Here is a 45,139-nt window from a genome sequence, read left to right on the forward strand (position 1 = left end):
GCCGTCACGAGTATTTCGCTTCGAAGATATTCGGGAGGCGCATCGTGTAATGGAAGCCAACGAGGCGAACGGAAAGATGGTTGTGAAGCTTTGAAACCTATCAAGCGCTTCAGGAGGAGCTATGTCGAACAAGAAGACCACACCAGAACGGCTGGCAGCATGCTCCGATGGGGTATTTGCAGTCATCATCACGATTATGGTGCTGGATCTCAAGCCGCCAGCCGAGGCAACGCTGAAGGCACTCCTCCCGCTGTGGCCCACTGCCCTGAGCTACGCGGTCAGCTATCTATTCATCGCCATCATTTGGGTGAACCATCATCACCTGTTGCGATTTACTCACCAGGCAACGGCTCAGCTTATTTGGTGGAACTTCGTCCATCTTTTTTTGATTTCGCTTGTGCCGGCGATTACGGCCTGGATGGCGGCAACGAAACTGGCTGCCGCACCCGTCTTTGTTTATGCGTTGGTGTTTGTCCTGGTAGAGACAGCCTACATCGCTTTCGAACGAACTGCACTTTCACAGGCAAGCGACAGCGATATCACTCCTCGGCTGCGGCGAATCACGAGGCGATCATATCTGGCGCTCGGTATGTTCAGTGCTGTAACCGCCGTCTCCTTTTGGTCTCCACTGAGCGGGCTCGCTCTGGTCTGTTGTGTCCTGCTCATTTACCTAAGCCCGCGCCTACCTGATTTGCTCCACCGATCGGTGCGTTAGGCCGAGATGCACGACTCAGTAGTAAAAGAGAACATCATGAAGAATTCTGTCGCAATTGTGACTGAAGCCCAGCCAGGGCATGGGAGGCTCTCCCGCTATCCGGTTGGCTCGCGAGTTCTCATGAGTGACACCGGGGAAATAGGCCGTCATCTCGGCAATCTCCGGCTCGAGGCCCTGATTGAGCATTTCCTTCAGTTCGTCGTTCTGCCACCAGGGCTCGGCGACGTGATGGTTGGTGAGGATTTGTCCATCATCGGATGCAAGAAATCCGGCAGATGCCATAGAGACGATCTCTCGTGGATAGAAGTCGTTATTCGCGGCGGATGCCCATGTGCGGCTGCGGCCTTCCATAGGGCGCACAGCAATGCTTGTTTGAAGGTGTAGGCGGTCGGTATAGCGCAGCAGGTTGCTCACCGACGGCTGGTAATCGATTCATTCGTCTTGAGGGAACCTGCAATGCCGATCTCCCACTGCGAGAGCATGCGGGCACCAGTTTCAGCAAAGGCTTGATGACCCTTGATGTACTTCCGCATTGTCTTCGCTGTGGCTGCCATTGCATCAGCAATGCGTTCAAGAATCTGCTTGACGTGCGCAGGTGAACCGCCGATGCGTGTTTCGCCCAGACGCTGCAAGTCCTTGGAGTTTGGCCATTGGGTCGAACCATTGAGTGTGAGAGCCATACTGTCTTTGGGTAGGTAGACAGACGTTGTCACTAGGTCATAGACAGGAGCTAACCGCGCTTCGCCCTGTACATCGTCGTAGACGATCCCGAAGTTTTTGAGGTGAGCGTCCCCATTGCGCAACGCGCAGTTCAGCGCGATGAGGGTGAAAAGTCGCTCCATGTCTTCAACAATATGCGATGAATTCGCGAACTGGCTGAAGCGCTTCATGATCGAGGTTTCGTAACTGCCTCGGTACTTCTCATCTGTGCGACGAGCATTGAGGACACAGAAGTCCTCGAAACCTCGATAGGTGCCATCGGAGCGCAGATCAAAACGGTCGATGACGAGTGCAAGCGCGTCTTCTGCAAGACGGTATGGAGGTACTTCAAGGCCGCATTCCTCTGCGACTTTGAGACAGAAGTATTCGTTTGCGGCGAGTTGAGGGTACTCGTTCTGTTCCCAGAACTTGACGATGTGTGTTGCGCCCCGGTAGCTCTCTGAGAATCGACGAACGGGACCGCTGAGAACAGCAGAGGAGGCTTCATCGCGGACAAGAACTTTCGGTTGTACACCACTGATGCCGGAGAAAGATGCAAATTTGTCGATGAGATAACGGAAGAGGTCACCGCCGCGGCGTTGTTCGAGAATCTCATCGACTGATTGGAAAGGCACGTCCTCCTGAAGTTGCTCTCGCTGGCCGGTGTATCGAATGGGTCCGACCTGCGAACGCCCGACGATACCCAGAAGATCGAACTCATCAAAGCTGCCGGTAGCCTTCGCGAATGCAAGACGTAGACGTTCACGAAGCACACCTTCGGGCAGATTCATTTCGAAGATCGGAGGCAGTCCGAACCGCATATCCCATGAGGGAAGTCGGACTGGCATTGTCACAGAGACCGCTCGCGCAGGTGAGGCATCGGCGGGGTAGGCGAAACTACTCCCACGCTCGCCGAAGCGGTCGAGCATGCCTGCTTCAATAGAGTCGGTCCAGACCTTAATCATCGCGTTCCTCGTTCAAAAGTTCTTCGAGCGTAGGACGACGTGCGACTGCCTCTTGGATCTTCAGCTCAAGTCCAAGGGCAGCGAGAAGGTTGCTAATCTTCGTATATCCAAGCTCTCCGATGCGACCGTTCTCAAGAGCGTCCAATGTGGAACGACTGATGTGTGCCTTCTTCGCAAGCGACGTTTGGCTCAAACCTATGGCTTTGCGTTTCTTGACAATCTGCTCGGCGATGGAAGCAAGTGACAACACGATGCCTAATATATTAGGCAATTATTCTTATGTAAAGCGCAATGCATCGTATGTTGAGTCTTAGGCTGGGCGAGGCGGCGGAACAGCCACTAAAACAGCCCACCAACAGCCCGAAAGTCACATTCGGACAGAAATCCGCCGAGAAAAAGTCGAATTATCTCGATGAACGCCAGCCTGGCTTTGCCTGTGAGACGGTGGATGTAACTGTAGCTTTTTCAACCAACTACCTGCGAGAACAGCAAACGTTTCCCGAGGCATCAAGGAAGGGCGTATCTGCCCTAAGAGGCCAACGCGCGGGAATTGGTGGCTGTTGGTTTCTATAGAGATGCTGTTGCCGGCTGTTTTGGGCTTCGTTGGGTGTTCTGGAACCGACTGAACATCCCGGATGGGCGGAGCATAGCCGAGGCCGCGCCGGAGTCAAGGGCGGCAAAGCCGCCGCTACGCGGTCGAGACCCTTGACACCGACTCCTGCGCCTAGGCAGATCATCCGAATATCTGGGGAATGCCATTTCTCAGAAGCGTTATTTAGAAGCAGAGGCAATCCGCTCCACAACCGACAACCTGTGAGCTGGCGACAGATGGCTATACCGCGCAGACATTGGTCATTTGCTTGCTCACATTACAATCGATCTCGCGAGTTACTTGACTCATAAGCAATCAACTCATCACGTCCAACTGTTGTCCCTGGGATATCGTTTCGCGGGCCTTTGACACTGCATCCTCATGGCGTCCCTAAAACTTATAGCCGGCCCACAGGGCCCAATAGTTCAGGTTGCGGCCAGGTTGCGTCTCCTTCAAGAACCTGCCAGCGTAGAAAATTCCATAGTCAGCCTGAAACCAGAGATGTCGGTCAACCTGCCATCGCAACTCCGTGCCCGGCCTGTGTCCGACAAATCGCGCTTGGCTATTGCCTGCGGGCCGGATCAGAGATCCCGGGACCGAGTAGACTCCGTCCAGGACATTTTCCCGCCACTGAAAAATCCAGTCGACCGATGCGGTCACGTTGTGCGGAAATGTTGTTTCGACATGCGGATGAACATCGATGAAGTTAATCGGACCGGGTCCCGTTGTAGCCAGGACTCCAAAGTAGTTCCCCTTCGGAAAAAGGGGATTGAAGGTTCCCAAGGTTTTTGAAGTTGGATTATCTCCGCTCGAGATGTCCGCCTTTGCGCTGAACCGCGGTTTCAGCGGAACCGTCGGAAATCGATAGCCCGTTTCGGACGCAACCGTCCATGCCCGGATGTTCCCTGAACCGAACGTGCCGAACTGCCAGACGCCTTCGTAATCAAAATCCAGTCCGGACCGTTCCGTTGCAGCGGGGCGCGAAATCCTCGCACCCAACGTGTGGCGCAACTCCTGAGCCGTGCCTCGTTGAAAAGCCGCCTGACTGCGGTCCAGACCCAAGTAGTAGACCTCCAGGGACATTTTGCGGGGCAAGGTCCGGGTGGCGTACACGCCCCAGAAGCCAACAGCGTGGTTCGGTGCGTTGTCAAAGAATCCGGGATTGTCCAAGTCGGGACGGACAGCGAATCCATCGATTTGCCAGGAGTCGATCTTGCTTTTGACCATGAAGCCGTCGAAGCTCAGCCGAACATTCGGACCTTCCCGCACATCAATCAAGCGTCCGGAGCCGTACTCGAGTTCGTGCCTGCCAACACGGAGTGCGACGGAGTTCGTACCTTTGGAAGTGCCAAGTTCGAGAAATCCGGCCTGGAAGTCGAGCTTCTTTTCGTCGATGGGGCGCGGACCACCTATCCGGTATGAATTCAATCCACTCTTTAACTCAACGAACGAGCGCACATGTTTTCCATAGTGAGCGTCAAACGAAAGCATGTATCGTTCGTTCAGATACCCGTTCATGTAGGGCTGCTGTCCCCAATTATCGTTGCCGATCTGCTCCCAGACCTCTCGAGCCTCACCTCCGATGGTGAGATACCAATCGTCCGCGTGGCTTCGCAATGGGATGTACTTGATCGGATCCCAGAGGTCCTGCCGGAGGGTTGGATCGCGCAGGAAGGTCCAATCCTCGTCGTTGCGCAGCAGATTGTAACTGCGATCCGGGACAGGGGGGCCTGCGGCCTTATCCGACTGGGCATGGGCTGTCAGCACGGTCAGGAAGAACGCCGCCAGCAAAACTCGAAAGATTCGTATCGATTTCATTACTTCAATCACTAATTTCTTCGGCCATAGCTGAGGACTTTGCGATCTCTCACGAGCGCCGCACTGCCGGTCGTCGCCGGCAGTGCGGCCGGACACACACTAATTGCTCACGGGGGAGTGGATTTCGGCAATATAACCGCCAGGAAATTGAACGAAGGCCGCATTCCTTTGATCGGCAGTGTAGGGAGGGACCAGAATCTCTACGCCGGCTGCTTTGGCCTTGGCAAGCGTATCCGTGAGGTTTGTGACCTCATAACCGGTCGTCTCGCGCGCGTAGGGATACGGAAGGTGACCATCCGTTACGAGCACAGTCAACTTGCCGAAGGTCGATTCGATCCGGATTCTGCGATAGATGTCCTTCGGCCGTCCGATCTCGACGCCGGGCGCATGCGGGTCATCGGAGACCACTTTGCCGTGAGAGAAGGCCAGGAAGCCCCGAAGAAACGCCTCCACCCTGTTGGTGGACACATAGACCCGGTTTTCCGGAATCGTCTGGAGCGCCTTGTAGGACGGTGCGGTGGTATGCCAGTACAGTTGCATATTCACGCCGCCCGGCCATTGGATGACGACATCGCGTCCGATCGGATCGTTAAATGGGCTGACGAGTACATCTGCTCCATCTTCGACCGCAGTTCGGGTCGCTCCATCCATGTCTGTCACCAAATAACCCGTCCGCTCCGCGCCGAATGGATAGGGCACTGGCGTCTTGAAACCAAACACCGACACGGTTCCCACCGGTGTCAAGACCAGTTGCGACATCGTGCTGCTCGGAGTTGGCGTCACGGTAAAGACGCCTTGCTTCGTGGTCGTGCCCCCAAAGGTCGCAAGAAGACTGGCCACGAAGCGATCGAAATCCTCTGGTGAGACATAAACGTGAGTTGTATCGTATTGCGGTGCCACTCCCGGGTTCGGCGTTGACGTAGAAGCGTGGACGACCGGCGGCGTACTTCCTATCAACGGTGAAAGACGCGCGCTTCCAACGCTCAGGAGGGCGGCGACGGTGGTCACGGCAAGGTATCTGGTAATACGCATTGAAATCTCCTTTCCTGCGGACGGGAATTTTAGATCTGATTTCCTGCCGGATGCCCGACGGTGCCGCATAGCCTATGGGTCAATACCTTTCGGCGATACTGAAGTAGCGATCTCAGCCACGCCGCGACTGCTGCTCCCACCAATGGGGCTACCAAGTACACCCATAGGCACTGCGTTTGTCCCGAAACGACAGCGGGCCCAAACTGGCGGGCGGGGTTCAGACTGCCTCCGGTCGCTGTTCCTAGCACCGCGATCCCGATCCCCACGAGAGCCCCAACGATCCAAGGCACGAACGGCGTCAATCGTTGTACCGCGAGGCAGAGCCCGACAAGGAACACGATGACCGCCATGCCGAAGGCCTCGGTTGCGAATAGTTCCCAGGTCGACCACCCCGGTCCTGGCTTGAGCGCGCCATATACTACCGGCGGTTCCGCCACAACATGGCGCCACACCCCGCGAGCGGCGACGACCCCAAGTACGGAACCGAGTAATTGTGCGAGGGTGTAGGGGATGACCCCTGCTCCGGGGAAGACTCCGAAGAGCCACATGGCCAGCGAGATGGCCGGATTCGTGTGCCCCCCGGAGGCCCTTCCCAGCGGGCTGAGAATCAGCCCGGCAAGCAGAAGGGCGACAGCAGCACCCACTATCCAGAGCTCGGCATGGATCCCGGGGATCGTCCGTGAGATGGGCGACGGTCCAATCACCCACCTCACGATACTGACCACGCCGAAAAGCAGAACAGCGGTAAGGATCAGCTCAAACGCGCTGTCTCGCGCCAGTCGATCAAGGCTTACGCGCTCCGCCTTGTTGGGCCGTCCTGGAGATTGATCCACTTGTTTAGCCTTTCAATTTGGAGTTATTGGGCTCAACTTGGAGTTAGAAAGCGAAGCAATCGCAGCCGAGACTCCAAAGTCCCTTGTCGCCCAAGATCCATTGGTGCGTCTTATGAACGGCGGAATGCTTGCCATCGTGCAACGACATCGCGTGGCTCGCTGTAGCCCCGACGGTCGATTGTTCCTCGCTCCGCGCATATCCACCGTATTTCTTGATAGGGGACCAGTCCGGACTCACGGGCAGTTCCGGAGGCGCCATGCTTGAGAATTCGCCTGCCGCGTAAACTACCTTGCCCCCGACAATAGTCAGCACCGACTCCAGGTTCTTGATCTCCTCTTCAGGAATTGAGAAGTAGTCCGAGGAGAGGACCGCCAAGTCGGCGAGTTGCCCTTGGGCTAGCGATCCTTTCTTGCCGTCTTCCGTAGAAAACCAGCTGCTCCCGACGGTATAAAGCTCGAGCGCTTTTGCGCGGTCGAACCGGTTTTCCTCCGGATATAAGCTCAACCCACCGATGGTCTTCCCGGTCACCAGCCAGTAGAGAGAAAGGAAGGGGTTATAGCTCGATACCCGCGTGGCGTCTGTGCCCGCTCCTACCGGAACTCCCATCTCCAACATTCTTTGGATTGGAGGCGTGCGCTTCGCCTGCTGCGCGCCATAACGCTCGACAAAATATTCGCCCTGAAAAGCCATCCTGTTCTGAACGGCAATACCGCCACCAAGTGATTTGATTCGCTCAATATTCCGGTCGGAAATCGTCTCGCAGTGATCAAAAAACCAGTGCAGTCCGTCAAACGGAATCTCGCGGTTAACCTCCTCGTACACATTCAAGGCCCGAGAGATTGTTTCGTCGTATGTGGCATGCATGCGGAACGGCCATCGGTTTTCCGCGAGGTGACGAATCACCGCCTTCAACTCGCTCTCCATGACAGGCGCCATGTCCGGCCGAGGTTGAAGGAAGTCTTCGAAGTCGGCGGCAGAGAAGACCAGCATCTCGCCTGCACCGTTCACGCGATAGAAGTCATCGCCATCGCCAGGCTTGGTCATCTTTGTCCAATTCTGGAAGTCGGCAAGTTCCTGCTTTGGTTTCTGAGTGAAAAGGTTGTAGGCCAGGCGAATCGAGAGTTCACCCTTCTTGTGGAGTTCGTTCACGACCCCATAATCGTCAGGGTAGTTCTGGAAGCCACCGCCTGCATCGATTGCACTGGTGATGCCGAAACGATTCAATTCTCTGAAGAAGAGACGCGACGAGTTGAGCTGGTCTTCCCGCGACAGCTTGGGCCCCTTCGCCAAGGTCGAGTACAGAATGTTTGCGTTCGGTTTGGCCAACAGAAGACCCGTGGGATTACCCTGCTTGTCGCGTTGAATCTCGCCGCCGGGAGGATCCGGGGTGTCTTTTGTGTAGCCCACTGCGCGTAGCGCTGCCCGGTTGAGCAACACCCGGTCGTACAAGTGCATGACGAAAACCGGGGTGTCCGGGGACACCGAGTTGATTTCATCCAACGTCGGCATCCGGCGCTCGGCAAACTGAAACTCTGTCCACCCGCCGACAACCCGCACCCACTGAGGCGCGGGCGTCCGAGCCGCTTGCTCCTTGAGCATTTGCAGCGCATCGGCGAGCGATGGCACTCCATCCCAACGCAACTCCAGATTGAAATGGAGCCCACCGCGGATCGGATGCATATGGGAGTCGTTGAGACCGGGGATGACCGTTCTCCGGTTTCCATCAATGACCGTTGTCCTTGGGCCGCGCAGCCGAAGGATCTCCTCGTCCGTACCGATGGCGCTGATTGTTCCGGTGGTAATGGCAACCGCTTCGACAAACGCTGGCACTCGATTTGTCGCGATCTTGGCGTTGTGAAGTATTGTGTCAACTGCCATAGAGTTCTCCTTAGTAGCAAAGCGCTGTTGTTTAGAGGGCAGGGGTCGCCTGCCCTCCACAAGCCCTATTTGTGTGCGAGTTCCGCCGTGGGGACCACGTATTCTGGAAACTTCGTTGCGGGAGCGCGGTGAACCATCGTGTAGGCATATTCGACGCCGATGCCATAAGCGCCATAGTGCGTCTTCGCGAGGTCCATTACGGCGTCGTACGTATCCCGGTTTGCCCAGTCGCGTTGCCATTCCAGGGTCACAGAGAGGGCCGTCACCGGTTTTGCTCCCGCCTGGACAACACGACGCATCGCATTGTCGTGTGCGAGTTGGCTAACGTCGCCGCAGCAGTCTTCGACCACGTAAACCTCGTAGCCATCGTGGATGGCCTGCACTGTCGGAAGAGCCACACAGGTCTCCGTCCATAGCCCGGCCAGCACAATCTTCTTGCGCCCTGTCTTCTCGATTGCCGCAACGAAGTTCTTGTCGTCCCAGGAATTCATGGACGAACGCTCGATCGGTTCCTGGCCCGGGAACACGGATCGGATCTGCGGCCACAGGTTCCCGCTGAAACTCTTCGTCTCGACCGTCGTCAGCACGACCGGCACGCCGAATATCCGCGCTGCTTTTCCTAGCGCGACAGTACTGTTAATGATCGCCTGGCGATCAAAGTTACTCGTTCCGAACAGCATTTGCGGTTGGTGATCGATCAGCGCCACGACGCAGTTGTCTGGCGTGAGAAGTCCTTTTTCGCTACGCTTCGATGTTCCGTTATTTTGACCCATATTCATTTCTCCGTTGGTTTGGTACAGTTGCACTTTCAAAATCTTGTTTGCCTTTGGGTGCGTGTAGTCGTTTGTAATGTCATGGTCTTCGCAACGATTGTGCCTCCGAGCAAGACCGCAGTGACCCGAACATGCTAGCAACGCTGGGGAGCGAGATAAATTACATGTTCCTGTAAGGGTGTCCTGGGGATTTATCACCCGCAGACCCAAGTCCATTGCTGACAGCGCATTCGTGCAGGATGCGCTCATAGTGCGCTGAACCACACCTGCAACTTTTCCATTTAGGTCGGAGTGTGACGTTCGGAAAGGGTGTAGATCGATTTAAATGAAGTCGAATGCAACAGAAGAAGACCATCGTTAGCCCACGTGCGTGCAGCTCGCGACTACAAGGAAGATGTGATTGTTTGCCGCGGTGGTGATTGCTGGCACCGCCTATTGGATGGCTAAATGGATCGAGCACTCCGTCGGACTCTCAATTCGACCTCGAGCTTAAAATGAGCGGAAAGGGGGAGGGAACTAACCCGGAACAGCTATTCGCCGCAGGCTACGCGGCGTGTTTCATCGGAGCTCTTCAAGTTGTGGGTGGAAAGAAGCACATTCGGATTACCGACGACGTTTTCAGTGATTCCGAAGTTTCATTTGGTCCGCTTGCCGGAGGTGTAGAAGGTGTTGTCATCGCGGTCGAGATACAGTTCATTTCCTGGCATCGAGAGGAGCGTCACGGAAGGACTGGTGCACGAGGCTCATCAAGTTTGTCCATATTCCAACGCTACGCGTGGCAACATCGACGTTGTTCTGTCAGTAGCTTAGGTTGGGTTCTCATCGGAAGAATGGCCCGCATCCGGTTCGGCGCTTTTCAACAGCAGACTGAACTTCGCTCCAACGTCGGGGTTATTCGCCGCCCAGAGCTGACCATCATGGGCTTCCACGATGGAGCGTGAGATGGCAAGTCCAATGCCCATTCCATTCTCCTTCGTGGTTACGAAGGCATCGAAGATTCTCTCTGCATCACCATCCGGAAGCCCCGGTCCATTGTCAATAAACTCCGTTAACACCTGGCCGTTGCTCACTCGACGAATGCGAATGTGCAGCCTCGGAGTCCGATCCAGGTCTTGCATCGCTTCGATAGCGTTGCTTACCAGATTGATGATGATCTGCTGAGTCTGGAAACGGTCAACGAGAACCATAATGATTGGTTCTTCATAATCCCACTTAATCAATGTCGATTTTCGATTTGCATCCTCTTTGATGAGGCCGACTGCTTCTCGAATCAATTCGATGAAGTTGAACGGAGCCTTGACGGAAGGCTGCCGCTTAAACAACGAACGAACGTTGCGAATCACGGTATCCGCAGCGCGACAATCGCGGATGATGCGCTCAGTCGAAGAAACGGCCTCCCCGATATTTGGAGGAGACGCTTGTAACCAACGAAAGCAAGCCTGTGCGTTTGAGAGCAATGAGGTAAGCGGCTGGTTCAACTCATGTGCAATCGATGCAGAGAGTTCCGCTACCAGGGCGGTACGCGATGTCTGCGACAAGTTGGCTCGAAGTTCCCGTAGTCTCTCTACCGCACGCATTTGATCGTCGATATCGACGACGACACCAAACCACTGGATGATGCGTCCCTCAGCATCCCGGAGGGGCTCTGCCCGGCTCAGATGCCAGCGAAAAATGCCGTCAGCGCACCGTGTTCGGTGCTTCGCTCCATAGGATGTTCCATTGGCAAGAGCTTTCCCATGTTCCTCGACAATGAAGGCTCGATCGTCAGGGTGGATAATTTCAACCCAACCCGAATCCTGATACTCCTCGAGGCTCATGCCGATACATTCGCGAGCCTTCTTATTGATGAAAGTCGCCTTGCCGGTCGGGTCCAGCGACCAGATGATCGATGGAACGGTGTCCATCACCCTCCGCATCTGCTCCTCCGACTGCTGCAAAGCGATTTCAGCATTCCTCTGAACTGTCGTATCGAGCATGACTCCGTGAAAGGCGATTGTCTTGCCTGATTCGTCCTTGATCACAGCGATGCTGGTGTGAAACCAACGATATTGTCCGTCTGCCGCTATGAGACGGTGGACAATATCGTAACCGTCGCCACCGGCGAGCAACTGATTCCATCGGGTAAGGACCTCGTCGCGATCTTCCGGGTGGACAAGATCGAACCACCCCTTTTGCTGAAGCTCGTCAAGCGTTCGACCGGCGAAATCCATCGCCTTTTTGTTGATGTAGATAATCTTGCCGTCGGGCGCAGCTTTCCATAGGAGCGCCGGAAGCGTCTCCGTAAGAAGGTTCAACTGGAACTCTCGTTCCCTCAGTAGCTCTCGGGAGCGGTAAAAGTCGTCTATATCGTTGTTCACGGCGTACCAGCGATAGACGGTGCCGTCTTCGTTGAAATAAGGTTCAGCGCGTGTATGAAACCAACGGTAAATTCCGTCCTTGCCGCGGAGACGATAGACGATGTCGTTTGGGGCCTTATCAGGCGACTTAATGTGTTCCCGAACTATCGCTTCGCGATCGTCCGGATGGGTGTAATCGAGATAGGCACCGTCCCGGAGATCAGTGATGACGGCTCCGACATAATCGGATAGTTGCTTGTTGGTATATGCGACGCCCTCTTCCGTCCGGGTAGAAATCATGGCCGGCACGCGGTCCAAGATCTCTCTAGCTTCACGCTCGCTAGCTCTTAGAGCCTCCTGGATTTGGAACTGCTCATCGACGTCGACTCCAAGTAGGTACCAAGAGGTGCTATTACATTCCTCATGGAACGCCGGCTGAGCTTTGACGTGCAGCCACCGATAAGTGCCGTCGTTCCTACGAAACTTCCATGTGACATCCAGAGGTTGATTCGTCTGAATGCAATGGGCCCATACCTCCCGGGCCTGTTCCAGGAAAGCAGGTTCCAGGCTTTCCAACCATCCGTCGCCGAGCAATTCTTCCACCGTGCGGCCCAGCGCCCCAACAATCCCTTTATTTGCATAGACGATCTTGCCCTTGCCGTCCGCGACCAAAATGCAACCCGGGACACTATCCGCAATGCGACGAAAATCCAGCTCCTGCTTAACCCGACTAAGGTCGTTGCCAGGCGAAACTACGCCGGACGGGGCTCCCGGATCTTCCACATTTGTCTCCAATCAAGGGGAGGATGCGGCGCATTTCGTTGCGACGTGCACTGCACCATACGATTGAGATTCAGCCGACGCAACGGAAGACACATTGAATCGCATTACATATTTCTGCTAGCCCGCGCCTTCAGAGCGGCCGCGTTTCGATCCAGTCAACCAGTAGCTTGCGTTCGGAAAAATACCATGCGCCTTCTTGTTTAACGAATGTGTCAAGATAGCGAATCGAGGCGATCATGAGGCCGCGCTTTCCGTCTTGCTCCGTAACGTGATGCGCAAGGCAGTAGCTAACCCCGGTTGCGCTATCGCCATTCAGCTGTACGGTACTCTGACCGTTGAAATGCATTGTCGCCTTGTAGGTATTCAAATTGTCGAATACGGGAGCCAGAGATTCCCGGCCGTGAAGCTCCCGCGAAGGAGTGTCTGATTTTGAATCCATGTATACGACGAAGTGTGTATCGGACGTGAAGAGTGCCATCTGCCCCTTCGCATCTCGACGATCTGCACAATGAGCGTAAGCGTCGACCAACTCTCGAATCGAGAGTCGATCTGCCGCTTCTTCCGGAGAGATAGCGCGATTGACAGCCATGCAATGAGCATAGGATGAAACGTGTGTCGGTGAGCCAATCACAGAGATACATGTTTATGGAATTGACTTGACCGCTTTTATCGAGATCCAGCGAGACACGAAGATTCTGGGCGCTCTCCTTCCATCACGCCCACGGCTTGCCCTCAAGGTCAGGACGTAGACGCAGTGTGGCCTGCGCCGGGAACTCCCAAGCGTAAAGGCATGCATAGAGTTCCTTGGGGGCGCTCATCGGCAACCTGCCCAGTGTGTCCGGCAATGCCAGCTTGTCGTATTCGGATTTTGCGGTGGCTTCCGGATAGGGGCAATATGGCGATGTTTGTTTGAAACGGTGGTGGATAACCTCTACTTGTGGTTTCAGGCGCCTGTGAAGACGGTGTTCTCTTCAAGTGTGTCCGCCCAACTCCAGTCTCAACAGAAGTTCGGCGCTGCTCTTCGTACACGCATATCGCGTGAGTAACAGGATGCTCGATCGAGTTCGCTCGGCCGCCAGACGATAGCGATGCCAGGTATACAGAGGAATGCGCGAGACAAAGTCAGGTGCGATTCCAGAAGGTCGAGAACGATTGCACTAAATCCTCCACCTTGAAGCAAGAGATCTGTACAACGCAATGCCTCATCCATTCGCGCCCAGGGCGTTGTGGGTGTAAGCGGCTGGGAGGAGACAGATGTGGCTGCCTGACGGCTGCGATTATGAGACTCTTTTGAGTCTCCCGTTTTTTGCGCAAGCCGTTCCTACTCCTAGATTGGAACGCCACTGGTTGCAGAGTCTCGCTGACAGCCTCAGAGAAACCAACAGCTTCACTACGCGGATGTGACCCTCCACAGCCGCCTCCTAGTGGCCTGTCGCAGAGAGTTCGTTACTACGGATGCGGTGAGAAGGGTCGGAGTACTTCCAGTGGATAGGCTGAGCATTGGCTGAGTAAGCGTTGATGTAGCGTCGCAGCTTGCGGGCCAGATCGGGCACGGAGGGGAAGACGCCGCGGGCGATGACCTCTCGCTCGATTTTCGCGAACCAGAGTTCGACCTGGTTGAGCCATGAGGAGTAGGTGGGTGTGAAGTGGAACCGGACGCGGGGATGCTGCTCCAGGAACTCCCGTACCAGCGCGGTCTTGTGAGCCGAGAGATTGTCGAGGATGATGTGGATCTGCTGAGCGGGCGGGCACAGGGCCACGACTTCCTTCAGGAAGACGACGAAGTCGCGGCTGGTGTGGCGTGCAGCGGTCTTTCCGCGAACCCGGCCGGTCGCGGTATCCAGCGCCGCATACAGCGACGACAGGGTTCCGTGTCGGTAGTATTCCAATCCATGGCGCTCGGCGCGGCCCGGCGAAAGCGGCAGCACCGGATCGAGTCGATCCAGCGCCTGAATGGCGGTCTTCTCATCGACACAAAACGCGGCGGCATGCTGCGGAGGGCTCAGGTACAACCCGATAATGTCAGCGGCTTTGGCTTCGAAATCCGGGTCGTCGCTGGTCATGTAGCGCTCCAGGCGGTGCGGCTTCAGGCCAGCCTCTTTCCACACCCGATGCACAGCGTCCTTGCTGACGCCCAGTGCTGCGGCAAGCTTGCGACAACTCCAGGGAGTGGAACCGTCCTTCGACTTCTTGCGGGTAGTCGAGAGAATCCGGGCTCGCAGCTTCCGAGTCAGCACGGAAGCCGACTGTCCGGGATGATTCGTATCCAGGCCGTCCATTCCCGAAGCAAGGAAGCGCTGCTTCCACCGGCTGATCGTCGGCGCCGTGGTCCCCAACCTCTGCTTGATCGTGCGGAAGGACGCTCCCTCGGCCAGCATCAGAATCAGCCTGGCGCGGAAGACATATCCAGCGGGCAGAGAGCGGGACTGGGCAATACGGTTGAGTTCCAGTTGCCGGTCTTTGCTGAGCACCACGGAATCGATGGACATACCTGCTTAGATGTAAGCAACACCAGTCATGTTTACTCTGCGACAGCATGGCATGGCATGGCAGATATTCGCCTTATCTACGCCCAAGTAGGTACCGGCAGGGTCAACTGGGTTCTGCACTGAAAGTTGGGCAAGATCCTGTAACTTACTGAAACTTCAAGATATAGTTTTTCATGGTTAAAGCTCAGACGGCCCGAGCCGGTCGGTGATCTTTTCAGCCGCAAACAGAAAGCAAGAGTTTCCCCGTTGATCGGCCGCTTTCCAATTCGATATGAGCATTGCTCGCCTCTTCCAGAGTGTAGGGCGGCCTTACGAGCAGTTTTAGGTTCCCGCTCTGATACATCTCAAACACGGGTTCCATGACAGAGGTGAGTTGTTCGCGCGTTCTCACGTAATCGGTCGAGATTGGCCGGGTTATGAATAAAGAACCCATCGCAGATAACCGGCTGAGATCGAATGGCGGGACTGCACCACTCGAAGCCGCGTAAAGGGCTAATAGGCCGCGTGGCCGGAGGCACTTCAAGGATTGTTCGAATGTCGACTGCCCCACTCCGTCGTAGACGACATCGAGCTTTGCGCCCTTTGTGATTCTTATGATTTCGTCATCGAGCTTGGTCTCGGTGTACAGGATCACGTGATCTGCACCAGCTTCACGAGCCAACTCAGCTTTTTCGGAAGTCGACACAGTCGCAAACACCGTTGCGCCAGCGAACTTCGCCATCTGCGTCAATAAATAGCCCACTCCACCAGCCGCAGCATGCACGAGAGCAGCACTGCCAGACTTCAGCGGAAATGTAAGGTGGCTTAAGTAGTACGCCGTTGCACCCTGCATCATCAAAGCAGCGGCATCCTCAAGATTCACTCCAGAGGGCACGCGAATCACTCGGTCTGCGGGTACCGCTACCTTTTCCGCATAGCTTCCTAGAGGACCGAACCATGCAACAGCATCACCGACAGACAACCCGGTGACGCCCTCGCCTAATGCTTGGACATGTCCTGATCCTTCTCCTCCGGGAACGAGAGGTAGGGGAGCTTTGTAATAGCCTTGCCGGTAATACACATCGATGAAGTTCACACCGGATGTGTGAACTCTGATCAGCACTTCACCGACTTTAGGAACAGGATTAGGAAGCTCACGGAGCTGAAGAACTTCTGGACCTCCTGGCACCTGAACCTGTATCGCTTTCATCCGTGACCTTCCTCTTTTAAGCTGTTACTTCATTTCGCCGATGCGATGTGGCTAGCATCGCTGTCTTCTGGCGCGCTCTTCGAATTCCTCGGCCGCACGCGTGATTGCCTCACGGAGACGCTCCGCGGTAACGGCCTGACGATGATCGAAAGGTCTCCGGCATCGAGAATGCCTGACCAGAGTGAAGCGCTACCGCTCGGCGAATACATCACGATCGACGGTCGCAAGCTCATTGACCCCGGCGTGCCCCGTAAGATTGCTCGATGTCCTTCAGGCAAGACACCAATTGGGAGGACTGCTACTGCATGTCGAGAATCCGTGCACTTCTCAACGAATTCTTCGACCGTCGCACAGGTCTCAAGATCGCCCGCCACCGCGTCGGGCAGCTGTTGCATCAGCTCGTGGTCGTGCGGCCTTATCAACGCGATTACACCCGAGGCTCCTGGAGCAATCTCGTCCTCTCCGGGAGCCTCGGGTGTTCCTCCGTCTTTCGTCGTTCGCAGCGTCATACGTGTGCACCTGATCTGGTATGAACGAAGGTTATGTTAGTTGAGAAGATGCTCGTGTACCTTTTCGAATAGAAGATGATTGTCCCGATAGTCCACGTGCACTCCAATGATGACAGGGCCTGGAACTTCAAACGCTTTTTGGAGTTGAGGGCCGATCTCGTCGGGTGAATTGATCATGAAACCCGTTGCACCAAATGCCTCTGCATACTTGACCACATCGACAGGACCGAAATCCACATCCGATGTCTTCTTGTACTTAGCCTGCTCCTGAACAGCCACCATGTCGTAGGTTCCGTCGATCCAGATCATATGTACGAGATTCAACTTCAGTCTCACAGCTGTCTCAAGTTCCATTGCCGAGAATAGGAATCCACCGTCCCCCGAGATGGACAGCGTCTTCTCATTGGGCCTTACGAGACAGGAGGCGATGCCCCAGGGAAGAGCCACTCCGAGAGTCTGTTGACCATTGCTGATCAGGATCTGACGAGCCCGGAAGCTGAACAGGAAGTGAGCGATCCAAAGGTGGAACGAGCCCATATCAAGACATAAGGTCACGTCATTGGCGAGCCAATAAAAATTGTCGACATCGGCGCGAGTCGAATCGATGTGAACGATCTTCGCTTTCCGAGGATGGTTCCAGATTGATGGATCATACTCGACTGGATCGTAGCCGACGGTGATGATGACGTCGGCCGAAGCAAGCAGTTCATCACCAGGCGTGTTGTCTAACTGCCCTACGCGTCCCGCGAAGCCCTTGAACAGATCGGCTGATACCGTGCCAGCAGCCTGAAATGTTCCAACAACTGGAACATGACTCTTCCTTATAAAAGCCCGAATAGCATCGGCATTCTCCGGCCTGCTTGCGACCAGGCCTAAGAGAATGACCGGGCGTTGTGCGGCCGTTATGATCCCGGCGGCTGCTTCCAGGGACTCACGGCTTCCGGGTCCGAACACTGGGCTTGCGGGTACATCAAGCACCTCACACTCCGCCTCACCTTCCATAATGTCTTTCGGAAGATTTACGAATGCAGCGCCGGGGCGGTCTGATTCAGCGGCACGAAATGCATTCGCCATGACCTCAGCTATGGACTCCCGTGAACTCGTCTCGGCACAAAATTTCGTCACGGGCTTCAGGATGGATACGGCCTGAAGTGTTTGGTGAATCTGTTTCAGACTCTGAGAAGTTGCTACCGAACCGCCGAGGGCTACCATCGGATCGCCCTCACTGTTGGCTGTTGCCAGACCGGTGGTGAGATTGCTCACACCGGGTCCCGAAGTAGCGATCGCGACTCCAGCCTTACCAGTGAGCCTGCCAATTCCTCCAGCTATGAAGGCGGCATTTTGCTCATGACGGCAAACAACGGTTTGGATCGAAGAGGTCGCGAGTGTGTCGAAGACCTTGTGGATCTTTGCGCCAGGAATTCCAAACACATACTGAACGCCATGCTTCTCCAACGATTCAACAACGATCTGTGCGCCGGTCTTTGAAATCTTTGAACCCATGCTGTCTCTCAATGTCCACACTTTGGTTATGAATCGTGATTCCGTTCCGCACTCATAAGGTCGTCACTGGGATCACGAGTGAGGTCCGCCTTTAGAAATTCTTCTGTTTCCGGTAGGGAGACATGCATCTCATGCATGGCGCATCCGCCGATGAGGACGTCCCGAGCTTTGCACTCGAGGGCTTTGCCGAATTGGTATCAGGCTGTGACTTGACCGAGGCGCTTTGGATAACCCTGTGTCCAACCACGCGCGATTGCCGCGTCATTGTCGACGAAGATGTACGGGCAGTACGCCACGGGCTTGCCCTCATAAAGCGCATCGATCAGAAGGAAGAACTCGCGATATTGATAGCGAGCAGGGTCCAGATACTCTTCGTTCTCTCCGCTGAACTGCCAGTCGTAGAAGAGTGCGTTGCCGTGGCCATTGGCCTAGGGATCTGGATCAAGACCGGAAGGCAGGACTGCCGCTACAGCCGCGGGGTCAGACCAGAACTCTATGTTGAGGAAGTCTGCCGAGTAGTACCAGGGGGGAGGGGGATTCAGGGTCGACTTTCCTTTTGGCGTGAGCGGATAGTTGAAACCCTTGAGCATCGATTTTCTCCTTTTGTGTTGCCTGCCGTGGACATCTCTGAGTGCCCTGGAAGCGCCGGTCATCGGAGGGAGGTGACCTGCCCTCCGTACAGGCCGATGTTAAATCTACATTCCCGCTAAGAAAATTACATGTTTCTGCTACCACCGGCCTCGCTTCAATGCGTGCGCTGCACATGGGCCGAAGTTCGATATATGGCTCCCTACTAGGAAGATGTAATGGGAATCACATCGGAGATCTCGATACGATGCAGCGATGCCGAAACGCAGAAATGCTTCGACGAGAATTCATGGGCGCATTCGGTATACAGACTGGCAAGACGAAGCTTGCAACACCGACGGCAACCGATGTCCCCTCGACGGGAAGCGGACTGCAACCCCGCAAGAATGTTCTTGAGAAGACGCTCTCGATTATCAGTGACGTGCAGCCTGGAGAGGGACTAGGCGCACTCATACTCACGATCAATCTCTTCGCCCTCTTGGGCGCCTACTATCTGCTCAAGACGGTAAGAGAGTCGCTCATCCTCGCTGAGGGCGGCGCGGAAGTAAAAGCCTACTCGTCTGCTGCTCAGGCAATCATTCTTCTTGGGATCGTCCCGTTTTACGGCTGGATTGCAACCCATCTCAACCGCAATCGTTTGTTGCGGTTTACCACGTTATTTTTTGCGTCCAATCTGGTTATCTTTTACCTGATTGGACAAACGGGCGCTCGACTCGGCGTTGTCTACTACATCTGGGTAGGCATCTTCAACGTCTTCAGCGTTGCTCAGCTTTGGTCGTTCGCTACCGACCTGTTCTCTCAATCACAGGGGAAACGCCTGTTTCCGTTACTTGGCGTTGGTGCCTCCTCGGGAGCAGTTGGAGGCGCATGGATCGCGGGCCGACTGATTGGGCCGCTTGGACCATACAAGATCATGCTGCTCTCGGCGCTCGTGCTTTGCGTTTGCTCCGCCCTGACCCGCTTTGCTGGCTACATCATCACAAATCGCGCCGGGGAGCATGAAAAGAAGAAGGATACGGAGACGCTCAGCAGTGAGGGAGGGTTCCAGTTGCTGATGCGTGACCGCTATTTGCTTCTGATAGCGATCCTCACCGTGCTTTTGAATATTGTCAGCCTCTCAGGCGACTTCATCTTCGGCAAACTCCTGGTCAATCAGACAAATGAGGTTGTCGGTACCGCCGCTTCTTTGATGAAGGCGAGGAAGGCTTATATCGGCAGCTATTACGCCTCGTATTATGAATGGACAAATCTCGTCAGCTTCATCATCCAGACGTTCTTGGTCTCGCGCATCTTCAAGCGTATCGGTGTACGAGGGTCGCTGTTCATTCTTCCGACAATATCACTCGCGACATTTGTCACGATTCTAGCTAATCCCATCTTGCAGGTCGTGCGAATCCTTAAGATCGCTGAGAATTCCACCAACTATTCTCTGCAGAACACCGTCCGACATGCGCTGCTTCTCCCGACCTCCAGAGAGGCTAAATATAAGGCGAAAGCTGCCATTGAGACATTCTGTGTGCGGCTCGGAGACGTTCTGCAAGCAGGTGTAATTCTTGTCGGAACGGCGCTCCATTTCGAAGTAAGGGCGTTTGCGTCGATGACTCTGATCATCACGCTGTTGTGGCTATTCGTCGCATACAGACTCTATATCGAGCACAAGCGCTTGGTTCCCAGTTTCACTAAAGCGTTAGATTGACCGACTTCTCCACGCATGATGAAGAGTTACAAAACACGACTCAACGACAGCTCATTCCCAATTTTGGTCCTGTCCTACTCGCTCCTGATGATGCATTACGTCTTTAGCCGAGCGTTCCGGGATTCGCTACTTGGATCGCGTCTCTCGATAACCGAGTTGCCCAGCCTGACCGTCCTCGGGACATTGTTGGCCATCACCATGAGCCTCGTATGCTCGCTGTTTTTACGCTCCGACGCTCGTATCCATGTGGTGCGTATTTTCTATGTTTTGAATGCAATCGCAGAGGCCATCATTGCACTCAACGTTCAGAATCATCCCTGGATGTTGAGGGCTTACTACATCGAAGTCTCTGCATCTACCGCAATCGGACTGTCGTTGATCTGGGTATTGATTGGGGATTGGACCAGTCATTGCAACCATGGGGACACAGGCAAGGTCCCCTCAGTTCTGATTTCAGGCACTGCGGCGGGCATGTTCGCAGGTTTCGGACTTGTTCATCTGCCGTCTGCGAGCGATTTCCGGACATCGTTATTGATGCTAGCCATCATGGATGTTTCTGTTTCAGTCCTCCTCCTCTTCCATAGGGATGGAAGCTGTATGTTTGCAAGCAAACACAAGGCAGACGGGCGGAACGAAGCTCGAAAGCATTGGTCGAGTGCCGTAGTCCGCATGCTCGTCATCGTCACAATTATGGGAGCATCGGCTTCGACACTTCTTGATCTCGTCTTCCGGGTTCGCGTCGCCGAGCACTACAGCTCTCAAGCGGCACGCATCCATTTCATGGGTTCAATGCAAGGGTTTCTTTGCCTGGGCGCATTGCTTTCGCAGTTGGTCGTTCGCCGTATCGCAGCCGGAAAGTGGGCAAGGCAGTGTCTGACACTCTATCCCGGAATTCTCACCGTAGCGGCGCTCGGAAGCTTATTAACGCCGGTGTTCTCTGTCTTCGAGTTTCTGCGGATTGGGGAATATTCACTTCGAAACTCAGCGTCGCGGTGCGGAACAGAGATGGTTTATGCGGCATTGCCCGACAGGTTACGGGTTGAGGTTCGCCCGCTAATCGATGTTGTCGGAGAACGCGTGGGTGACATGTCCGCTGCTGGATTGTTGCACCTTCTCCTTGCCGCGAATGCGGGCTTGAACCTCAGGTCCACATTGCTTGTGGTGGCTGGTTTGGGAGCCTCCCTCTGGTTCTGTAGCAGTTGGCTCCTTGGTCGAGTGGACCACATGAAAGCCCTTGAGGAAGTTGAAAGGGAAAAACAATTGCCGCTTCAGAAGCTGGCTCGAGAGGGTGCTGTACTCGCTTGAGACTCAGTCAGAGCGAAGTCGGAGGTAAAGGATTATGACAAGCAAGATATTAAGAACGATCGCAGTGTCGTCAGCCTTAACGCTTAGTTGCGTCAGCGGCTTTGCTCAGGAATTACAGGAAACCGCAGGCCCAACGCGGAGTGCCGCTATCGTCGATGCCGAGAAGGTCAAGGCCAAATCTCTCGCCCCTGTGGCCCCCTCTCACGGGGAACAAGAGTTCGATCACCTTGAAGAGCGGATCATGAATCCGATCATCAATCCGAACGGGCTTACTGCGAAGTTGGGCGGCTTGCCGACGGGGAGTGGCATATCGCTAGGACCTCGCTACGTTCGCCGGGATCTACTACAGGAGCATCTGACCAGCTCCAGTTACGTCGTTGGTTCGACAAAGAAGTGGTACCGAGGGGCGTCGTCGCTGGATTTCGTTGGCCTGATGGATAACCATCTGGAGTTTGTGGCCGATGGAGGCTATGAGAACGACGCGTCGATGCGGTACTACGGCGAAGGTTCCAATTCGCTCAAAGCCAACCGGAGCGACTTCAGACGGGAGTTCACGACTGCTCACTTCCGTGGAGAGTTTCATCTTCTTGATCAGAAGTTGTCGGCTGGCTATGCGGTGGGTGGTCTGCTTGTAAATGTCGGCCCGGGCGATCTGGATGGCTGGCCTTCCACAGACAAGCTCTTCAACGAAGCAAATACACCCGGCCTTCAGACGCAGTCCAATTTCATCACCGGTACTGCGTCGATCACCGCCGACCTCACGACTCCGAGCTTCAGCAATCCCAAAGGACTAGTTCTCGAAGCGAACGATACACAGTTTTGGGATCAGAGTGGTAACCATTCTGACTTTCATCGTCTCCAGACCCAAGCGACCTATTACGTACCCTTCGTGAACGGGATGAGGACATTGGCGTTTCGCGCACGGAACGAAACGACATTCCATAGCGCCGACCAACAGGTGCCTTTTTACCTGCAGCCGACACTTGGTGGCCCTAATGATCTCCGTGGGTATGAGCGCTATCGCTATTACGGCAATGGATCCTCAGTGCTGAGTGGCGAGTACCGCTGGTCGGTTGCAGGCAGCTTGGAGCTGGCAATCTTTGGAGATGGTGGAAATGTCTACAGCCGTCCCGGCCTGATCGGCTTGCGCGAACTGCGAGGAGACGGGGGCTTCGGTGTCAGGTTCAAGAGCAAACAGCAAGAGATTGTGAGAGTTGATTTAGGCGTGTCGCCGGAAGGAGTCAATGTATGGTTCGTTTTCAACAACGCGTTCGGAAAGCTTTATCGTTCGTTCTAGTCAGCACAGCTTGCCAAGCAGCCACACTGATCGCCCAGCAGTTTCTACCGGACGATCCGATCAAAAAAATCCCTGAGACGGAGTCGGCCCAAAAGGTAGCCGTCCAGGACATTAATGCTATCTATGATTTCGTCTATCATTCCGCTAAGTACAAGACACCACCTGCGTCGCCAAGCCTGGGTGTGAATACACTCGGCGAGGTCCCTGATTCGAGCTGGTACACAAACAGACCAAAGCTGAATGTCCAAGAACTGAAGGCCGGAGCCCGTGTTCATGGTGCTCCCCAGCCTCCCTTTACCGTGGTCGCGGCGAAGACGGAGGGAGTTACTCCAGGGTTTCGTATCAAAGATGGACGCGGTTTAACCTACTTCATCAAGGTTGATCCACAAACAAACCCTGAGATGGCAACAGCCGCAGACGTAATGGGATCGCTCTTCCTTTATGCGGCGGGCTATAACGTTTCCGAAAACTACATTCTGGTTGCACACCGCAAGGACATTCGCCTTTCCGAGAAGGCAACTATTACTGCGTTCTCCGGCAAAAAACACCCAATGAACCGTGGGCAGCTCGAGAAGATTCTGGATGCCGTGCCCACAGAGCCTGGCGGAAGGATTCGTCTGATGGCGAGCCTATCAGTCGACGGACGTATTGTCGGTCCATTCCGTTACCAGTCCGTTCGCAGCGATGACCCGAATGATCTGATCCAGCATCAGCAGCGCCGGGATTTGCGCGGTCTTGAGGTTCTATTCGCATGGATCAATCACACGGATGCGAAGGCAGAGAACAGCCTTGACTCGGTTGTTGGCAAGGGATCCGATGCGCGCTTCGTGCATCACCTTCTTGACTTCGGCGACTCGTTCGGGAGCGACAGCGATATTGCTAAGGATCCTCGACACGGGCAGGAAGACTGGCTGCCTACGAGTGGGGAGCAAGGCAAGCGAGCAATCACCTTCGGGCTGATACCAGCGAAGTGGGAAACGGTTCGATATCCCCACCATCTGCCCGCGGCTGGAAACTTTACAGCCAATGGTTTCGATCCGCTATCTTGGAAGCCGAACTATCCCAATCCAGCGTTTCTCGCAATGACCCCTGTCGACGGATACTGGGGAGCGAAACGAGTGATGTCCTTTAACGACGACGACATCCGAGCCATTGTTGAAGAAGGTCAGTTCTCTAACCCCGCGGTGACTGAATATCTCACAAAGATCCTGATTGCGCGACGAAATCAGATCGGTAGGGCCTGGTTCTCCAGAGTGGCTCCTCTTGAAGATTTTGGAATCTCGGATGGAGAACTCCGCTACACCGATCTGGGCAAGAAGTATGATCTTCTTCCTGCCTCATCATACGGCATCTCTTGGTTCGCCTTTGACAACCAGAGCGGTCGAAAAACACCTGCAGAAGGATCGACCCTCCGAGTTCCCGCTGAGCTTGGTTCCGTTCAAGAGGGAGCTTTTATCGGTTGCACTCTGGCGGACACGAAAGAGAAGCGTAAGGGAGTGACCGTGATTTTCAAGAGGTCCGCCGATGGCTGGCAGGCTATCGGAATCGAGCGAACCTCTTTTTGAGGTGTGATTCGAAGGTGGATCACTTGTAGGTGTCGGCTGTGGAGGGTCAATGGACGAGTGGGAGCAGATGGATAGCAAGGTTGGATGGAGCAGACGTCGATTTCTGCTGCAGACCGCAAAGTTTTCGGCGCTTGCATTCCTCGGCTCCCCTCTTTCCAATGCGGAGCCGGCCGTCTTCAGGTCATTGCCAGACCCTCAGGCCCATCACGTTCTTATGCTCGGAGACTGGGGCACCGTACGTGAACCTGACCAACAGACTGCAGTCGCTTCCGCAATGAAACGCTGGTGTGCTGATTACCACATTCGTCCAGAGGCGCTGCTGATGTTGGGGGACAACTTTTATGGCGAAATGTCCGACGGAGTGAATTCTCGTCGGTGGATCAAGCAATTCGAGCAAATGTACCCATCCTCTTCGTTTCCCGGACCGGTCTATCCGGTGCTGGGTAATCACGATTATGAGAGATTCCGCGGCAATAAGGTTGAAGCACAGCTTGCCTATACCGGTCGCAGCTCTCGATGGACGATGCCCCATCGCTGGTACACCGTTCAGCTTCCGAAGCGAAACCCTCTCCTGACCCTGATCTGTCTTGATTCCAACCTCCCGGGTAGTAAAGGGCTCGATCCCTGGCCGTGGAGTTTTGTTATGTCGAAGCAGGAACACGAGGAACAGAATAGATGGCTTGAAGAACAGCTCGCACGCCCTCGCTCAACGCCTTTCCTCGCCGTAGCTGCCCACCACCCGCTGTATAGCAATGGGAGTCATCGTGACAATCGTGCCTTAATAGATGAATGGGACCCTCTTCTGCGGCGTCATCAAGTCGACCTTTATCTCTCGGGGCATGATCATGATTTGCAACACCTCGAATTCAGCGGGCACCCTACATCGTTTGTCGTGTCAGGTGGAGGTGGCGCAGAATTGGTAGGCTGGAGCACGCTTCCGGCAGCCCGAGGACCGTGGGGCCTTCGTGCGCTTGGTTTTACGGATCTTGAGCTCTCCCAAGAGAAGCTTACTGTTCGTCATATCGGGAAGAACGCAGAAGTCCTGTATGAGTTCAAGAAGAGGTTAAGTTCGGCGTAGGAGCCCTAAGTTCAGGGATAGTCCTACTTCTTCTCTGCCACAAAGACGCAGATTCCAGACTAATGATCATGTCCTAGACCTGGAGGAGGTGTTCCGCCGAGCGGCATTACTCCAAGATGGTTTGTTGCGAAAGGGAATCGGGTCGCCAAGTAGGCGCGCACGAGTTGTGCGCGATTGTATGAGCGTGCCAATTGGACCCGATGATGAAGCCGAAAACTGCAGTTTTCAGCGTAGGCGCTATGAAGTTCGACCACTGAAGATTGTCGAATGCCCGGTTGATATAGAGTTCCGGCGAGATGTGCGACGATAGCACCTCTGAAAGGAAGCCTCCCAGCAGTCCCGCGAAATCCATGAACAACGTCAGCAGGGGTAAGGCGATCACGCAAGCAAGAACTCGCGGGACCACAAGGAACTTGGAGGAATCGATCGACAATGATTCGATCGCATCGATCTGTCCGGACGCTCTCATGTTGGCAAGCACAGCGCCAATGCCGGATCCAACTCTTCCGGCTAGACTAGGAGCAAGCCAGCGACGAGCGGTCCAATTTCAACGAAAAATGACACCGCCTGGACGGCGGGATCATTGCCGCCGCTCCAAAGGTCACAAGAGTATTCCGCGTGTGGAGCGCCATCACGGCTCCAAGCGCAAACCCGGAAACGAGATAAGCGCAAGCAACTTGTTGCCGACTTCAAGCGTGTTGGCGACACAGCTGAGCGGACTCAAGCAGCGGCCGGACTGAGTCGATGTGAACTCGAAGGCTGAAGTGGCCGACTTTGCCGACGAACTCTAACGATTCATTGAGTCGGCGCACGGTGCCTCTCGAGTTCTGTCGGCTTCTCAACGCGGCGATTGATCGGCTCTGCGATGCTCTGCTTCGCGCATTCCGTGAGATATCTGTGGACGAGATGAACAGCCATCGCACCCTCACCAACCGCCGAGGCGACCCGTTTGACGCTACCCGCACGTGCATCACCTACCGCAAAGATTCCCGGGACACTGGTTTCCAGGAAGTGTGGCGCACGTTGTAATGGCCATTGCCAGTCTCCCCGGTCCGTGAGGTCCGGCCCAGTGACAATGAAGCCTTTCTTGTCCAGCACAAAGGAGTCTTCCAACCAATCCGTGCGGGGAGCTGCACCTGCCATAACAAAGATGTGTCGAATCGGCCTGGTCACATTTACTTCAAGTGAATCATCACGCCACTCCACGACCTCCAGATGGGAAGAGCCGATGAGGCCGACCACTTGAGTGAGATAATGGATCTCAATCCTTGGATGGGCTTCGATCCTTCCGATGAGGTATTGAGACATCGACTCTGATAGCTTTCTCGATCGGATCAGCAGGTGAACCTTTGCGGATGTTTGCGCGAGAAAGACCGCCGCTTGGCCAGCGGAATTTCCGCCGCCAACCACGACGACTTCTTCTGAATCACAAAGTTGTGCTTCCATGTGGGTCGCGTTGTAGTAGATGCCACGTCCCGCAAACGCCTCTGCATCCTCTACCGGCAACCGTGCGTACTGAGCTCCGGTCGCTATGACGATAGTGCAGGCATTGAACTTCAACCCTGATTCCAAGATGACTTTGTAGGGCCGACGGCTGGAATCGATGTGCACGACAGACTGCGCAACCATCAACTGTGCTCCGAACTTTTGCGCCTGCGCTATCGATCGGTTAGCGAGTTCCTGCCCTGAGAGACCAGTCGGAAAGCCAAGATAGTTTTCGATCTTGGAGCTCGATCCAGCTTGCCCGCCTGGAGCGGATTTTTCGATGACGAGTGTTTTCAGTCCTTCGGATGCAGCGTAAACGGCTGAGGCCAAGCCGGCTGGGCCGGCACCGATCACCAAGACGTCTCGGACACTCTTGTCAGAATTGGTATCGATGTTGAGATCGAGACAAGAGGCTAACTCCACGATCGAGGGATTTCTCAGGACGTAGCGATTGTTGCAATAAACGACAGGAATCTCACTTTTGCGCACCTCAAGCTTATCCATGAGTTCCGTGGCGAATGAATCCGTGTTGATGTCTACGTAGGTGAATGGATGGGCATTGCGGGTTAGAAACTCTCTGAGCGCAAGCGTCGGGGCGGAGCTCTTGGTGCCAAAGAGCACCACGTTGCCTTCGCCGAGTTGGATCATTAGCGACCGGCGAGCGACGAATGCCTCCATGAAGATGTCCCCTAGCTCGGTGTCCTTGGCCATAAGAGAGAGGACCTTATCCCGGCTTAGTTGAAGGACTGTACCTTCACCCGTGACACGTGCTTTAAAAAGAGAGCGCTTCCCTGAAATGATCGACATCTCGCCCGTGAACTGTCCCTTTTCACGAATAGCAAGGATTTTGTCGTCCTCTCCTGTCCGGCTGGTCGAAACAGTGCCCGCGAGAACAATAAAGAGAGGTACATCGGGCTGTGAGGGTTCGTAGAGCACCTCGCCGTGTTGCACCGGACGTAGCTGGGCGAATGATCGAATGCGGTCGATTTGTTCAGGGGTCAATGTGGGATTATCCTGCATCGTGGAAACTCCTCATTTAAGACTCCCGAGCTACTGCAACGACGGCTCTTGGCCTGGAAATCTTGCAAAGTGTGGTTACTGGAAACACATGACGTCCAGCGGCAATCTCAATGCTGCTCCTGTAATTCCTGTGCCCACCGTCAGTAGCTTACGAAACGCATGAACTATAAGCCATTACATCTTTATGTTGTTTGGGATCGCATGGGGTAGGCGAACAGCGCACGGTATACCAGAAACATGTAATGAACCTCCAGCCATATCCCGTAATATCTTCGAACCCTTCTTCACCAGCAAGAAGGGTGGTTTGGGTATCGGTTTGCGATCAGTCGCACAATCGCAGAAGCGCATAGAGGTACGCTCACCGTCAGCAACCGAAGCGTCGGCGGGGCTTGTTTTCGCCTCACTTTACCCATACGCCTTGGTCGTGACGGCGTTTTAGAAAATATCTAATTGCCCTCGCGGAACGACTACATCCTGACTACAGGAAGATGTAATGGTCTTCGAAGCGGCGCCTCGTTAGCATCAGGGCATGATCTTTAGGGTGGCGTTAACCTCCTTCGCTTTCGCCGTACTCTCGTGAGATCTGAACCGTGGTAACGATGGGCGCTTAACCAACGGCGCGTCGGAAATCTCTCACTTCTGCCGACAGAGGAATCCTCGCTTTGGATCGAACTTGCGTTCATGGTGGTCATCTCCATCCGCTTCGCCCGGGGAGCATCGAAATTACGCTTTTACATGGACTTGAAGACACCTGAAAAGGACTGGAACGACGGCGAGGAATGGCAATCTAAAAACCGAATGATCGTTTCCGGGAGCTTTCGGGATGGTGCGGTTCCTTAATTGAGGATGGAGGCGGCTGGCTATTACATATTTATGTAGGGCGTGAGTATTGCTCCAAAAGACCACTGTGGGCGCTGACCCAATATAATGACGACATCGGTGTGCTTTCAGTGCATGCGGGTGCTGTCGGTTGCTGCCGTTATGAAGAAAAGGCGGCCGGCCAGGTCATGTGATGCCTATATCCCCAGGAGGTTTATATGGGACCGATGAACGAGATGGTGTACATTGTCGATGACGATCCGAGTGTCGGAGAAGCTCTTTCCAATCTCTTGCGCGCAAACGGCAAGGAAATGCGGATATTCACCTCAGGACAAGAGTTTCTTGAGTTCGAGCGTCAGGACGCCTGTGCATGTTTGGTTCTCGACCTGAGGATGCCGGGTATGAATGGTTTAGAAGTCCAAAAACTTGTTGCTTCCGAAACTACCCCCGTGATCTTCATCACAGGGCGCGGGGACATACCCTCTACGGTAACTGCAATGAAAGGGGGGGCGATCGATTTTCTTGCAAAACCGGTCGACGAGGTTGCATTGCTTGCTTGCGTCGAACGAGCTCTGAATCTGGATAGGGTCTACCGCAAGGAGGCGTTTGAACGCTCACAGCTGCTTGCTAGATATCAATCATTAACGCCTAGGGAACAACAGGTGCTACCTCTCTTGGTAAAGGGCTTGCTGAACAAGCAAGCTGCTGGAGAGTTGGGGATCACCGAATACACAGTGCAAATACACCGCGGACATATCATGCGAAAGATGGAAGCTGATTCCTTCGCGACTCTAGTCAAGCTTGCCGGAAAGCTAAATCTTGAGACCACTGGCCCGCCATAGCATGGCTGGTGGGCATCATACTCTTGTAGTTCCTTGGTTTAAAGGCGCGGAGGTTGAGATGGGCGTGCAAGCTCGCACGATCGCGGTTATTGACGATGATCTCCGTGTTCTCGAGTCGCTTGTCAACCTCCTCGCGTCATGCGGGTATAGGGCTGAAGGCTACTGCTCAGCTGAACAATTTCTCGACGCGGACGCTCTCTCCAGAATGTCCTGCATTATTACCGATGTTGAAATGCGAAAGATGAGCGGGCTAGGTCTGCTACATCATGTGAAGAGTACTCATAGCTCAGTCCATGTGGTCATCATTACAGGGAAACCTTCCGAAAACTCAGAGGCTTTCTATCTTGAAAGAGGCGCAGTTGGCTTCTTTCAGAAGCCGGTAGACGGAGATGCGCTTGTAGATCTTCTCAAATCAGTTTGCTGACCGACTGCCGCAGTCGATCGATGCGCCCGAACAGATTAGGTTCTCCCCAAGTAGCGTGGGCGTACACCTTTCGCAACTCTATCGACATTGGAGAGCGAAGTCGAGCGGGTCTACATGTGGCTTCAAGAACGATGTCCGATGCGAACAGCCTGATTTGGTTGACCAGCGCGTACATTGCGACGATTTCATCGAGGTTATCCAGGTTTTGCGAAAGCGCTTTTGGCGTAGCACGAGGTTCGTTGGCGGATAAACTCGGAGTATAGCTCTTCGCGTTGTGCGATCTCGCGATTGGTCAGCTCCCGTTGCGTGGCGGAGAACAACCCGGATTTCGGCGCAAGACTTGCATTGAAGCTACCGCTGCCGAAATCGGCGCGAACATCCCCTGCTCGCACGTAGTTGTTCGGCCTTGATCGAAATCTGCCACGGGAACTCCAAGAAATCTCATAAGCAGGGCTGCGTCAGCCTGCTTGAATGAGCTAGCGCAATCAGTTCGTGATCTCAGTTGCGGAGCTCGTTGCTGCGGGTGCTAGTGGGAATATGTAGTTCCTTCGCTAGCGAGTTGATTGCTAATATCACGCTGTTCTGTTCTGTGTCTGGAGAAATGAACTTCGGGCCGATTCTGCATTGTGTTTCCGGACGGCACGCACCGTGAAGAGTCAGGTTGTGTTCGGCTCGGACGTGAATCAACAAAGGAGTTTAATCGTGCCATATCGCACTATGTATCCAGCGACCGGAGAAGTACTCAAGACCTTTAGTGAACACACCGACGAAGAGATGCTGAATGCCTTGGACAACGCGGACAAGGCATTTCATCTTTGGTCAGCCAGACCATTCAGCGATCGTTCCAGAATCATCGGGCGTGCTGCGCAGCTTCTTCTCGACAAGAAGGAAGAGCTCGCGCGGCTCGCTACTTTGGAAAAGGGTAAGCGGGTGATGCTACTCAAGCATGCTCCTGGGGTTCCTCAGTGTGCACTTGCCTTTGAACAGGTTCTTCTAGAAACCATTCCGACGATTGCGTGGACCGCCCTACCGAATGGCTGGGTGGACTTTTCCAATCACCATTGGGAGGAATATTCGGGTCTCTCCCTCAAGAAAGGAGCTGGCTCAGGCTGGGAAGCAGCCGTTCACCCCCACGACGTGAAGCGACACGCAGAGAAGTGGCAGGCCTCGGTGGCGAGCGGCGAGCCCTTCGAAAGTGAGGCGCGCTACCGCCGGGCGGATGGGGAATATCGGTGGTTCCTGGTCCGCGCCGTACCGCTGCGGGATGGGGGAGGCAAGATCCTCAAGTGGTACGGGACCAAGACCGACATTGAAGATCGCAAACGAGCCGAACAGCTACAGGCGGACCTTGCTCACCTTAGCCGCGTGACGACGATGGGCGAACTGACCGTCTCACTGGCGCACGAAATTAAACAGCCGATCGCTGCGGCGGTCGCGAATGCGCACGCCTGCCTGCAATCGCTTAGGCGCGAACAGCCGGATTTGGAACTGGCGTGCGAGGCAGCAGACGGTATGGTCAAGGCGGGAATGCGCGCCAGTGACATCATCGATCGCTTACGGTCCTTGTACAGCAAGTCTCCTCCACAACGTGAGTTGGTCGACGTGAACGAGATTGTCCGCGAAATGGTTGTGTTGCTGCGGGGCGAGGCCAACCGGTATGCGGTTTCGATGTGCACGGATCTCGCGGCCAACCTTCCGAACCCCAAGGCAGACCCTGTGCAACTGCAGCAGGTGCTCATGAACCTCATGCTCAATGGCATCGAGGCGATGAGGGAGACCCGCGGAGTACTTACGGTCAAGTCACAACTGGACCACGACGGCCGACTGCTGATCTCCGTCAGCGACACTGGCCCAGGGTTGCCCGTCGAAAAAGCAGATCAGATCTTCGATGCCTTCTTTACGACCAAAGCGCAAGGCTCCGGAATGGGGCTGGCGATCAGCCGGTCCATCATCGAATCGCATGGCGGCCGTCTGTGGGTCACAGCGAACGACGGACGGGGCGCTGCGTTTCATTTCACTTTACCCACGGCAGCCGAGGTAGTGAAAGAGCACGCTCCGGGACGTGATTCGGTGCCGATCAGAACGTCTCGCGGTGACACTATTCGGGGGCACGATACCGAATGTAGAATCGTACGCTCAGGGTGGGAAGTTGAGCATTCAGCAGCAATCAGTCCGCAACTGGATCTTTAATGACCGAAGAAAGTGGTAGGGCGACGCTGAATGTCGCGCCGCCGTTCCGGTTATTCTCGGCCCAAAGCCGCCCGCCATGCGCTTCGACGATCGAGCGTGATACAGCCAAACCCATCCCCATACCTTTTTCTTTCGTCGTCATAAAAGTGTCGAAAATCCTTTCCGTATCATCCACTCCGGGACCGTTGTCAATCACTTGTATGAGCATCTCGTTCTGATCTGTTATGGCTGGACGAATCCTAACCAGCGGAAGGGTTCTAGTATCCTCCATCGCTTCGATGGCATTCGAGATCAAATTGATGAATACCTGTTGGATTTGTATCGGGTCTACAGAGACTTTGGGGAGGTCATCATCTAAACCTCGATCAATTGGCACGTTGCGTTTGTTTGGATCCTCATGCACTAAACGAACAGCCTCCCCAATTATGTCTGGGATGTTTGCCTCCCTCTTTTCAAAGGACTCGCGTTTGAAAAGTGCTCGAATGTGCTGCATCGTCTCATCAGCCGAGCGAATATCTCTCAATATTCGCTCAATCGAGGCGTTTGTTTCAGTTAAATTGGGCGGATTGGCTGCCAACCAACGCCTGGCGGCTTGAGCATTTCCAAGCACAGCCATAAGCGGCTGATTGAGTTCATGAGCGATCGATGCTGAGAGCTCAGCTACGGTTGCGATTTTCGACGCTCTGTTGAGCTTGATGCGCGTATCCCGAAGATAGTCCTCTGCCCGTTTCCGCGCATCGATGTCAACCGAGAGGCCATACCACTGAATGATCTTGCCCTGAGGATCTCGCAAAGGTTCACCCATATTGTGATGCCATCGGTACTCTCCATCTGCGCGTCGCAAGCGGTGTATTGCGCTGTATGATTCTCCAGTGTCGATTGCCCGGAAGAATGCCTTCGCGGTCTCCTCGCGATCATCGGCATGAATGAAGCTCTCCCACCCGCGATTAACGATTTCTTCGAAGGGAGCCCCCAAATATTCAAGGAATCTTTTAGAGAGATGAGTTGGTTCTCCGGCCGGTGAGGTTGACCAGAGCTTTGAAGGAATGGTTTCGATAATGCCAAGCAACTGATGCTCTCGCGTTTGAAGAGCGTTTTCAGTCTCCTTCAATGCGTCGATGTCGAAGAGGATCCCGTACCACTTGACGACATTTCCTCCTTCATCACGCAGAGGTAAACTGCGATTCAGGAACCAGTGATAGGTTCCATCTGCGCTCCGGCAGCGTAGCTCCTGTTCGACAGGTTTTCCGGTTGCTAATGCCGCCTGCCAATTGCCCAATACTCGATCCACGTGTTCGGGATGAATCGTACCCCCCCAGCCCCAGCCAAGGCCCTGTTCTCTGCTAAGGCCGGAGTAATTCAGCCAACTCTCGCTCAGAAAATCAACTGTTCCGTCAGGTAGAGAGGTCCCAACATACGCGGGCATTATCTCAAGGATGGTCCGAAGCTCTTGTTCACTCCGCCGGAGGTTTTCATAGAGCTGCTGAAGCTTAATAGTTGTTTGGTTGAACACTCGTGAGAGATGAGCGAGTTCGTCACGGCCTTGCACAGATAGCTGCTGACCAAATTCGCCCTTTGCGAGAGCGGAGGCTGCGTCAACCAAGGATCTCAGGGGGCGAGTGATGCTCTGAGTGATACCCAATCCCAGAAGAGCCGCGATGACTATTGTTAGGCCACCCACGGCAGTCAGGATGAACAGCGTTCGAATCTGCGCGCGCTCAATTTGGCGAGCGGCTTCTGAACGTTTGTCCTGTAGGTCTCGACTGACCGTATCCACTAGTTCAGCACTCAGGCTATCCAGAGCTTCGAGCGGTTGTTCTAACCGCCGACGCAGGCCCTCCCAGTCTCCTATTGAGGCGAGAGAAGTAAGCGAATCGACTTGCGAAGGTAGTGAACCCTGAATCACCTCCAGTGTTGGTAAGACGGTGGGATCGAGAATGTTGTTCAGGTGGACTCCTCGGAACAGTGTTTTGGTCTGTCTCAAGCTATCGTTCAGCTGGTTGCGCAAGGTAGGCGCCTCCTGCTGCAACCGTGCCAGATCTCGAGCTTTGACTAATTGTTCTGATTTTTCGTGGAACGACAGAACAAGTACGCGGACGCGCTGGACTTCCATGAACTGCTCATCCATTTCCTTCAGACGGTTTGCTTGAGTGCGCATCACGCGCGACTGCCAAAACAGGATGCCTATACCCACCGACATCAACGCGATGATCAGGACAAAACCGAACGTCAGGCGGCTATTGATGTCAACACTCGAAATGAGTGCGATCATCCGCGCCGCTTTGCCCGACGGCGATGCGCCATCTTTTGGCTTCTTTACGTCGTCCATAGCTGAAGCCTTAATGGGATGTTCGTTCCTGCAATCCATCTCAACCAATAATAAGAGAGCCGCACCCCACAGCCACTATGTGGTGCTATTTACGTGGGATATACTCGGTTGCTTCCGGGAGGCCTTTGGGGAAACCGGTGATGCGCTCGAGTTCCGTCTCCAACTCGGCGGCAGCTTCGGGAGCGCTCTTCTTTCTCGTCAGCACGGAATGCACTGCCTGGGCATATGCACGCGAAACGTCGTCATAGTTCCTACCTACCACCATAGAAGGACGACTCACAATGCTTTCTCCTACAGGTTGGCCAGCTGGTATTGATCGCGAGTATGCCTTCAGAACGGTTGGCAGACGGTAGAGTGCAGTTCCAGTGGGCAACTCAGCACCTGTGCTAGCAGCCTCGAGCTCCGACTTCTTGTGCAACAGGAATTTCACCAGCGCGATGGCTTCTCGTTGGTGCTTCGACCTTTTCGATATTCCTAGGCCAAACCCGCCGAGGGTTCCCACGGCTAGACTTCCCGACGGGACGCTTGTCACACCCATTTCCCCATCAATCATTGACTTTGCAGGGTTGGTGAGAAAATAGTCAGACGTCCAGCCACGCCCGAATGCTGCCTTGCCTGAGTTTCCGAAATGATTGATGGAGTCCCATTCCTCGTACGCAGTAACACTTGGAGGCGATATCCAACCGATCCAGCGCGCAGCACGTTGCCATGCACGTATAGCATTCTCATTGTTCACACTAATCGTTCGGTTAGCTTCGATAATCCTTCCACCACCTTCCGACGCTTGCCATTCCAAAGCCAAACAAGTCAGACCCTCGTCTGCTGCCCCTGGCCACACAAACCCCCAAAAACCCTTCTCACCAGCGGCTCGCTCTCCTTCTTGAATCCGGAAAGCCATCTTCTCTAGCTCAGACCATGTTTGAGGTGGGACGTGGTACCCGTACTTTGTCAACAAGTCATTACGGTACAAAAGCACACCAACATGAGGGCGATAAGGAATAGCAATAACTCTGCTCTGCACCGTAACGCTTTCAACTACGTCAGGGCCGGCAGCGGAGAGTTCTGCACTAAAGAAAGGCTTCAAATCAAGGAGTCCATCATCCAGCAGTCCAGACCAAACGATGTCTATGCCGAATACATCTGGCGTATCCTTTTCCGCAAGCAGTTCCTGGATGAGCTTCAGCTGCCCGTCTGATGTTTCAGGAGCGGGCAGGTGTTTCACCTTAATCCCAGTTTCTTTCTCGAATTGCCGTAGAACTCCTTCAGATAAGAAACTTCGTTGCGACCGGTCGTGCGACCACTCCGGGTCCATGAACATGATGGTCACGGGTTCCGGCTTGGCACGATGGCAGCCAGAAGCGCAGTCAAGAAGGATCGAACCGAGCCCTGCAATCACGTTTCGACGCGTTTTAAGCATAGCCTCCCCAAGCCTTCTTTTTATCAGACATCGCAAGACAGTTCGCAAGGGCCTTTGTTTATATAATGATCTGACGTCAATGCTACTGCATCGCGTCTTTCCCAATCTGAATTGAGGAGCCCTGCCTAAAACCCAATGCTGGTCCGTTGGAGGGGCTCGTACTCGAGCAAGGCACAGATCCGCGACTTTTCTGGGTAGGTGGAAGTACCTCACTCTCGTGATTTCGTCGAGTCGGCCGCGCGTGATCGAATCGTGAGCTAGCTACAGACCGAGCCTATCAGGTTCAGTAGCGCGTCGCCCTCCACTGGCTTTCTGAAAAAGCCCACAGCACCATTTTCCAGAGCATTTGCTCGTTTCAATTGGTTCCGGGGGGCCTTTGGGGAAACCGGTGATGCGTTCGAGTTCCGTCTCCAGATCAGCAGCAGCTTCGGGAGCACTATTCTTTCCAGTCAGGACGGAATGCACTGCCTCGGCATAAGCATGTGAGACGTCCTCATAATTCCTACCTACCACCGTAGAAGGACGACTCGCGATGCCGTCACCTAAACGCTGGGCGGCCGGTGTCGATCGCGAGAATGTCTTGAGAACGGTTGGCAGGCGGTAGACTGCAATTCCCGAGGGCGGCTCAGCGCTTGCGCTGGCAGCCTCTAGCTCTGCCTCCTTGTGCAAGAGGAATTTCACTAGTGCGATAGCTTCTGGCTGGTGCTTTGACCTTTCCGATATTCCAAGACCAAACCCGCCTAACGTTCCTACGCCCATCTTCCCTGACGGAACGCTGGTCACACCCATTTTTCCGTAAATATTTGATTTCGAAGGGTTGGTGAGAAAAGAGTCAGACGTCCAGCCACGCCGAAATGCTGCCTTGCCTGAGTCTTCGAAATGATTGACGGTGTCCAATTCTTGATATGCGGTGACCATTGGAGGCGATATCCAACCGATCCAGTGCGCGGCACGTTGCCATGCGCGTATCGCATTCTCATTGTTCACGCTGACCGTTCGGTTAGCCTCGATAATCCTTCCGCCGCCTTCCGACGCTTGCCATTCCAAAGCCAAACAAGTCAGACCCTCGTCTGCTGACCCTGGCCAGACAAATCCCCAAAAATTCTTATCGCCAGCGGCGCGCTCTCCTTTTTGAATGCGGAAAGCCATTTTCTCTAGTTCGGACCAGGTTTGAGGTGGGACGTGATAACCATACTTTGTCAACAAGTCGGTACGGTAATAAAGCACACCAACATGAGGGTGATAAGGAATAGCAACAACTCTGCCTTTTACCGTATAGCTTGAAACTAGATCAGGCTCGGCGGCGGAGAGCTCCGAACCGAAAAAAGGCTTCAAATCAAGGAGTGCATTATCCAGAAGTCCAGGCCAAACGACGTCTATGCCCAACACCTCAGGTGTGTCCTTCTCTCCAAGCAGCTCCCGGATGAGCTTCAATTGTCCCGCAGAGGTTTCGGGTGCGGGCAGGTGTTTCACCCTGATCCCCGTGTCACTCTCGAACTGCCGCAGAGTTTCTTCGGATAAGTGACGTCGTTGCAGCCGCTCGTCCACCGCCTCCGGATCCATAAACATAATGGTCACGGGTTCCGAATTGGTGCGATGACAGCCCGAACAGCAGTCAAGAAGAATCGAACTAAGCCCTGCAATCACATGTCGACGAGTCGTAAGCATGTACGCCCACAAGACATCATAAAGGGTAGCAAGTGGACGACGGGTCCATAATCGCTTTTAAAATAAATTGACTTAGCTTAAGATTGGCACCAGGCGATAAAGGGTTCGGAATGGGTATGGAACCAGCGATAATTGCCGTTTCTGTCGGCGATACGCCACAACATATCGAGAGGTTCAATGCTGTCGGTTGAGGTTTGCTGTACGGCGAAGATTCTCTCTCGGTCGTCGGGATGTACCGCGCTAATCTATCCATTACCGCGAACATCCGCCAATGGCCGTCGACCGACATGACAGGCGGGGTTTAAGGAGCACACAGCTAGCGTCGGGACATTCAGCGAATTCTAGGAACTTGTTGAAATAGGCTGCGCAGCAGCGGATTTCCTGGGGATTTTCATTATTGCCCGGTTGAAATCTGTTTTGAATCGGTTGTTTGGCCGGTGTTCATCGGTTTGCGGGTAACGGAGATGTTATCCCGATGCCCGTAACCATGGTTCAGGCACACTGCTCCCCGAGCCTGCGCGGTGGTTGAGCGATGAGCTTGGGAAGTCGGATCAGGTTGTGCGCGGCGCAACTGAATACGAACAACCAGTCCACCTTCGCCAGCCGCGCAGCTTGACCTGCTGGAGCGGGCCGGTTTGCCTCAGACATCGCCGCGGCGATCAACCCGTTGCGGTTCTCCACCAGAGCATGGCCCAGGTAGCTCAGCTTCGACTCCTTCCCATAGCTCTTCTTGTACAACCGCGCGTCCGGATCGGTGGTCGATTCATGCGTCTGGTTGGAGCGATTCATCGGAGCCACCCTTGAAGCGGAAGCTCTTCTGCGAAGCCCAGGCCTGGATCAGAGTGCCGTCCACGGTGAAGTGTTCGTCGGACATGAACCGCTTCGCCTGCCGGTTGACCTCGGCGAAGAATCGCTGCGCCACGTCGCTGGTCAACAGACGGTCGCGATTCTTGGAGAACACCGCATGATTCCACACCGCATCGTCCATGCCCAGGCCAACAAACCAGCGGAACAACAGGTTGTAATCGATCTGCTCCACCAGAAGACGCTCAGACCGCACCGAGTAGAACATCCGCAGCAACAAAGCCCGCAGAATGTACTCCGGCGCAATCGATGGACGACCCGAGACTGCGTACAGCGCGTCGAACTCGGCCCTCAGGCTGCGCAACACAACATCCGTCAACTTGCGTACCGCACGCAAAGAATGACCCTGCGGTACACGCTGTTCCTTCAGGAAGCCCCTGACCGCATTCGCAGTCTCCATCTGACTGGCGAGCATACCGAGCGGCACAACATGGTTCTTCGTTCTGTTGATAGCAACTGCAGCCAAATCGATAAAGAGATCATCAGCTCCAAGCTGGTCTGGCATTACCGGCGTAAGCACCTCTCCGCTCGCCGTGGCCGCCATGATATCCATCGGCAGGCTAACAAAAGAAGCCCCAGGCCGCCCAGATTCTGCAGCGCGAAACGCATCCGCAACCACCTCCGAGATGGCGTCGCTTGAGCTCACCTCGGCGCTGTACTTTGTGATCGGCTTCATAATCGAGACCGTATCCATAGCCTGGTGAACGCGCCTCAGACGATTGGCTACCGTTGTCGCGCCGCCCAGCGCAACGATCGGATCACCTTCAGAGGTTGCGGTCGCCAGGCCCGTCACAAGGTTCGAGCATCCAGGCGCCAGAAGTGCCGATGCAAACACCTGCCTTGCCGGTCATCCGTCCGATTCCGGCGGCGATAAAAGCCGCATTTTGCTCGTGACGGCATGCGACGGTCTTGATCTTCGAATCCACCAGCGTGTCGAATACCTTATCGATCTTCGCTCCGGGGATGCCGAAGATGTAGTCGACACCCTGTGCTTCAAGGGTTCTTTACGAGGAGTGGATCCCGGCGCAGATCCGCGTCGAAAAACGAACTGGTCTCGGGCAGCACCAGATTGAATCAAGTGCCACGCTGGAGCTGCAGTGTCAGCTCCGCTCCACGGCATTCGAGCAGGTGCCCGCCGCCCTCGTGGTCTTCGCTCAGGAAGTGCAGGTGATATCCCGGAATACTCAGGGTCTTGGCATATTGCGGCGACCAGAAGCCAACGAATGTGCCATAAACGTTGCGGTATTCGAACTCGGGCTGGATCGCTGCCGCGTCAATCAACTTTGTGCCCGGTTTCATGCGGCACAGCGTGCGAGTGCGGACGTAATCGAAATATCCGTTGACTCTTAGAGAATAGAACATGTTCTCGGTTGGCCTCAGGCGATCGAAGGCTTCAGTCAGACTGACGAAGTGCGGGCAGCGCTTCAGAACGACTTCAGCGTCCGGGCGAAATTGAGCGACGGTCGCATATGGCGTCAAAACGTCATCGGCCACTTCACGAACGGACCCATCGCTCCGTACCTGAAAGACGCGCCGTCCACAACGACCATCTCCCCGTCCAGGTGTTCGAGGGTGCCGATCCCGAGGTCGCCATATTTGCGGAGCGTACCCACATCCAAGCCGCCTCGCCAACTCCCTCAACCAGCGCACTCGATGTGGACACCTGATAGAGCCTGTCCCGGCTGTTATCGAAGTACTCCGACAGTGCGTTGAGAACGATGCCGGCAGCGCTATCGCCTTGTTCGCTGCCTTGCACCTCCAGAGCTCTCCAAAGCTCAGGGGGAACATTGATATTGCCGATCAGAAGCCTCACTTCAATGGGATGAAAACGGCTTCCATACAGGCGGGCATTCGTGTACGGGAACAGGGGGATTCCTGCTTAATTGCCGAATTCAACGAACGGATGTTCCCACTTGTCGGCTCTAGGCTTTTCCCCACTTGTCTGCTCTGTCATGTTGAAGTGTCGACACTTGTCATCTGTAGTGTCGAATAACGACCCTGGAGCGGGAGGCAAATGCCAGAACATGCGTCGATTGCTAAATGCTTGACACTACCTCTGCCCAATTGTGGAACTGGGTAACCGGGCCGTCAGGGTTAGATCTACTTAAGTATCTCTGCGGAAAGGAATTTCCTCTCTCCTGGTTTGGAATCTCCAATTGGTCTCTTACGTGCCTTTCAGTGATAACAAAGAGAGGTGTCCACGCGATGGCGACAGCAATTGAGGTGACGGCTGAATGTGGCAACCGAGAGCCCGTGCGCGAACTCGAACGTGTGGCGGTCGACAGCGCGCTAACCAGCAAGGACGTGGAGGCGCATGCACGAGCTGTTATTCCGAGCCTTCCGGCTCAAGGTACGACTTTTCCGCCGATCGCGGTCCCAACCACGGTACGCATTCGCCTGGACATGGAGAGCCTCACCAAACAGGCTAGAAATGAGGACGAGGAGCTTGCGATCATTGTAATCAATCGCTTCTGCATGATCGCGCTCCTTGGCGCCACTGACAGGAGATGCGCATGCTGAAAGCAATGAGTGTGATTTTGATCTGCGGAGCCGCCTTTTCGGCGCTTTCGCAAGCTACATCCCAATTTATGGTTGGAACAATTACCGGAGTCCAACTCCATCAGGGCAATGCGGATTCGAATAATTCCGTCGTCAGCTATGACGTCTCCTTGAAAGTTGGCAATACGACCTATGTTGTGTTATACACGCCGCCGTACGGCTTACAGACGGTGCAGGACGCAACGGGACGCCAGTACCTTGTCCGCGTCGGAGAAAAGACGATTACATTTAATGACATACAAGGATCCAGTTCAGAATTACCTATCGAGAGCCAGACGGCAGCCGAAACGCAGAGTAGCCGACCCAGTGAGGCGCAGAGTAATCGTCCCTCGGCCGCCGCACCAGCACAGCAAACACCGATAAAAGGCGCAGAAATAATCGGTCTTGAAGGAGTCAAAGACAAGACCGAAGGAACCCTGACCATCGAAGATGGAAAGCTGTACTTTGCTCATTCGGGGACGAAGGCACAGATTGCGGCTGCGGCGATGGAAGATGTGGTCACCGCCGATGACAGTCAGAGAGTAATTCGAGGAACTCTGGGCACACTCAGTATGTTTGGGCCGTATGGATCAGGGCGGGTTGTGAGCCTGCTCCGCTCCAAGATCGATAGCCTTACGATTAAGTACCGTGATGACAATGGCGGCCTGCACGGAGTGGTTTTCACGATGCCGGTGGGCACTGCAGAATCATTCAAGCAGGAACTGATTGCACAGGGGGCGCATACGACCATCCCTGCACCCGCCAAAGCAAGCGTCGATTCATCGCACCAGATCGCCGTGGAGGGAAAGCAATGACAAACTTCTTCAGGATCCTGACCTGCTCATGCCTGTTCGCTGCGATGTCGCTCACCGGTCCTCGCCTGCATGCTCAAGGCAAGGATAGAGACAAGATAAAGGCGTCGGCACTCAAGGTAGAAATGATCCAATCCGACGAGATAAAGCTGCCAGCGGAATTTCAAGTGGCACTCTATGAGAACCTGATTCAGCAGCTGGGAAAAAAGGACAGCTTCCTTCATGTTTACCGTGATGGCGACCGCAATGCCGCCAATGTCCCAGACCTCGTCGTCTTTCACGGCACAGTAAGCGGATTCAAGCAGGGAAGTGAGAAGAAGCGGCAAGTCACAACTGTCGCAGGCGCCACCTCAATTACGATTCATTGTCAGTTCATCGACAATCAAGGCAAGGTGCTACTGGAGCGGGATGTAAACGGCAAGGTCCGGTTCTACGGCGACAATCTCAAGGCAACTTACGATTTTGCTAAGAAGGCCGCAGCGATAGTGAGCGAGAGCTTCTCTGCAGCTGGCCGGTCCTAGTGGATGCCAATCTTCCGAGTGTCACTTGCGCTCAGACAGGGAGCAACCAGAGCACAGTGGAACTGAATTCCGCAACACCAGATCAGCTGAGCAAGAACTCAGCCAGCATTGCGGAGCTTCTCCAGCGTACGGCTGCAGACCGATTCCGTTTGTTATTGCCGAGTATACGTTTTACGAACGGCATCTGGCGTTAGATAGAACAATTGATCCGAAAGGCCGGGCTCGCAGCCTGCTTTCTGGACTCGATGGCGACCATGCCAGCGGTGTACCAACAACGAGTGTGACAGCGATCACAGCCTTATTCCCTTGTAGGCACCACAATCAACCTTGGAGGTTGCCACTCATGCAAATTGCCACCACTCAAAAGTCTTGCGCCGTGACAAGTAAACCCTGCACCGGACCATGCTCCGGCTACGGAACACGTACGGACTGTCCTCCACTGATTGTTCTCGCGGTGCTATCTGCGCAATCAAGCATAGTAAGCACAGTATCTTGCCGATGAGCGCTACAGCCAGCCTTTGTTCTGCATTCAGGTAATTTCGTGGCTGATGAAATGCGCTGCCGTGTCAGGCGTGGGGACACATGGGCCAACTCCTCGCATTAGCTTCCAAATAGCCCATGACATCGTGCCAGAGCCCCACTCGGTAACACCGGGAAGCGGTCCGGTGGACACCGAATCATCATTGGCAGCGTGCACTTTCACTTCTTCGGCTGCGGTGGGCAAAGCGAAATGAAAGGTAAGCGCCCCGTCCGTCGTTCGCCGTGGCCCACACACGGCCGCCATGCGACTCGATAATGGAACGGCTGATCGCTAGTCCCATGCTGGAGCCCTACGGTTTGGTCGTAAAGAAGGCATTGAATATCTGATCCATCCTTTCGGCAGGCAACCCTACCCCTGTGTCGCTGACTGAGATCAGCAGTCGGCCGTCCCGACCCAGTTGCGACTTGACCCGTAAGCGCTCCGCCGGTCTCCTTCATCGCCTCAATGCCGTTGAGCATGAGGTTCATGAGCACCTGCTGCAGTTGCAAACGGTCTGCCGTGATCCTGGGAAGATTGGCGGCGAGATCCGTACGCACCGAAACTGCATATCGGTTGGCCTCGCCCTGCAGCATCGCGACCATTTCCTGGACAATCTCGTTCAGGTCGACCAACTCACGTTTTGGAGGAGACTTCTTGTGCAACGACCGTAAATGATCGATGATGTCACAGGCACGCATTCCGGCCGCGACGATACCGTCTGCAGCCTCGCACGCCAGTTCCAAATCCGGCTTTTCGCGCTTAAGCGATTGCATGCAGGCGTGCGCATTCGCGACGGTCGCAGCGATTGGCTGTTTAATTTCGTCGCCAGGGAGACGGTCAGTTCGCCCATCGTAGTCACACGGCTAAGGTGAGCAAGGTCCGCCTGGAGCTGTTCGGCACGTTTGCGATCTTCAATGTTGGGGCGAAGACGATGTCAAAGTTTCCCCTTTGCTTTGACGGCTTCATAAAGACATCGAGGTCGGTCAATTTGGCAACGTCATAGCCAGCGTTTTGAACCGCAACGGCCAGCTCAAAGGACGCGGCAACCGCTGGACACGCGAGAGAGTAACCGCATTGCGCAGCCATTCGTATCCCCTGCTATAAGCCCGATGAACAGCCTCCCTGGATCAACCTGACCGATGCCGCCGCATATCTCGATATCAGCCCTCGTACGCTGCGACTGGCCATCGATCGCGGCGAAATCCCCGCCGATCATCCCTTCGCAGACGGTCCCTGGGTAATCAGCCGAGACATCTTGGAGAGCGAGACCGCTCAGACTCTCGCACGCCGTGCGCAAGTTCAACCGCGTAAACCCGCAGTACTGCTTTCCGAAAAGCACCTGAGCCTGTTTTCAAACACATAGCGAGGTGGGCAGTATGAAACCACGTTGTAGTGGATGCGCCAGCGTTCGGCCAGCAAACGCAGCTCCTTGATCGAGTAGAAGAGTTCTCCGTTGAGGAACTCATCCCGCAACTTGCTGTTGAACGATTCGCAGTAGCCGTTTTCCCACGGAGAACCGGGTTCGATGTACAGTGTTTTTGCGCCAGCATTAGATTATAAATCTATGAAAATAGATTATTTAGTTATGGTGGAGGCGGCGGGAGTCGAACCAAGGGTAAGTATTGATTCTACGTATCTTATTGATTCTTTGATTGGCAGAAAATCACAAAATGCCATGATTTCCGGGTCTGTTGTACAAACGTTGTACAAAAATCGCAAGAACCTCAAGGACTGCCAACACTGCGATTCGGGGATGCTTATGAGGCACACGCTGCATCACGATTTTAGCGCCACATTAGGTTCGCTCGCGATTGTTGATCTCTTCTTCAAGGTCGCTGCATCTTGCCATCAACTCGGAGAACGGTAGCGGATCATTGAGAAAAAGTCCTTCCTCAACCATTGCCTCATAGTTCTTTTGCAATGCGACGCGCGCTTGATCTGCAGGTGTGAGTCGAAGCTCGCCATTGATTGCCAGATGGTAGTCGATGCGCTGTCCAGATGAGTTCTTTTCGGAGAAGAACCAGCTCTTGTGCGTGGCTACGGCCT

The 45,139-nt window shown here is 54.6% G+C and carries 37 protein-coding genes and 6 pseudogenes; 16 read left to right on the forward strand and 27 right to left on the reverse strand.

Annotated features, from left to right (window positions below):
- Together Q363_RS46440 and Q363_RS18740 are read left to right on the forward strand one after the other, a co-directional pair.
- Positions 1 to 94: zinc-binding dehydrogenase (locus tag Q363_RS46440; RefSeq protein WP_035353295.1), on the forward strand; the 94-nt coding region annotated here is incomplete at its 5' end.
- 27 nt (positions 95 to 121) lie between these two features.
- Positions 122 to 715: a TMEM175 family protein gene (locus Q363_RS18740; protein ID WP_035353297.1), complete on the forward strand. Its 594-nt coding sequence runs from the start codon at positions 122 to 124 to the stop codon at positions 713 to 715.
- A gap of 15 nt (positions 716 to 730) precedes the next feature.
- Here Q363_RS18740 and Q363_RS18745 read toward each other — a convergent pair whose 3' ends face one another.
- The 8 genes from Q363_RS18745 to Q363_RS18780 all read right to left on the reverse strand — a co-directional run bounded on the left by Q363_RS18745 (position 731) and on the right by Q363_RS18780 (position 9,339).
- Positions 731 to 1,129: a hypothetical protein gene (locus tag Q363_RS18745; RefSeq protein WP_035353300.1), complete on the reverse strand. Its 399-nt coding sequence runs from the start codon at positions 1,127 to 1,129 to the stop codon at positions 731 to 733.
- Positions 1,126 to 2,379, reverse strand: coding sequence for a type II toxin-antitoxin system HipA family toxin (locus Q363_RS18750; protein WP_035353302.1), 1,254 nt, complete (start codon positions 2,377 to 2,379; stop codon positions 1,126 to 1,128). Before Q363_RS18750 ends, Q363_RS18745 begins: the two co-directional genes overlap by 4 nt.
- Positions 2,372 to 2,650: a helix-turn-helix domain-containing protein gene (locus Q363_RS18755; RefSeq protein ID WP_084080522.1), complete on the reverse strand. Its 279-nt coding sequence runs from the start codon at positions 2,648 to 2,650 to the stop codon at positions 2,372 to 2,374. Before Q363_RS18755 ends, Q363_RS18750 begins: the two co-directional genes overlap by 8 nt.
- A gap of 711 nt (positions 2,651 to 3,361) precedes the next feature.
- Positions 3,362 to 4,789: an alginate export family protein gene (locus tag Q363_RS18760; protein WP_035353309.1), complete on the reverse strand. Its 1,428-nt coding sequence runs from the start codon at positions 4,787 to 4,789 to the stop codon at positions 3,362 to 3,364.
- Positions 4,790 to 4,888: 99 nt separating this feature from the next.
- Entirely contained in the window at positions 4,889 to 5,821 is a 933-nt protein-coding gene (locus Q363_RS18765; protein ID WP_035353311.1) for a glyoxalase, read from the reverse strand.
- A gap of 29 nt (positions 5,822 to 5,850) precedes the next feature.
- Complete coding sequence (locus Q363_RS18770) at positions 5,851 to 6,654, reverse strand: MIP/aquaporin family protein (RefSeq protein WP_051978981.1); 804 nt, start codon at positions 6,652 to 6,654, stop codon at positions 5,851 to 5,853.
- Between the two features lie 43 nt (positions 6,655 to 6,697).
- Entirely contained in the window at positions 6,698 to 8,533 is a 1,836-nt protein-coding gene (locus Q363_RS18775; RefSeq protein ID WP_035353314.1) for an amidohydrolase, read from the reverse strand.
- Between the two features lie 65 nt (positions 8,534 to 8,598).
- Positions 8,599 to 9,339: a hydrolase gene (locus tag Q363_RS18780; protein ID WP_245632316.1), complete on the reverse strand. Its 741-nt coding sequence runs from the start codon at positions 9,337 to 9,339 to the stop codon at positions 8,599 to 8,601.
- A 461-nt stretch (positions 9,340 to 9,800) separates the two neighbouring features.
- On the opposite strand from Q363_RS18780, the pseudogene Q363_RS46445 reads away from it, so the two are divergent.
- Positions 9,801 to 9,983, forward strand: a pseudogene (locus Q363_RS46445) (OsmC family protein); the annotation flags it as partial.
- Positions 9,984 to 10,112: 129 nt separating this feature from the next.
- Here Q363_RS46445 and Q363_RS18785 read toward each other — a convergent pair.
- The 7 genes and pseudogenes from Q363_RS18785 to Q363_RS42905 form a co-directional block, all read right to left on the reverse strand.
- Positions 10,113 to 12,425, reverse strand: coding sequence for a PAS domain-containing protein (locus Q363_RS18785; RefSeq protein WP_035353320.1), 2,313 nt, complete (start codon positions 12,423 to 12,425; stop codon positions 10,113 to 10,115).
- Between the two features lie 130 nt (positions 12,426 to 12,555).
- Positions 12,556 to 13,014 carry a nuclear transport factor 2 family protein gene (locus Q363_RS18790; RefSeq protein ID WP_035353323.1) on the reverse strand — a complete coding sequence of 153 codons (459 nt, stop codon included), beginning with the start codon at positions 13,012 to 13,014 and terminating at the stop codon, positions 12,556 to 12,558.
- 832 nt (positions 13,015 to 13,846) lie between these two features.
- A complete protein-coding gene (locus Q363_RS18795) occupies positions 13,847 to 14,914 on the reverse strand; it encodes an IS630 family transposase (protein WP_035353327.1) in 1,068 nt (355 codons plus the stop codon).
- A 214-nt stretch (positions 14,915 to 15,128) separates the two neighbouring features.
- Positions 15,129 to 16,103, reverse strand: coding sequence for a quinone oxidoreductase family protein (locus Q363_RS18800; protein ID WP_035353330.1), 975 nt, complete (start codon positions 16,101 to 16,103; stop codon positions 15,129 to 15,131).
- Positions 16,104 to 16,648: 545 nt separating this feature from the next.
- Positions 16,649 to 18,115, reverse strand: coding sequence for a thiamine pyrophosphate-dependent enzyme (locus Q363_RS18805; RefSeq protein ID WP_035353334.1), 1,467 nt, complete (start codon positions 18,113 to 18,115; stop codon positions 16,649 to 16,651).
- A gap of 197 nt (positions 18,116 to 18,312) precedes the next feature.
- Positions 18,313 to 18,519: pseudogene (locus Q363_RS46450) on the reverse strand (acetoacetate decarboxylase family protein); the annotation flags it as partial.
- Positions 18,520 to 18,543: 24 nt separating this feature from the next.
- Positions 18,544 to 18,705, reverse strand: a complete 162-nt coding sequence (locus Q363_RS42905) for an acetoacetate decarboxylase family protein (RefSeq protein ID WP_211256245.1) — start codon at positions 18,703 to 18,705, stop codon at positions 18,544 to 18,546.
- A 287-nt stretch (positions 18,706 to 18,992) separates the two neighbouring features.
- On the opposite strand from Q363_RS42905, the gene Q363_RS18815 reads away from it, so the two are divergent.
- From Q363_RS18815 to Q363_RS18835, 5 genes are read left to right on the forward strand one after another with little or no spacing between them, the layout of a single operon-like run.
- The gene (locus Q363_RS18815; RefSeq protein ID WP_051978982.1) at positions 18,993 to 20,399 is read left to right on the forward strand and encodes an NTP/NDP exchange transporter; all 1,407 of its coding nucleotides are present in this window, start codon (positions 18,993 to 18,995) and stop codon (positions 20,397 to 20,399) included.
- A gap of 15 nt (positions 20,400 to 20,414) precedes the next feature.
- The gene (locus Q363_RS18820; RefSeq protein WP_035353340.1) at positions 20,415 to 21,704 is read left to right on the forward strand and encodes a hypothetical protein; all 1,290 of its coding nucleotides are present in this window, start codon (positions 20,415 to 20,417) and stop codon (positions 21,702 to 21,704) included.
- Positions 21,705 to 21,738: 34 nt separating this feature from the next.
- Positions 21,739 to 23,001: a BamA/TamA family outer membrane protein gene (locus tag Q363_RS18825; protein WP_035353343.1), complete on the forward strand. Its 1,263-nt coding sequence runs from the start codon at positions 21,739 to 21,741 to the stop codon at positions 22,999 to 23,001.
- The gene (locus Q363_RS18830) at positions 22,953 to 24,566 is read left to right on the forward strand and encodes a hypothetical protein (RefSeq protein WP_035353346.1); all 1,614 of its coding nucleotides are present in this window, start codon (positions 22,953 to 22,955) and stop codon (positions 24,564 to 24,566) included. Before Q363_RS18825 ends, Q363_RS18830 begins: the two co-directional genes overlap by 49 nt.
- A 49-nt stretch (positions 24,567 to 24,615) precedes the next feature.
- Complete coding sequence (locus Q363_RS18835; protein WP_051978983.1) at positions 24,616 to 25,644, forward strand: metallophosphoesterase; 1,029 nt, start codon at positions 24,616 to 24,618, stop codon at positions 25,642 to 25,644.
- Between the two features lie 106 nt (positions 25,645 to 25,750).
- Here Q363_RS18835 and Q363_RS44315 read toward each other — a convergent pair whose 3' ends face one another.
- Together Q363_RS44315 and Q363_RS18845 are read right to left on the reverse strand one after the other, a co-directional pair.
- The gene (locus tag Q363_RS44315; RefSeq protein WP_245632317.1) at positions 25,751 to 26,113 is read right to left on the reverse strand and encodes an ABC transporter permease; all 363 of its coding nucleotides are present in this window, start codon (positions 26,111 to 26,113) and stop codon (positions 25,751 to 25,753) included.
- 326 nt (positions 26,114 to 26,439) lie between these two features.
- On the reverse strand, positions 26,440 to 28,149 hold the full coding sequence (locus tag Q363_RS18845; RefSeq protein WP_084080525.1) for an FAD-dependent oxidoreductase: 1,710 nt from the start codon (positions 28,147 to 28,149) through the stop codon (positions 26,440 to 26,442).
- Positions 28,150 to 28,830: 681 nt separating this feature from the next.
- Here Q363_RS18845 and Q363_RS42910 point away from each other — a divergent pair.
- The 4 genes from Q363_RS42910 to Q363_RS18860 all read left to right on the forward strand — a co-directional run bounded on the left by Q363_RS42910 (position 28,831) and on the right by Q363_RS18860 (position 32,424).
- Positions 28,831 to 28,989 (forward strand): hypothetical protein, encoded by a 159-nt coding sequence (locus Q363_RS42910; protein ID WP_211256246.1) that lies wholly within the window; start codon positions 28,831 to 28,833, stop codon positions 28,987 to 28,989.
- A gap of 197 nt (positions 28,990 to 29,186) precedes the next feature.
- Positions 29,187 to 29,810: a response regulator transcription factor gene (locus Q363_RS18850; RefSeq protein ID WP_035353349.1), complete on the forward strand. Its 624-nt coding sequence runs from the start codon at positions 29,187 to 29,189 to the stop codon at positions 29,808 to 29,810.
- A 58-nt stretch (positions 29,811 to 29,868) separates the two neighbouring features.
- Entirely contained in the window at positions 29,869 to 30,234 is a 366-nt protein-coding gene (locus Q363_RS18855) for a response regulator transcription factor (protein WP_035353381.1), read from the forward strand.
- Between the two features lie 702 nt (positions 30,235 to 30,936).
- On the forward strand, positions 30,937 to 32,424 hold the full coding sequence (locus tag Q363_RS18860; protein WP_157467134.1) for a PAS domain-containing sensor histidine kinase: 1,488 nt from the start codon (positions 30,937 to 30,939) through the stop codon (positions 32,422 to 32,424).
- Here Q363_RS18860 and Q363_RS18865 read toward each other — a convergent pair.
- From Q363_RS18865 to Q363_RS42120, 7 genes and pseudogenes are all read right to left on the reverse strand, one after another.
- Positions 32,402 to 34,753, reverse strand: a complete 2,352-nt coding sequence (locus tag Q363_RS18865) for a PAS domain-containing protein (protein WP_051978985.1) — start codon at positions 34,751 to 34,753, stop codon at positions 32,402 to 32,404. The two genes, Q363_RS18860 and Q363_RS18865, sit on opposite strands and share 23 nt — an antisense overlap.
- Before the next feature lie 85 nt (positions 34,754 to 34,838).
- Positions 34,839 to 36,170, reverse strand: coding sequence for an extracellular solute-binding protein (locus Q363_RS18870; protein ID WP_051978986.1), 1,332 nt, complete (start codon positions 36,168 to 36,170; stop codon positions 34,839 to 34,841).
- Between the two features lie 261 nt (positions 36,171 to 36,431).
- Complete coding sequence (locus Q363_RS18875; protein WP_051978987.1) at positions 36,432 to 37,739, reverse strand: extracellular solute-binding protein; 1,308 nt, start codon at positions 37,737 to 37,739, stop codon at positions 36,432 to 36,434.
- A gap of 176 nt (positions 37,740 to 37,915) precedes the next feature.
- Complete coding sequence (locus Q363_RS46455) at positions 37,916 to 38,083, reverse strand: PAS domain-containing protein (protein ID WP_084080528.1); 168 nt, start codon at positions 38,081 to 38,083, stop codon at positions 37,916 to 37,918.
- A 403-nt stretch (positions 38,084 to 38,486) separates the two neighbouring features.
- A pseudogene (locus Q363_RS44320) lies at positions 38,487 to 39,117 on the reverse strand (IS5 family transposase); the annotation flags it as partial.
- 349 nt (positions 39,118 to 39,466) lie between these two features.
- Positions 39,467 to 39,676, reverse strand: a complete 210-nt coding sequence (locus Q363_RS44330) for a thiamine pyrophosphate-binding protein (RefSeq protein WP_084080529.1) — start codon at positions 39,674 to 39,676, stop codon at positions 39,467 to 39,469.
- A 100-nt stretch (positions 39,677 to 39,776) separates the two neighbouring features.
- A pseudogene (locus Q363_RS42120) lies at positions 39,777 to 40,315 on the reverse strand (acetolactate decarboxylase).
- A gap of 592 nt (positions 40,316 to 40,907) precedes the next feature.
- Between Q363_RS42120 and Q363_RS18890 the strand changes: the two are divergent.
- The 3 genes from Q363_RS18890 to Q363_RS18900 are packed head-to-tail and all read left to right on the forward strand — an operon-like array spanning position 40,908 to position 42,573.
- Complete coding sequence (locus tag Q363_RS18890) at positions 40,908 to 41,222, forward strand: hypothetical protein (RefSeq protein ID WP_035353352.1); 315 nt, start codon at positions 40,908 to 40,910, stop codon at positions 41,220 to 41,222.
- Positions 41,216 to 42,055, forward strand: coding sequence for a hypothetical protein (locus tag Q363_RS18895; RefSeq protein WP_035353355.1), 840 nt, complete (start codon positions 41,216 to 41,218; stop codon positions 42,053 to 42,055). The genes Q363_RS18890 and Q363_RS18895 overlap by 7 nt, the downstream gene beginning before the upstream one ends.
- A complete protein-coding gene (locus Q363_RS18900) occupies positions 42,052 to 42,573 on the forward strand; it encodes a hypothetical protein (RefSeq protein WP_035353358.1) in 522 nt (173 codons plus the stop codon). Before Q363_RS18895 ends, Q363_RS18900 begins: the two co-directional genes overlap by 4 nt.
- Before the next feature lie 699 nt (positions 42,574 to 43,272).
- Here the strand turns inward: Q363_RS18900 and Q363_RS46460 are convergent.
- The gene (locus Q363_RS46460; protein WP_035353361.1) at positions 43,273 to 43,866 is read right to left on the reverse strand and encodes a sensor histidine kinase; all 594 of its coding nucleotides are present in this window, start codon (positions 43,864 to 43,866) and stop codon (positions 43,273 to 43,275) included.
- A 359-nt stretch (positions 43,867 to 44,225) separates the two neighbouring features.
- Between Q363_RS46460 and Q363_RS46465 the strand changes: the two genes are divergently transcribed.
- On the forward strand, positions 44,226 to 44,456 hold the full coding sequence (locus tag Q363_RS46465) for a helix-turn-helix domain-containing protein (RefSeq protein ID WP_425387710.1): 231 nt from the start codon (positions 44,226 to 44,228) through the stop codon (positions 44,454 to 44,456).
- Here the strand turns inward: Q363_RS46465 and Q363_RS38525 are convergent.
- Together Q363_RS38525 and Q363_RS42915 are read right to left on the reverse strand one after the other, a co-directional pair.
- Positions 44,393 to 44,638: pseudogene (locus Q363_RS38525) on the reverse strand (integrase core domain-containing protein); the annotation flags it as partial. The gene Q363_RS46465 and the pseudogene Q363_RS38525 sit on opposite strands and share 64 nt — an antisense overlap.
- Before the next feature lie 250 nt (positions 44,639 to 44,888).
- Positions 44,889 to 45,139, reverse strand: a pseudogene (locus Q363_RS42915) (nucleotidyl transferase AbiEii/AbiGii toxin family protein); the annotation flags it as partial.

This window comes from Edaphobacter aggregans DSM 19364 (assembly GCF_000745965.1).
Taxonomy (GTDB): domain Bacteria; phylum Acidobacteriota; class Terriglobia; order Terriglobales; family Acidobacteriaceae; genus Edaphobacter; species Edaphobacter aggregans.

Bases quoted from the DNA above. Each gene is read 5' to 3' on its own strand.
- Q363_RS18795 (WP_035353327.1), bottom strand. From the start codon at position 14,914: ATGTCCATCGATTCCGTGGTGCTCAGCAAAGACCGGCAACTGGAACTC.
- Q363_RS42905 (WP_211256245.1), bottom strand. From the start codon at position 18,705: ATGCTCAAGGGTTTCAACTATCCGCTCACGCCAAAAGGAAAGTCGACC.
- Q363_RS18760 (WP_035353309.1), bottom strand. From the start codon at position 4,789: ATGAAATCGATACGAATCTTTCGAGTTTTGCTGGCGGCGTTCTTCCTG.
- Q363_RS18805 (WP_035353334.1), bottom strand. From the start codon at position 18,115: ATGGGTTCAAAGATTTCAAAGACCGGCGCACAGATCGTTGTTGAATCG.
- Q363_RS44315 (WP_245632317.1), bottom strand. From the start codon at position 26,113: ATGAGAGCGTCCGGACAGATCGATGCGATCGAATCATTGTCGATCGAT.
- Q363_RS18890 (WP_035353352.1), top strand. From the start codon at position 40,908: ATGGCGACAGCAATTGAGGTGACGGCTGAATGTGGCAACCGAGAGCCC.
- Q363_RS18825 (WP_035353343.1), top strand. From the start codon at position 21,739: ATGACAAGCAAGATATTAAGAACGATCGCAGTGTCGTCAGCCTTAACG.
- Q363_RS18830 (WP_035353346.1), top strand. From the start codon at position 22,953: ATGGTTCGTTTTCAACAACGCGTTCGGAAAGCTTTATCGTTCGTTCTA.
- Q363_RS18790 (WP_035353323.1), bottom strand. From the start codon at position 13,014: ATGGCTGTCAATCGCGCTATCTCTCCGGAAGAAGCGGCAGATCGACTC.
- Q363_RS18855 (WP_035353381.1), top strand. From the start codon at position 29,869: ATGGGCGTGCAAGCTCGCACGATCGCGGTTATTGACGATGATCTCCGT.
- Q363_RS18750 (WP_035353302.1), bottom strand. From the start codon at position 2,379: ATGATTAAGGTCTGGACCGACTCTATTGAAGCAGGCATGCTCGACCGC.
- Q363_RS18870 (WP_051978986.1), bottom strand. From the start codon at position 36,170: ATGCTTAAAACGCGTCGAAACGTGATTGCAGGGCTCGGTTCGATCCTT.
- Q363_RS18775 (WP_035353314.1), bottom strand. From the start codon at position 8,533: ATGGCAGTTGACACAATACTTCACAACGCCAAGATCGCGACAAATCGA.
- Q363_RS18740 (WP_035353297.1), top strand. From the start codon at position 122: ATGTCGAACAAGAAGACCACACCAGAACGGCTGGCAGCATGCTCCGAT.
- Q363_RS18850 (WP_035353349.1), top strand. From the start codon at position 29,187: ATGGGACCGATGAACGAGATGGTGTACATTGTCGATGACGATCCGAGT.
- Q363_RS18800 (WP_035353330.1), bottom strand. From the start codon at position 16,103: ATGAAAGCGATACAGGTTCAGGTGCCAGGAGGTCCAGAAGTTCTTCAG.
- Q363_RS18845 (WP_084080525.1), bottom strand. From the start codon at position 28,149: ATGCAGGATAATCCCACATTGACCCCTGAACAAATCGACCGCATTCGA.
- Q363_RS46460 (WP_035353361.1), bottom strand. From the start codon at position 43,866: ATGCAATCGCTTAAGCGCGAAAAGCCGGATTTGGAACTGGCGTGCGAG.
- Q363_RS18895 (WP_035353355.1), top strand. From the start codon at position 41,216: ATGCTGAAAGCAATGAGTGTGATTTTGATCTGCGGAGCCGCCTTTTCG.
- Q363_RS18865 (WP_051978985.1), bottom strand. From the start codon at position 34,753: ATGGACGACGTAAAGAAGCCAAAAGATGGCGCATCGCCGTCGGGCAAA.
- Q363_RS18765 (WP_035353311.1), bottom strand. From the start codon at position 5,821: ATGCGTATTACCAGATACCTTGCCGTGACCACCGTCGCCGCCCTCCTG.
- Q363_RS18820 (WP_035353340.1), top strand. From the start codon at position 20,415: ATGATGAAGAGTTACAAAACACGACTCAACGACAGCTCATTCCCAATT.
- Q363_RS18815 (WP_051978982.1), top strand. From the start codon at position 18,993: ATGGGCGCATTCGGTATACAGACTGGCAAGACGAAGCTTGCAACACCG.
- Q363_RS42910 (WP_211256246.1), top strand. From the start codon at position 28,831: ATGGTGGTCATCTCCATCCGCTTCGCCCGGGGAGCATCGAAATTACGC.
- Q363_RS18875 (WP_051978987.1), bottom strand. From the start codon at position 37,739: ATGTTTATGGATCCGGAGGCGGTGGACGAGCGGCTGCAACGACGTCAC.
- Q363_RS18835 (WP_051978983.1), top strand. From the start codon at position 24,616: ATGGACGAGTGGGAGCAGATGGATAGCAAGGTTGGATGGAGCAGACGT.
- Q363_RS18900 (WP_035353358.1), top strand. From the start codon at position 42,052: ATGACAAACTTCTTCAGGATCCTGACCTGCTCATGCCTGTTCGCTGCG.